At 61.8% G+C, this 57671-nt stretch carries 59 protein-coding genes, 3 tRNA genes and 2 pseudogenes (1 of these 64 cut by a window edge); 48 read left to right on the top strand and 16 right to left on the bottom strand.

Annotation, left to right across the window (positions count from 1 at the left end; genetic code table 11):
• From ACYP01_RS27005 to ACYP01_RS26895, 23 genes and pseudogenes are all read left to right on the top strand, one after another.
• Positions 1-296 carry the 3' end of a glycoside hydrolase family 43 protein gene (locus ACYP01_RS27005; protein ID WP_003943973.1) on the top strand. 556 nt of this gene lie to the left of the window's left edge, so 296 of the gene's 852 nt are visible here — the last part of the coding sequence; its start codon lies off the left edge, out of view; the stop codon is at positions 294-296.
• Positions 297-886: 590 nt separating this feature from the next.
• On the top strand, positions 887-1570 hold the full coding sequence (locus tag ACYP01_RS27000; protein ID WP_378536637.1) for an MspA family porin: 684 nt from the start codon (positions 887-889) through the stop codon (positions 1568-1570).
• 90 nt (positions 1571-1660) lie between these two features.
• Positions 1661-2059: a hypothetical protein gene (locus tag ACYP01_RS26995; RefSeq protein ID WP_050655627.1), complete on the top strand. Its 399-nt coding sequence runs from the start codon at positions 1661-1663 to the stop codon at positions 2057-2059.
• 62 nt (positions 2060-2121) lie between these two features.
• On the top strand, positions 2122-2460 hold the full coding sequence (locus ACYP01_RS26990; RefSeq protein ID WP_050655606.1) for a hypothetical protein: 339 nt from the start codon (positions 2122-2124) through the stop codon (positions 2458-2460).
• On the top strand, positions 2457-5471 hold the full coding sequence (locus ACYP01_RS26985) for a Tox-REase-5 domain-containing protein (protein WP_459683138.1): 3015 nt from the start codon (positions 2457-2459) through the stop codon (positions 5469-5471). The genes ACYP01_RS26990 and ACYP01_RS26985 overlap by 4 nt, the downstream gene beginning before the upstream one ends.
• 3 nt (positions 5472-5474) lie before the next feature.
• Complete coding sequence (locus tag ACYP01_RS26980) at positions 5475-6248, top strand: hypothetical protein (protein WP_230587489.1); 774 nt, start codon at positions 5475-5477, stop codon at positions 6246-6248.
• 432 nt (positions 6249-6680) lie between these two features.
• Positions 6681-6833, top strand: a pseudogene (locus ACYP01_RS26975) (HNH endonuclease signature motif containing protein); the annotation flags it as partial.
• Positions 6784-7335, top strand: a complete 552-nt coding sequence (locus ACYP01_RS26970; protein ID WP_459683137.1) for a hypothetical protein — start codon at positions 6784-6786, stop codon at positions 7333-7335. The pseudogene ACYP01_RS26975 and the gene ACYP01_RS26970, both read left to right, overlap by 50 nt.
• A 17-nt stretch (positions 7336-7352) precedes the next feature.
• Positions 7353-8099, top strand: coding sequence for a hypothetical protein (locus tag ACYP01_RS26965; protein WP_459683136.1), 747 nt, complete (start codon positions 7353-7355; stop codon positions 8097-8099).
• Between the two features lie 132 nt (positions 8100-8231).
• Positions 8232-9053: a hypothetical protein gene (locus tag ACYP01_RS26960; protein ID WP_143541217.1), complete on the top strand. Its 822-nt coding sequence runs from the start codon at positions 8232-8234 to the stop codon at positions 9051-9053.
• Between the two features lie 60 nt (positions 9054-9113).
• A complete protein-coding gene (locus tag ACYP01_RS26955; protein WP_050655601.1) occupies positions 9114-9533 on the top strand; it encodes a hypothetical protein in 420 nt (139 codons plus the stop codon).
• A 216-nt stretch (positions 9534-9749) separates the two neighbouring features.
• The gene (locus ACYP01_RS26950) at positions 9750-10445 is read left to right on the top strand and encodes an Imm52 family immunity protein (RefSeq protein ID WP_256932082.1); all 696 of its coding nucleotides are present in this window, start codon (positions 9750-9752) and stop codon (positions 10443-10445) included.
• Between the two features lie 92 nt (positions 10446-10537).
• Entirely contained in the window at positions 10538-11533 is a 996-nt protein-coding gene (locus ACYP01_RS26945) for a squalene cyclase (RefSeq protein WP_459683135.1), read from the top strand.
• 575 nt (positions 11534-12108) lie between these two features.
• Complete coding sequence (amt, locus tag ACYP01_RS26940; RefSeq protein ID WP_228117877.1) at positions 12109-13788, top strand: ammonium transporter; 1680 nt, start codon at positions 12109-12111, stop codon at positions 13786-13788.
• A gap of 51 nt (positions 13789-13839) precedes the next feature.
• Positions 13840-14142, top strand: coding sequence for an urease subunit gamma (locus ACYP01_RS26935; RefSeq protein WP_003943837.1), 303 nt, complete (start codon positions 13840-13842; stop codon positions 14140-14142).
• A gap of 29 nt (positions 14143-14171) precedes the next feature.
• A complete protein-coding gene (locus tag ACYP01_RS26930) occupies positions 14172-14609 on the top strand; it encodes an urease subunit beta (protein WP_003943812.1) in 438 nt (145 codons plus the stop codon).
• A 35-nt stretch (positions 14610-14644) separates the two neighbouring features.
• On the top strand, positions 14645-16363 hold the full coding sequence (locus ACYP01_RS26925) for an urease subunit alpha (protein WP_003943847.1): 1719 nt from the start codon (positions 14645-14647) through the stop codon (positions 16361-16363).
• A 9-nt stretch (positions 16364-16372) separates the two neighbouring features.
• Positions 16373-17020, top strand: coding sequence for an urease accessory protein UreE (locus ACYP01_RS26920; protein WP_459683134.1), 648 nt, complete (start codon positions 16373-16375; stop codon positions 17018-17020).
• Positions 17004-17717 carry an urease accessory protein UreF gene (locus ACYP01_RS26915; RefSeq protein ID WP_459683133.1) on the top strand — a complete coding sequence of 238 codons (714 nt, stop codon included), beginning with the start codon at positions 17004-17006 and terminating at the stop codon, positions 17715-17717. The genes ACYP01_RS26920 and ACYP01_RS26915 overlap by 17 nt, the downstream gene beginning before the upstream one ends.
• 10 nt (positions 17718-17727) lie before the next feature.
• Entirely contained in the window at positions 17728-18369 is a 642-nt protein-coding gene (gene ureG, locus ACYP01_RS26910) for an urease accessory protein UreG (RefSeq protein WP_007731713.1), read from the top strand.
• The gene (locus ACYP01_RS26905) at positions 18366-19313 is read left to right on the top strand and encodes an urease accessory protein UreD (protein WP_459683132.1); all 948 of its coding nucleotides are present in this window, start codon (positions 18366-18368) and stop codon (positions 19311-19313) included. The genes ureG and ACYP01_RS26905 overlap by 4 nt, the downstream gene beginning before the upstream one ends.
• A 34-nt stretch (positions 19314-19347) precedes the next feature.
• On the top strand, positions 19348-20391 hold the full coding sequence (gene yut, locus ACYP01_RS26900; protein WP_030535783.1) for an urea transporter: 1044 nt from the start codon (positions 19348-19350) through the stop codon (positions 20389-20391).
• Between the two features lie 88 nt (positions 20392-20479).
• On the top strand, positions 20480-21406 hold the full coding sequence (locus tag ACYP01_RS26895; protein WP_404650408.1) for a D-isomer specific 2-hydroxyacid dehydrogenase family protein: 927 nt from the start codon (positions 20480-20482) through the stop codon (positions 21404-21406).
• Here ACYP01_RS26895 and ACYP01_RS26890 read toward each other — a convergent pair.
• Positions 21400-21807, bottom strand: a complete 408-nt coding sequence (locus tag ACYP01_RS26890; protein ID WP_020968164.1) for a DUF4259 domain-containing protein — start codon at positions 21805-21807, stop codon at positions 21400-21402. The genes ACYP01_RS26895 and ACYP01_RS26890 overlap by 7 nt on opposite strands.
• A 25-nt stretch (positions 21808-21832) precedes the next feature.
• A complete protein-coding gene (locus ACYP01_RS26885) occupies positions 21833-22453 on the bottom strand; it encodes a LysE family translocator (protein WP_007731691.1) in 621 nt (206 codons plus the stop codon).
• A 398-nt stretch (positions 22454-22851) separates the two neighbouring features.
• Here ACYP01_RS26885 and ACYP01_RS26880 point away from each other — a divergent pair, with 398 nt between their 5' ends.
• Positions 22852-23862, top strand: coding sequence for an alpha/beta hydrolase (locus ACYP01_RS26880; protein WP_065351788.1), 1011 nt, complete (start codon positions 22852-22854; stop codon positions 23860-23862).
• An 8-nt stretch (positions 23863-23870) separates the two neighbouring features.
• Here the strand turns inward: ACYP01_RS26880 and ACYP01_RS26875 are convergent, their stop codons facing one another.
• The 3 genes from ACYP01_RS26875 to hisC form a co-directional block, all read right to left on the bottom strand.
• Positions 23871-24740 carry an MYG1 family protein gene (locus tag ACYP01_RS26875; protein WP_003943978.1) on the bottom strand — a complete coding sequence of 290 codons (870 nt, stop codon included), beginning with the start codon at positions 24738-24740 and terminating at the stop codon, positions 23871-23873.
• A gap of 37 nt (positions 24741-24777) precedes the next feature.
• Entirely contained in the window at positions 24778-26472 is a 1695-nt protein-coding gene (locus ACYP01_RS26870) for a bifunctional metallophosphatase/5'-nucleotidase (protein WP_459683131.1), read from the bottom strand.
• 100 nt (positions 26473-26572) lie between these two features.
• The gene (gene hisC / locus ACYP01_RS26865) at positions 26573-27649 is read right to left on the bottom strand and encodes a histidinol-phosphate transaminase (RefSeq protein ID WP_047271525.1); all 1077 of its coding nucleotides are present in this window, start codon (positions 27647-27649) and stop codon (positions 26573-26575) included.
• Positions 27650-27710: 61 nt separating this feature from the next.
• Between hisC and ACYP01_RS26860 the strand changes: the two genes are divergently transcribed.
• The 10 genes from ACYP01_RS26860 (at position 27711) to ACYP01_RS26815 (ending at position 35669) form a co-directional block, all read left to right on the top strand.
• Positions 27711-28430, top strand: a complete 720-nt coding sequence (locus tag ACYP01_RS26860; protein ID WP_003943860.1) for a dienelactone hydrolase family protein — start codon at positions 27711-27713, stop codon at positions 28428-28430.
• A 96-nt stretch (positions 28431-28526) separates the two neighbouring features.
• A tRNA-Ser gene (locus tag ACYP01_RS26855) sits at positions 28527-28618 on the top strand.
• Between the two features lie 82 nt (positions 28619-28700).
• Positions 28701-28773: transfer RNA gene (locus tag ACYP01_RS26850), tRNA-Arg, on the top strand.
• A gap of 116 nt (positions 28774-28889) precedes the next feature.
• Positions 28890-29738: a helix-turn-helix domain-containing protein gene (locus ACYP01_RS26845; protein ID WP_241064894.1), complete on the top strand. Its 849-nt coding sequence runs from the start codon at positions 28890-28892 to the stop codon at positions 29736-29738.
• 156 nt (positions 29739-29894) lie between these two features.
• Positions 29895-30929 carry an iron-siderophore ABC transporter substrate-binding protein gene (locus tag ACYP01_RS26840; RefSeq protein WP_064442985.1) on the top strand — a complete coding sequence of 345 codons (1035 nt, stop codon included), beginning with the start codon at positions 29895-29897 and terminating at the stop codon, positions 30927-30929.
• The gene (locus tag ACYP01_RS26835) at positions 30926-31969 is read left to right on the top strand and encodes a FecCD family ABC transporter permease (RefSeq protein ID WP_054827389.1); all 1044 of its coding nucleotides are present in this window, start codon (positions 30926-30928) and stop codon (positions 31967-31969) included. Before ACYP01_RS26840 ends, ACYP01_RS26835 begins: the two co-directional genes overlap by 4 nt.
• Positions 31966-33018, top strand: coding sequence for a FecCD family ABC transporter permease (locus ACYP01_RS26830; RefSeq protein ID WP_151097620.1), 1053 nt, complete (start codon positions 31966-31968; stop codon positions 33016-33018). Before ACYP01_RS26835 ends, ACYP01_RS26830 begins: the two co-directional genes overlap by 4 nt.
• Positions 33015-33830: an ABC transporter ATP-binding protein gene (locus tag ACYP01_RS26825; protein ID WP_459683130.1), complete on the top strand. Its 816-nt coding sequence runs from the start codon at positions 33015-33017 to the stop codon at positions 33828-33830. The genes ACYP01_RS26830 and ACYP01_RS26825 overlap by 4 nt, the downstream gene beginning before the upstream one ends.
• Positions 33827-34456 (top strand): pyridoxamine 5'-phosphate oxidase family protein, encoded by a 630-nt coding sequence (locus tag ACYP01_RS26820; protein ID WP_459683129.1) that lies wholly within the window; start codon positions 33827-33829, stop codon positions 34454-34456. The genes ACYP01_RS26825 and ACYP01_RS26820 overlap by 4 nt, the downstream gene beginning before the upstream one ends.
• Before the next feature lie 34 nt (positions 34457-34490).
• Positions 34491-35669 carry a cation:proton antiporter gene (locus ACYP01_RS26815; RefSeq protein ID WP_404650416.1) on the top strand — a complete coding sequence of 393 codons (1179 nt, stop codon included), beginning with the start codon at positions 34491-34493 and terminating at the stop codon, positions 35667-35669.
• A gap of 1 nt (position 35670) precedes the next feature.
• Here ACYP01_RS26815 and ACYP01_RS26810 read toward each other — a convergent pair whose 3' ends face one another.
• From ACYP01_RS26810 to ACYP01_RS26790, 5 genes are all read right to left on the bottom strand, one after another.
• The gene (locus ACYP01_RS26810; RefSeq protein ID WP_151097623.1) at positions 35671-36915 is read right to left on the bottom strand and encodes an alpha/beta hydrolase family protein; all 1245 of its coding nucleotides are present in this window, start codon (positions 36913-36915) and stop codon (positions 35671-35673) included.
• Positions 36916-36994: 79 nt separating this feature from the next.
• The gene (locus tag ACYP01_RS26805) at positions 36995-37684 is read right to left on the bottom strand and encodes a DUF998 domain-containing protein (protein ID WP_029254264.1); all 690 of its coding nucleotides are present in this window, start codon (positions 37682-37684) and stop codon (positions 36995-36997) included.
• A gap of 10 nt (positions 37685-37694) precedes the next feature.
• Entirely contained in the window at positions 37695-38099 is a 405-nt protein-coding gene (locus tag ACYP01_RS26800; protein WP_019746481.1) for a very short patch repair endonuclease, read from the bottom strand.
• 10 nt (positions 38100-38109) lie between these two features.
• Positions 38110-38970, bottom strand: a complete 861-nt coding sequence (locus tag ACYP01_RS26795) for a hypothetical protein (RefSeq protein ID WP_003943911.1) — start codon at positions 38968-38970, stop codon at positions 38110-38112.
• Positions 38967-40112: a DNA cytosine methyltransferase gene (locus tag ACYP01_RS26790; RefSeq protein ID WP_030535749.1), complete on the bottom strand. Its 1146-nt coding sequence runs from the start codon at positions 40110-40112 to the stop codon at positions 38967-38969. Before ACYP01_RS26790 ends, ACYP01_RS26795 begins: the two co-directional genes overlap by 4 nt.
• Positions 40113-40350: 238 nt before the next feature.
• Here ACYP01_RS26790 and ACYP01_RS26785 point away from each other — a divergent pair, with 238 nt between their 5' ends.
• Positions 40351-40938 carry a putative glycolipid-binding domain-containing protein gene (locus ACYP01_RS26785; RefSeq protein ID WP_073512852.1) on the top strand — a complete coding sequence of 196 codons (588 nt, stop codon included), beginning with the start codon at positions 40351-40353 and terminating at the stop codon, positions 40936-40938.
• Positions 40939-40964: 26 nt separating this feature from the next.
• Here ACYP01_RS26785 and ACYP01_RS26780 read toward each other — a convergent pair whose 3' ends face one another.
• Entirely contained in the window at positions 40965-41939 is a 975-nt protein-coding gene (locus ACYP01_RS26780; protein ID WP_058227068.1) for a prephenate dehydrogenase, read from the bottom strand.
• A 48-nt stretch (positions 41940-41987) separates the two neighbouring features.
• On the opposite strand from ACYP01_RS26780, the gene ACYP01_RS26775 reads away from it, so the two are divergent.
• From ACYP01_RS26775 to ACYP01_RS26760, 4 genes are all read left to right on the top strand, one after another.
• Positions 41988-42527 carry a tRNA adenosine deaminase-associated protein gene (locus tag ACYP01_RS26775; RefSeq protein WP_003943823.1) on the top strand — a complete coding sequence of 180 codons (540 nt, stop codon included), beginning with the start codon at positions 41988-41990 and terminating at the stop codon, positions 42525-42527.
• Positions 42528-42989, top strand: coding sequence for a nucleoside deaminase (locus tag ACYP01_RS26770; RefSeq protein WP_378504845.1), 462 nt, complete (start codon positions 42528-42530; stop codon positions 42987-42989). It begins immediately after the preceding gene.
• A 138-nt stretch (positions 42990-43127) separates the two neighbouring features.
• The gene (locus tag ACYP01_RS26765) at positions 43128-43319 is read left to right on the top strand and encodes a CsbD family protein (RefSeq protein ID WP_003943869.1); all 192 of its coding nucleotides are present in this window, start codon (positions 43128-43130) and stop codon (positions 43317-43319) included.
• Between the two features lie 56 nt (positions 43320-43375).
• Positions 43376-43466 (top strand) — tRNA-Ser (locus ACYP01_RS26760).
• 52 nt (positions 43467-43518) lie between these two features.
• On the opposite strand, the gene ACYP01_RS26755 is transcribed toward ACYP01_RS26760, so the two are convergent.
• On the bottom strand, positions 43519-45006 hold the full coding sequence (locus tag ACYP01_RS26755) for a DUF1254 domain-containing protein (RefSeq protein WP_231915696.1): 1488 nt from the start codon (positions 45004-45006) through the stop codon (positions 43519-43521).
• Positions 45007-45104: 98 nt separating this feature from the next.
• Positions 45105-45278: a hypothetical protein gene (locus tag ACYP01_RS26750; protein WP_003943953.1), complete on the bottom strand. Its 174-nt coding sequence runs from the start codon at positions 45276-45278 to the stop codon at positions 45105-45107.
• A 245-nt stretch (positions 45279-45523) separates the two neighbouring features.
• On the opposite strand from ACYP01_RS26750, the gene ACYP01_RS26745 reads away from it, so the two are divergent.
• The 3 genes from ACYP01_RS26745 (at position 45524) to ACYP01_RS26735 (ending at position 47020) form a co-directional block, all read left to right on the top strand.
• Positions 45524-46207, top strand: coding sequence for a YceI family protein (locus ACYP01_RS26745; RefSeq protein ID WP_373938687.1), 684 nt, complete (start codon positions 45524-45526; stop codon positions 46205-46207).
• Between the two features lie 123 nt (positions 46208-46330).
• Positions 46331-46681: a YidH family protein gene (locus tag ACYP01_RS26740; protein WP_210377943.1), complete on the top strand. Its 351-nt coding sequence runs from the start codon at positions 46331-46333 to the stop codon at positions 46679-46681.
• Positions 46682-47020, top strand: coding sequence for a DUF202 domain-containing protein (locus tag ACYP01_RS26735; protein ID WP_003943794.1), 339 nt, complete (start codon positions 46682-46684; stop codon positions 47018-47020). It begins immediately after the preceding gene.
• On the opposite strand, the gene ACYP01_RS26730 is transcribed toward ACYP01_RS26735, so the two are convergent.
• Positions 46986-47927, bottom strand: coding sequence for a sterol desaturase family protein (locus ACYP01_RS26730; protein ID WP_047271543.1), 942 nt, complete (start codon positions 47925-47927; stop codon positions 46986-46988). The two genes, ACYP01_RS26735 and ACYP01_RS26730, sit on opposite strands and share 35 nt — an antisense overlap.
• A 128-nt stretch (positions 47928-48055) precedes the next feature.
• On the opposite strand from ACYP01_RS26730, the gene ACYP01_RS26725 reads away from it, so the two are divergent.
• Positions 48056-48511 (top strand): RrF2 family transcriptional regulator, encoded by a 456-nt coding sequence (locus ACYP01_RS26725; RefSeq protein WP_003943908.1) that lies wholly within the window; start codon positions 48056-48058, stop codon positions 48509-48511.
• Between the two features lie 12 nt (positions 48512-48523).
• Here ACYP01_RS26725 and ACYP01_RS26720 read toward each other — a convergent pair whose 3' ends face one another.
• A complete protein-coding gene (locus ACYP01_RS26720; protein ID WP_003943790.1) occupies positions 48524-49633 on the bottom strand; it encodes a GGDEF domain-containing protein in 1110 nt (369 codons plus the stop codon).
• Positions 49634-49883: 250 nt separating this feature from the next.
• On the opposite strand from ACYP01_RS26720, the gene ACYP01_RS26715 reads away from it, so the two are divergent.
• The 5 genes from ACYP01_RS26715 (at position 49884) to ACYP01_RS26695 (ending at position 57528) form a co-directional block, all read left to right on the top strand.
• On the top strand, positions 49884-50513 hold the full coding sequence (locus ACYP01_RS26715; protein ID WP_003943912.1) for a TetR/AcrR family transcriptional regulator: 630 nt from the start codon (positions 49884-49886) through the stop codon (positions 50511-50513).
• A 71-nt stretch (positions 50514-50584) separates the two neighbouring features.
• Positions 50585-52939 (top strand): MMPL family transporter, encoded by a 2355-nt coding sequence (locus ACYP01_RS26710; protein ID WP_003943813.1) that lies wholly within the window; start codon positions 50585-50587, stop codon positions 52937-52939.
• Positions 52940-53052: 113 nt separating this feature from the next.
• Complete coding sequence (locus ACYP01_RS26705; RefSeq protein WP_003943950.1) at positions 53053-54786, top strand: ABC transporter ATP-binding protein; 1734 nt, start codon at positions 53053-53055, stop codon at positions 54784-54786.
• Positions 54783-56714, top strand: a complete 1932-nt coding sequence (locus ACYP01_RS26700; protein ID WP_007731644.1) for an ABC transporter ATP-binding protein — start codon at positions 54783-54785, stop codon at positions 56712-56714. Before ACYP01_RS26705 ends, ACYP01_RS26700 begins: the two co-directional genes overlap by 4 nt.
• 70 nt (positions 56715-56784) lie before the next feature.
• Entirely contained in the window at positions 56785-57528 is a 744-nt protein-coding gene (locus tag ACYP01_RS26695; RefSeq protein ID WP_459683128.1) for an IclR family transcriptional regulator, read from the top strand.
• A gap of 5 nt (positions 57529-57533) precedes the next feature.
• On the opposite strand, the pseudogene ACYP01_RS26690 reads toward ACYP01_RS26695, so the two are convergent.
• Positions 57534-57671 (bottom strand): annotated as a pseudogene (locus ACYP01_RS26690) (Bcr/CflA family drug resistance efflux transporter); the annotation flags it as partial.

Genomic DNA, 57671 nt, shown 5'->3' with positions numbered 1-57671 from the left:
CCTATCATGCGTTCACCAAGAACGAGACGAGGAAGGTCGTCGAGCATGCGGTCGCTCCTTCGGTGACGGGACCTTATTCGTTTGTCCCGCCCGGGAATTGGGGTTCGCTTGTCGAAGGTCCGGCCGTGGTTCAGTTGCCGAGCGGCGACTGGCGGATCTATCTCGACGCCTATACCGAAGGAAAGTATCTCTACTCCGACAGCACGGACGGGCTGAACACCTGGTCTCCTGTGCAAGAGGTTCCTGGGGTGTCCGGGACTGCACGGCATCTCGGCATCATGAGAGAACCGGCATAACGTTCGACCCTGAGTTGGTAGGGCTCTGATCAAGGACTCCGGTCTTGGTCAGAGCCTTTTCTCGTACTGGCGTACTACTTGTGTGCGTCGTCTGCATGAATCAGTGATTGACGAGCTAACGATGCGATGCCAGTGGGTCCGACGAGTTCGCGCCGACCACGAAGTGAGTATCTCCGCGTGAACCGTGCAGAGTTGCGCTCCCAGGCCCCGCTCGGGCGCCTTGATTTGCGATCGATTGCCAAGTAATGCCTGTTAGTTTCATATTCAAGTACGCGCACTGGCTTGATGCCCGCAAGTTCGGCCTTCAACTGCTCTGAGGACCGTGAAATGCGGGTTCGATTCGATTTGCCGCACTGTTTCTGAGGGATCTTCTTACCTTTAAACCGTGACCTTGCTCATAGTGGGACCTAGGTCCTTTTCGCTGCTGATAAGCCTGTCGATATATATCTGTTACCGAAAGTTCACCCTAAATCCAAGATGGGGGAGATGGCGCGCTGGCGGGCAAACAGGACGATTGGTACCGTCCGGTAACTAATTCAGTTAGTTGCCGGCTACCGCTCTGGTTGCTGTGTCACGTGGAGGAGCAGTTCATGTCGATCGAATCGCAAAACGGCGTATCCCATCGTCGATCGAGGGCCGCGGTAGGGCTCGCGGCGTGTGCGGTTGCCGCGCTGTCATCGGGTGTTGTCTTCGCAGGGAGCGCATCGGCAACGCCAACGGCGTTGGCGGACAAATTCGCGAGCACGGTCACCGATGACGGCTGGTCGTTGGATCTTGCCGCCACGAAACTGTCGGCGAACCCGGTGCCGAATCTGGCGACGACGGCGTTCACCCGTGAGGGGTTCGTGTCGGCGAAGGTGACCGGCACGATCGGTGGTCAGGGCGATTCGGCAGTGAAGACCGGATATGTCGAGCAGGGATTGCAGATCGGCTGCCAGATCGATGTCTCCTCCGGACTTGGCTTGGGGCTTGGCTTTTCGCTCGGCCCGTCTGTCGGTGTGAGTATTTCGGGTGTCCCGTCGGCGAACGTGGGTGTGAATGCGTCGGTGAATCCGAGTATTCAGTCGACGATTGCGCCGGGCACGATCACGACGATTCCGTTGGGGAAGAAGGATCTCGAGTCGTCGAAGGCGTCGATCACCGCGGAGAACGTGCACGTGAAGGTTGATGCGTGCATGGGGCCGGTGACGATCCGCTCGTACGCACAACTCTCGGTGTCGACGGCGACGTCCGACAACACGTTGTTCGTGTACTCCGATCCGACCTGGCTCTGACCCGCGCAGCCGTCGTCAGCGCTGCTGGCGACTATTCCCGATCCGCCCAGTCCAGGGGTGGTTACTCATCACGCCCACAAAGGAGAAATCATGAAGATTCGTACCTTGGCCACTGCCGGAACCCTCACCGCGGGTATCGCCCTGTTCGGTGTTCTCGGCGCCGGCGTGGCATCTGCCGCAACTCCGATCGTCGAACCTGAGCAGGGTCGGATCGGTCTGTCGCTCTCGAATGCGGAAACCGCGGCGTTGGCGGCGAGCCCGATCCCGGACGCCATCTCCGACATCGTTCCAGGCTCGCAGCGGTGGATTGAGCTCGCACCGGGCTCGGCGCTCACCGTCGGCCCCGATGGCAAGCTCAGCGCCCCCGACCGCGTAGTGATCGGCGAGGCCGCTACCCATGCTGGCGGCTACGTCGATGTCTATCTGGCTGATCCGAACAACCCGGCCAACGCCGGGTACGTCACCCTGACCTACCAGTACTGGAACTGATACCGCGCCCAGCACCGGCGACCCGTTTTCCCCGCTCTCCCTTCCCATTTGGAGTTCCAGTCATGACCGTCAACAACGCCGAACGCCGCAGTGTCCAACCGGAACCCGCTGCCGTCGATAGGAAAGACGTTGCAGACGTTGATGACTGGGATCCGGACAGTGAACTCAGTCCACTCTCCAAGGCTGTGATCGCTACGGCAGTTGGACTGGGGTTGCTGATCGCGGCATTCGCGGTGATCGGGAAGCTCGCCGGCTGGGCGAACGACTACGGGACGATCCTGGTTTACCTGGCGTTCTTCTTGTGGATGTCGATCTCCGGACGGTTGTTCTGGTGGGGCGCAGACAAACTCATCGCGCAATTCCGAACGAAGAAGAGTGACAATCGTGGTGCGCGCCGGTGAAGTCCGGTAGACGACTTCGCCGGACTCTCGCGGGAGTGCTTGCCGCTGGGGCGCTGTTGACCGGAGCGGCCGGAGCGATCGGTGCGGGAATTGCACTCTCCGCCGCTCCGGCGAACGCGACGCCGGAAAAAGACTGCGCGGCGGTGCGGGCACGTGATCATCAGATCTACCTGAATCTCATTGCGTCGCTGCCACCTGGCGCGCCCATCCCGCCAGAGATCATCAACCCGTGCCTGAGCGCGCCGTCCACGACGTCGACAGCTGCGCCGACGACCACTGTCGGGCTCCCCGGTGTGCAGGCTCCAGGCGGTGGCCCGAATGTCGGGGCCAATGCTCCGACGAACTTTCCCACCTACAACGGCACCCCCATCGTCCCTGTGCCGACGATCGAGGTTCCGCCCATTACTTCCGAGTCCCCGGCCTCGGAAACTGGTGTCGGTGCATTCCCCAATGCATCGGCATCAGCGGTTCCCTCACCCACACCCACCCCGGGTGAGGGAACCACCACCGATCGCGGTCCAGGACCGATCCCCGCGGATTCGGATTCGAATATCGCACCGGCCCAAACGGTTCCGGACCCGGCAGCAGATGTCTCTACAAACGGGGAGGACTCGGGCCGTGACCGGTATCTCGAACTGGTCCTCGTCGGGGCCGCGGCGTTCACCGCTGCGGGTATGAGAGTGAGGGGGCGGCCGGGACCTTTCAGCCCCCGCACGCCCGAATCAGTACTCTCCCAGGCGGTCGGGACTGTCGTGTCGCCGTTGACTGCGTACGCACCTGGCGGGCAGTCCTCGTTGCGGGTGTTCGATCCGATCACCGGCGGAAGCCGGTTCTTCTTCCTGATCCACGACGAAACGTCGTCGCACGAATCCGTGATTCCGGTGACGGTGCCGCCCGGCGGTCACATGAGTGTCAACCCCGATGGCACGGTCACCGTCTTCGACGCCGACGGGAATCCGGTCTCGACAATCGATGCCCCGTGGGCGTACGACGCCAACGGCACTCCTGTTCCGACGCACTACGAGATCCGGGACGGGCAACTCGTCCAGGTCGTCGACACCGCGGGCATAGAGAACCTGCTGTACCCGATCCTCGCCGACCCGGAGCTGACAACGGAAGAACGTGCTGCGCTCGAAGCGCAGGCGAACTTCATCGGCCCGATGACCCCGGAGGGCGAACAAGCACGCAGGGACGCACAAAACGTCCTCGCCGCCAACCCCCCGGAGCCGGCAGATTCAGGCCTCGAGCAGCTCATGCTCGGTGACCCTAACTCCGAGGTCTCCGAACCACCGATCACCGAAACAGGAACCGGAAACCCTGTCGGCGACGCAATACTCGCCAATCAAACCCAGGAGCCGATCACTTCGAACATCGGCGGGCAGGACTACACCACAGAACCTGCGGACCCGGCAGATTCAGACCTCGGCCATCTCATGTCCGGTGACCCTAACTCCGAGGTCTCCGAACCACCGATCACCGAAACAGGAACCGGAAACCCTGTCGGCGACGCAATACTCGCCAATCAAACCCAGGAGCCGATCACTTCGAACATCGGCGGGCAGGACTACACCACCGAACCTGTCGTCACTGACACCTCCTTCACGGACGAAAACGGAACCAGCTGGTCTGGCACAGCCTCGAAAGTGCCGAACGTGTGGAGTTGGACGTACACCGACGCCCAGGGAGAAGAGCACGACCTGCAGGTCACCTACGACGAGCAGGGTCGCCCGCATCGGGTTTTCGACAACTACACCTCCACTCTGTACCTGTACGACTGGAGCACCGGCGAACCCGTTCTGATCGGCGACCCGCATTATCTGGACCCGGGCGTTGCTTTCGATCAGCCTTACACCGGCGAGATCATGAGCTTCGTTCTCCCACCATTGCGTGGGGGGCGTCTGATTGCTGGCGCAGTCCGGGCCGAAGACCTGATCGTCTCGAACCGGACAACACCGACCCGGCCCCCGACCAGCGCACCGTCTGTTCCGGCGCAGAGTGTTCCCCGGCCGGGTGGAGTGCCACCGCGCGGCATACCCGTCATCGACGGCACCGTTCCACCTGCCGAGCATGACCAGCCCTCTGTTCCGTCTGTAAATGAACCTGCACGCCCGGATCCCACGATTCCGGAACCCTCGCAACCCACTTCGCCCGGCGATCCCGATCGTGGCGAGTGGGAATCACCCTCGCCCGGTGAGGTTGCTGATCCGGGGTCGAACCCAGAACCGAAGGCTCCCTCGCCAGGTCACGTCGAGGAACCGAGTGTGCCGACTTTGCCCGATGTCGGTCATGTGCCGGTGAATCCGGATGCTCCCGGCGCTCCGCAGCAACCCGGACCACCGGAATTCGACCCCTTCGCCACCGATCCGAGCACGATCGAGCAGCCAGGTGTTATTCCAGGTCCGACAGACCGGCCGACTGTCGCTACCCCGCCGCTACAGCCCGATTCTGGCGAACCAGGCGTATCGCTTCCGATTACAAACACGCAGACGGATCCTGGCGGAATCGAAACCGGTGAACCCGCAGACGTTCCTGCAGGTCGTATTCCGATACTCGGAGATCCTGAGGGCGGTCACGGTATTTGGGACAACGCCTATCCATCAGAGATCGCGTCGATGTTCGACCAGAACGGCAATTTGACACCCAACGCAGCTTTTCAGCAGTTGGTTACCGGAGTTGACCCAGCGTTCACTTACTACCTTCCGGCGCCTTTCAGACCAACCGGGCGCATCAGTATCGACAACTGGATCCGAGAACTCAATATTCTTCAAGAGGTCAAAGGTAATTACGACATGCTGTTCAGACCGCATGTACCAGACTTCATGCGCGACAATATTGTCGATGGCATGCTTGAGCAAGCTGAGCGACAGGTCCGAGCCATAGCTCTTGCGGGCAGCGATGCACACCTCCAATGGGTGTTTCTGCAAGAACAAGCTGCGCAGATAATGGAGGATGCGTTCGACGAGGTAATCGGGCTGGAGAACATCAACATCATCGTATTTGGAGGGGAGTGAAGAGTGCCTACATCATCACTGCGCCGCAATCCTACGGCGGGCTTGACAGTGAAGGTCATTCCACGAAAGGGTGCGCCTGAAAGCGAGGCCGTCACGGCCGCGCTCGTTGCACGTTCGCTACGATTGCTTCGCGACATCGATCCTGTCTTCGACGTCGACTTGTACCAAACAGTAGGCGATGCCCTCCCCGACGGTGCCGGAGTCGAGCAAGCCTTGGCGTCGAATATCCGTCAGATCCTTGTGCCTCCGACGGAAAAATCGATCGAAGCCGCATTGATCGAGCGCAGACGATCCCCTGATGCCACCGGCGGTATGTATCCCCTCTCATTGGGACGACATATGACCCTGTATTCACCCGCTGGAGACGTCAAAGTCGTTGTTAGTTTCGGGGGCACCTCAGGGTCCGGCGCATTCGCATGTGCCTTTGCCGACGAATCACTGATTTCGCTGGCATCGAAGCTCGTACAGGGACTAGCCGACATCTGGGACTCGCGTGTCACCGTGCTCTACCGCCGAACCGAATCATCGCCTCAGCGCAACGTACCGGGTGACGCAATCGTGGGCAGTTGCACCTACTTCGGTCCTGAGTTGCCGATCAAGGAAACGCAGCTCCCGCCCAGCGTGGAGGCATTTCCCTACCATGACGGCACAATCGTCATCCAGAAGAATCTGTCCACGCCGTTAACCGTCGAGGACATCCGAAGCATCCGCGCAGCAGCAGGACTGCCGACCGAACGACCGGAGATTCCTCTACCCAAAGGTTTCAGACGGCTGTGAGCCCTACGTTGGGCGCACTCGGGGCTGCCTGCAGGTAGGGATGGCGCGGACCGACCAGCCTGCCCGCAATTACCGCGCCGCGATCCCGATCCGGCTACGCACCAGCTGATCGACGCTCCGGGTGGAGTGCCACCGCGCGGCATACCCGCCATCGACGGTACCGTTCCACCTGCCGAGCATGATCAACCCTCTGTTCCGTCCGTGAATGAACCTGCACGCCCGGATCCCGCGATTCCGGAACCCTCGCAGATAGTGCTTGATACTGAGGGATGATGTCCGGACTGCCAGGTAGGCCGGGGCTAATTGTGCGGATGATTCGTGGGTCGGTAGTGAGGCGGTCAGCGGAGACCATACCGTTTTCGAAGGCGGGCGGCCGGCTGCGGCCTTTGTCTATGGCGTCGAACCCTTCGGCGATCCAGTCGATGTGGGAGATTCCGGCGCGGTCGAAGGCGCTGGGAGGTGCATCACATACTTCCCCGAAAGTACGGAGGTACGAATGAATTCTGGAATCTAGTTCCCCTGCCCACTTCTATACATGCACTCTTCACTCGATGGTGGGAATTTTATGCCGATATCTATAACTGATGCGCTGGAGTCCTATCCCGACATCCAGCGGGTCCTAGTCCCGACGCATCCAGGCCGATCATTCGACGTCTACAACACATACGACCCGCCGGCAGAGGCTGAAGAGGTGTCTCAGTATTGGAACCTAGATACCCTGCCGAGAGATCTCTTCGATTTATGGAGAAGTGCGAGAGAATGCAGACTTCACCACGATAGGGGCTTAGGAAAGGACGGAATAACACTCCTTTCTCCGCCTAAAGCTCGAGAAGTTACGGAACGCGAGCTGGAATTCTGGGATGACGAGGATGGGCGCTTCTTGAAGAGTGACATAATAATCGGCACAATGGTGGTCGAGCCAGATTTCATTGTATTCGACACAAGAAAAAACGACTTCAATGTTCTGTTAGCTTCAACTCTCGACGGACGTGAGGACTGGCCTATCGTGGGGCGGAAAATTTCCGACTTCTTGCTGCGTTATCGTGATTTACCTGGAGAAAGCCACTGGCAGCGCTCGATCGTTTGATACACCGGAGAGCGAAGTTGGCTTCCATCCTCGAGGGAATCGATGGCTTGGCCATGTCGACCCCGAGGAAGGGGCGCGGTTCTGCATGGGAGCGGGTGTTGAAGTCTGCGGCGAGCAACCTTGGCCCAGAGTGGGTTGTGGCACGATCTGGCACTCAGGCGGAGTTGATCCATCTACCAGTGCGATGGTGGTTCAATTCCATTGGGTTGGATCCCAAACCGAATCGGGAAGAGCTGACCTTCAGTCATGCGCCCCTGATGAGAGAATTCACGCCGGGCACTATCACCTTTCGACAGAGTTCATATCAACCTGGTCCCACAGATTCTGAACCACCGAATATTCAGATGGACATCTTCGATACCCGCGGTGCTGCGGAGATCGTGCGCTGGTGGGCGCTCGGTCCGTCCACCAAGTTCTTTGCTGCAGCGCCGCCTCCCGACTCGGTAGCTGCAGCCGAGCAGGCTTATGCCGACCGCAAGGAAGAGCCTTGCCGGGATTGGATGATTTCGGCTGGACTGCGGGTGATAGCTGACACCGGTTCGCCAATCGAGGTCATCGACAGCGTCCTCTGGGAGTTGGCTCGCCGTGATGTCGGTGGCCACGTCCAAAGTTTCTGGCGAGAATTTCGCGCGGTCGCGGAAAACAGAGACCGACTAGCGACATTGCAGTGGCTGGACGAAGAACGACGTCGTTCTGTAAAGGATGCATACGGGCTTCGGGATTCTGCGTTTGCCGATGTGATTTTCCGTACTGAGGACTCGTAGCCGAGGGAAGTAGGCGTGAGGGAGTGGAATCGGATGGATCGCGCGCCGCGTCGGAGAACCGCTGGCGGTGCGCACAGTCGCTCCTTTTCGTCTACCAAATAATACGAATGGTCCTTTATGGCAAGCATGCACATGAGCGATGACAAGCCTAAGTCGCCGAAATCGGTCACTGAGGTCCTGGAGTCCCTGGGAATGGACCGGGATCAGTTGCGGGAGATGGCGATAGATGCGATCGCGGACCTCACTCCGAAAAAGGGGAGAGGCGCTGCGTGGGAGAAGGTGTTGGGAGCGGCAGTGGAGACGCTCGGCCCGAACTGGACGATCATCGGGAGCGGGTTGCGAGCCAAGCTGCTGCACACTCCGGTGCGATGGTTTTTCGACACCGTCGGGATCGATCCGATTCCCAACCGTGAGAAACTGACGATTACTCACCTACCACTCATCGAACCCCTCGATCCCGGAACACTCACTGAGTGGCAGGACCACTACGACAGCAGGCATTGCGGACACGACTACCATGGCCGCCAGATTGATATCTTTGATACCGTCTCCGCTGCCGAGCTAGTGATCTGGTGGGCTGAGGGGCCAGCATCCGAGCTGTTCGACGCACGATCGGAGGCGGCACTCACCCCACTCCGTGAGAAGCAGTACCTTGAGCGCAATCAGTCGGGTCCAGCACGCTGGACAATCTTGGCGGGGCTGCGTGTGATCACTGACACCGGTTCACCGCTCGAGGTTATCGACAACGCAATTGAATACTTCCGCGGCTGGGTTGCCGACCCGAAAGCTCCACTTGTGATGTTCTGGACACAGTTTCGTGAAGTCGCTGCTGCCGATGATCGTGAGAGGACACTGCGGTGGCTCGACGAGCATCGCCGTGCCGCGGTGCGTGAGCACTACCCGTTACCGGATTCGGTGTTCGCCGACGTTCTCGAAGACCTGGGCGACGGCTAGCCATGTGAGTGCAAGAATCTCGGATTTGCTTCGACCACAACACTTCAAGGGGAGAAATTAATGGACTACTGGGTCGTCGTCCCGGAAGAGCCAGGGTTTGTCGGGGATCGTACAGTTGTCGATACCGCAACCTTGCCGCCGACGGTGGAGAGGGCTCACTTCGTGTTCACCCGGCAACCTACCGACGGACTGATCGGCGCCGGCCCGCTGGTGTTGGTGGACCGTGAGACCGCGGAAGCGCTCGAGGACAACGTCTTCGGCGAAGTGTCCCTTCATCCGGCGGACCTCGATACGGACCCGGCGTCGGGGTTGTTGCGGGTTCCCGACTTCGTGTGGTGCCAGGTGCATGGGCAAGCGGGGATGCTCGATATCGGTCTCACCGAGGACGGTCGCCTGGTGATGTCGGGGCAAGCGTTGCTGGTGTTCCACTCTTTCGGTGGCGGTGTCGACAACGCCACCATCTCCGAATGGCTCGGCTGAACCAACTTGCCCAACATATGCTTTGCCGTGGTGAAACTATGTGATGGCATGCCTTGAGCGCAGCGCGCTCCCCCAAGTCGCCGTGATCGAGGAACTACCCACTGACACGTTGATCCGGTTGGGAGACAAGCCTATGCACGTCGGTGCCGCCGACATCGTGGCAGTGCGCGCAGTGTCGGGCTATGGAGATCAGGTCGGATTGGAAAGGACGGGGCGATGAGCATGTTCGGGCGGCGGCCGACTTTAGCCGGATATTGGGGGACACGGGTGCAGTCGAGTCAGGAAGTGGCGCAGACGATGCGGGCCTTCCTCGATGATCTGGAAGCGATCGACCCGGGGTTGGCGTTGTCGTGGGTCTCGACTGCCGAGTTCGACAAGGCGCCAGCAGATCTCAGTGTGGACGGGTTGGTGCGAATCTTCGAGTATTCCCGCTCGAAGGAGATGGGGTATTCGGACACCCCGGGACCGGGCTACGACATCGACTTGTCGCCCGAGGACGGGACCGCGCGCCGGGTCGGTGCCTGGGTCGGCGGGCTGGAAACCAGTGCTCCCAACAGTGTCCTGGTGTCGTTGCCGACGGAGACGCAGCTCACCGACAGTACCCGGCGGTTGCTCGACCCGGATATCGGAGACGCGATCATGAGAGTGATCGTCAAGCATTGGGAACCGGAGCGAGCTCGGTGGAGCATCGGAGACTACCGGCACCTTCAGAATCGGTCGAAAGGTGAGGTCGAGGTGGGATGGGAAACATACTTCCATTCCGGAGTTACGTTCGATCGCAGCGCGCTGCCCCAATCTGCGGTGGTAGAGGAACTGCCCACTGGCACGTTGATTCGGTTGGGGGACAAGCCTATGCAGGTCGCTGCCGCCGACATCGTGGCGGTGCGGGCGGCGTTGGGTTATCCGGTGTAGGCCACGCAACGGGTCCGGAGTTCACCATTGCATCAGACGTCGAGAAATGTGTTAACCGGATGACCTGCTTCGCCTTTCGATAGTATTGCCAGATGGCACCCCGAGCCGACTTGCTCGCGTGGCTCCTCGATTCGGATCCGGCGATTCGGTGGCAGGTGGAGCGCGACCTGCTGAACGAAGCGCCCACTGTGTGGGCGGCGACGCGCGCGTCGATCGCTACCAAAGGATTTGGTGCACGCCTGCTTTCATTGCAGGATCGAGACGGCCAATGGGCGGGTGGGGCGTTCTTCCCGGCAGAATTCGACTTCGTGGGACCCGAAGCAGCAGAAGAAGGTTCGCAACCCTGGACGGCAACTACTTGGACGCTCAACTCCTTGCGTGAGTGGGGCCTCGACGCCAGTGTTCTGCGGGAGCGTCGTACTGCAGAACTGCTCGCGGAGAACTGTCGCTGGGAGTACGAGGGCCGGCCGTACTGGGACGGTGAGGTCGATTGCTGCATCAACGCCTGGACGGTGGCAAACGGTGTGTGGCTCGGCATGCCCGTTGATGAACTGGCTGATTGGTTTGTGCGGCATCAACTTCCGGATGGTGGGTGGAACTGTGAGTGGATCGAAGGTTCGACCCGATCGTCGTTCCATTCGACGCTCAATTCACTCAAAGGGCTTCTCGCGTACGAGATCGCGACCGGGGGAACAATTGAGACGCGCGCGGCTCGACGATCCGGTGAGGAATTCTTGCTGCAGCGCGGTCTGTTCCGGAGACTCTCGACCGGGGAACCGGTGGGGGACTGGATCGGCCGGTTCGCGTACCCGTTCCGGTGGCGTTACAACGTGCTCAACGCAGCCGACTACTTCCGCGAAGCGTCGTTGTCGGATGGAAATGAGCCTGATCCGCGAATGGCGGACGCGATCGAGATGATCCGGGCCGCTCGAGCCTCGGATGGGACGTGGCTCCAGGCCGGTCGCCAACCGGGGCGGGTGTGGTTCGAGGTCGACACAAAGGCGGGGGAGCCGTCGAGGTGGCTGACTTTATCCGGCATCCGAGTGCTCGCCTGGTGGGATCAATCCTCCCCTCTAGGTTCTGCATAACAAAAGAGTTACAGCGAAATTCATTTCACCTTTAAAGGTTATCGAAAGGTGATCTTCGACCTTCCAGTCGAAATATCCAGTACAGATGAAGAACATATTAACGACAGGATTGCCCTCAGTGCGATGAAGGTTAATCATCTGAACAGGTGAGAAGATGTTCGGTGAAGTTACCTACCCGATTGGATAGGCGGGTCACCGACGTTGGTAATCAACTAAGGCTCTCGCAGCTGTCTCGGTTAGGGAGCTAAGTCCCGAGCTGGAAACGGCATTGCTGCTCCGAAAGTGGCGCTCACCTGCGGCTACGTTCCCCATTTTGCAGGACTTAAACCACTTTCGGCGAGATTTAGTCTCGCAATTGTAGGTTGTGGAGCGTCCGCAATGTTTAGGCAAAGTCCCATCTTTTCCCAGAACAATGCTCTACTAAACGTGAAAACCGGATGTTCCCCCGATTTTGCTGAGAAGGTGCAACTATGGGGCGTAGCGTAACTGTCGCAGCGAACCGGAACATCGCGAATTGCTGCTCTAACCAATGACTTTGTTCAGGTCCGAATAATGCTCGGAGGTCGTCGATGTCGATGGAAATGGTGTTAGCCGAAGCAGTGATAGACAGTGGGGACACGGCGTGGGTGCTGATCTCCGCGGGTCTGGTTCTCTTCATGGTTCCCGGACTCGCCTTCTTCTACGCCGGTCTGGTGCGTGGTAGCAGTGCGCTCGTCATGTTGCAGCAGAACCTCGTCCCACTCGGACTCGTCTCGATTACCTGGGTCGTGTTCGGATACAGCTTCGCGTTCAGTGGAGACTGGGGTTCCGGCTTCCTCGGTGACCTCAAATTGTTCGGCTTGCAGGACATACACACAGCCGCCGCCCCGGGCTTCCACCTGATCGAAGGTGCAGTCGCGGTACCGACTCTGGCGTTCGTGGTCTATCAGATGATGTTCGCGATCATCACGCCCGCGCTGATCACCGGTGCGACCGCAAACCGGCTCAAGCCCTTGGGCTGGGCCGTTCTGCTCGTGCTGTGGTCGATCATCGTCTACCCCCCGATTGCGCACTGGCTCTTCAATCCCGAAGGCTGGTTGGCGCTCCGCGGAGCTCAGGACTGGGCCGGCGGAATTGTCGTCCACGCATCCGCCGGCGCCGCCGCCCTGGCAATCTTGCTGGTGGTCGGTAAACGTCCGGGATGGCCCAACGCCGAGGCAGTCCCGCACTCGGTGCCTCTGGCGTTGATCGGCGCAGGCATCCTGTGGTTCGGCTGGTTCGGATTCAACGCAGGCGACGGATTGGCCGCCGATGGTGTTGCGGCACAAGCCTTGATGAACACTCACATCGCCGCAGCGGGCGGTATGGTCGTCTGGCTCGTCATCGAAAGGTACACCGAGGGCAAGGCCACGGCGATCGGCGGAATCACCGGCGCGGTAGCCGGTCTCGCGACCGTCACCCCTTGCGCCGGCTTCGTCAGCACCTTCTCCGCGTTGGCGATCGGCGCGCTTGCCGGACTGGTCTGCCACTTCGCGCTCGCGCTCAAGTCGATCTTCAAGTTCGACGACGCGCTCGACGTCATCGCGGTCCACTTCATCGGCGGCATCCTCGGTTCACTCCTTCTCGGTTTGTTCGGCGAAAAAGCCATCAATTCGATCGGCCGCGACGGACTCTTCTTCGGCGGCGGGGCAGGACTACTCGGCGAGCAGGCGCTGGCGTTGATCGTCGTCATCGCTTTCTCGTTCGTGGTGACCTGGCTGATCGCCACGGGCATCGAGAAGACCATCGGTCTCAAGCTGGCCCCGAAAGACCAGGTGGACATCGACCGTCGTCAGCAAGGCATGGACGCATACCGCTACAACGCCGCATTCGTGGACGCGGGTGGTGCGCCGCAGACCAGCGGGTTCGACTCGGGGGTCCTGGTCGAGGGGGCAAAACTTGTTCCGAACCTCGGCGCCCCGAAGCACGAACTCATCACCGCGGTATTGCAGACCATCGAGTCCGAGAAGCTACGGGAGGCGCTGCTGGCCGCCGGAGCGGAGTCGATAGTCGTATCGGAAGCGCATGTCTCCGCGAGTGACTCGGCCTCGCTCAAGTTCCGCGGACAACGCAACGACGTCGTGTTCACCGAGCGGTTGCGTGTCGAGGTGCTGGTCGCCTCGGAACATGCACAGGCGGTTCTGGACGCGATCAACGAGTACTCGGGCGGCAGGAGGAGCGGTTTCGTCCAGCAAGCGGCCGAACCTCTCACCGAAGCGACGGAACAGGGGAGCTGACATGTATTCGACGACAGGGAGTTACCGCATGATCGACAAGGAGCGTTCAGAATGCATCTGACACCGCGAGAACTCGACAAGCTGACAATCCTCATGTTGGCGGATGTCGCACTGAGGCGAAAGGCAAAGGGGCTCAAACTCAATCACCCGGAGTCAGTCGCAGTTATCACTGCAGCCGCCCTGGAGGGAGCTCGGGAGGGCAAGACGCTCGAGGAGGTCATGGCCGACGCATCGCACGCCTTGACGGTCGACGACGTGATGGAAGGTGTCGCGGAGATGATTCCGCGTGTGCAGGTCGAGGCGGTGTTCCTCGACGGTAGCCGGCTCGTCACCGTGCACTCTCCGATCCAGTAGCCCGACCGAGATGTCAGGAGCACTCCAAGATGGCAAGCAAATCGACGAAGAAGGATTCCGGCGGCGAGAAGAAAGTACCGGTCGGCGGATACGTGTTGCGGGACGAGCCGATCGAACTCAACGAGGGCCGTCCACGTTTGAAGTTGCGAGTCCGAAACACCGGTGACCGTCCCATCCAGGTGGGTTCGCACTACCACTTCATGGAAGTTAATCGCGCGTTGTCCTTCGATCGGGAACAGTCCTTCGGCTGGCGCCTCGATATTCCAGCGGGCACGGCGGTCAGATTCGAGCCGGGCGACGAGAAGGAAGTGACGTTAGTGCCGTTCGGCGGCAAGCAACGAGTGCAAGGCTTCAACGGACTTGTCGACGGTTGGGCGCCGACCCACGCCGCCTACCGCCCTCGGCTTCCCGGAGCCGTCCAGCGTGCCGAAGAACTCGGCTTTCTGTCCGAACCTCAAACCGACTGATTCTCGTTCACGGCGGACGAAGGAGAGCAATACCCATGACAAGCATTTCGAGACAAGAGTATTCAGGTCTGTTCGGGGTCACCACGGGTGACCAGATCAGGCTGGGTAATACCGACCTGTACATCGAGGTCGAGGAAGATCTTCGAACGATCGGCGACGAGTCGATCTACGGCGGCGGCAAGACGCTGCGCGACGGCATGGGCCAGGATCCGGAGTCGTGCAGCATCGACGGTGCGCTCGACCTCGTGATCACCAACGTGGTCATCGTCGATGCGACCATCGGGGTCGTCAAAGCGGACGTGGGAATCAAGGACGGCAAGATCGTCGGCTGGGGCAAGGCGGGAAACTCCAGCACGATGGAAGGCGTCACTCCGGGGCTGACCACCGGTCCGGCGACCGACGCGATCTCCGGTGAGCAGATGATTCTCACTGCCGCCGGCATCGATCCGCACGTGCACCTCGTGTCACCACAACAGGCGTACCACGCACTCAGTGGGGGAGTGACGACGCTGATCGGTGGTGGTATCGGCCCGACCGACGGAACCAACGGCACCACCATCACTTCCGGTATCTGGAACATGGAGATGATGCTCAAGGCCAACGAGGGTTTGCCGGTCAACGTCTGCATGCTGGGCAAGGGGAACTCGTCCGGGCATCAGTCGCTGGTCGAACAGATCAAGGCCGGTGCGGCCGGTCTGAAGGTCCACGAGGACTGGGGAGCGACACCGGCCACAATTCGTGAGTCTCTGCGGGTGGCAGACGAAATGGACGTTCAGGTCGCCATTCACACAGATACCCTCAATGAGGCCGGATACGTCGAGGACACCATCGCGGCCTTCGAAGGCCGTACGATTCACACCTATCACAGCGAGGGTGCGGGCGGCGGTCACGCACCCGACATCCTGCGAGTGACGGGCGAGGACAACGTACTTCCGGCGTCGACCAATCCGACGTTGCCGTACGGCATCAACACTCAGGCCGAGCTCTTCGACATGATCATGGTCTGTCACAACCTCAATCCCAAAGTGCCCTCGGATGTTTCGTTTGCCGAGTCCCGTGTTCGCGCGGAGACGATCGGTGCCGAGAACGTACTGCAGGACATGGGCGTCATCTCGATGTTCTCGAGTGACTCACAGGCGATGGGCCGCGTCGGAGAAAACTGGCTTCGCGCGATCCAAACAGCGGACTGCATGAAGCGGTCCCGCGGCAAGCTGCCCGAGGATTCACCGACACACGACAACTTCCGCGTGTTGCGCTACGTCGCGAAGGTCACGATCAATCCAGCGTTGACGTTCGGTCTTTCGCATGTGGTCGGGTCGATCGGTGTCGGGAAGATGGCCGATCTTGTTCTCTGGGAGCCCGCATTCTTCGGCGCGAAGCCGAAGACGATCATCAAGAACGGGTTGATCAGCTGGCACGCCATGGGAGATCCGAATGCGTCGCTCCCGACACCACAACCGGTGATCTACCGGCCGATGTTCGGTGGATTCGGCAAGGCGTTGCCGCAGAGTTCGGTCTCGTTCGTCTCGCGAGCGGCGCTCGACGACGGCATCAAGGATCGACTCGGTCTCGAACGTCAGGTTGTCGCCGTCGAGGGCACGAGGACGGTCACCAAGCGTGATCTGGTTCGTAACTCGGCTACTCCGGAAATCAAGGTGGACCCGGAGACCTTCGCGGTGACTGCGGACGGCGTCCATGCGTACGTCGAACCCGCCGAATCCATTCGCTTGAACCAACTTTACTTCTTCAGTTAGGGGTCTCCAGTGTCGGGAACTATCACACACACGCACGGCGCCGATGCGGCGCCACACACTCACGGCGAGATGACAGCGCCGAGCGGCAAGCCGACGCGAGTCGACGCGCTTCTCGGGAAGGAGACCGACGAGGAGTGGGCCGGTCGACTCGAAAAGGCTGTAGTGGACGTCTTGTCGCTCGATCAGTGGGAAGCTCAGAAGAGTCGATTGCGGCGCACCACGATCGGTGGCCGTGAACTGGCCGTCTCGCTCGATCGTGGTATTCAGTTGCAGGACGGCGACATTCTGCTGTGGGACGAGCCTGCGAACACCGTGGTCGTGGCCAGGATCAACCTCAAGGACGTGTTGGAGATCGACCTGAGCGCACTGGTCGACGTGACGCCCGAGAAGATGATTCAGACGTGCTTGGAGTTGGGACATGCCGTGGGTAACCAGCACTGGCCTGCGGTGGTGAAGGGAATGAAGGTCTACGTTCCGTTGACCGTCGACAAGGCTGTCATGGGCTCGGTGATGCGTACGCATGCTTTCGAGGGCATCGAGTACACCTTCATCCCGGGCGCCGAGGTCATTCCCTACATCGCTCCACACGAGGCGCGCCGTTTGTTCGGTGCGGCCGCGCGTGAGGGCGAGGGGCATACCCATGACCCTCTCCTCTGAGGGATCTGGGCTCAGCATCAACCGCGCGATGCGGATGATGCAGTTTTCCGATTCCATGTTCCCGGTCGGTTCCTTCTCGTTCTCCAACGGTTTGGAATCAGCCGTGGCGCAAGGAATTGTCACGGATGGTCCGTCGCTGCGGGAGTTTGTGCTCTCGGCCACCCATCAGGGCGCGACGTGCGACGGTATCGCCGTACTCGCAGCGCACCGGGGCGCGACGGCCGGTGACTTCTCGGCGATCCTCGCGGCCGATCATGCAGTGATCGAACGCAAGCTCAACGAAGAAGCACGCACGATGAGTACCCGCATGGGTAAGAAGTTGGCCGAACTCGGCGGGCGCTTGGCCGGTGAGACCCTGTTCAACAAGTGGTTAGCTGCGATCGCATCGGGGGAGACGCCGGGTACCTACCCCGTCGGCCTCGGAATTGCTTTCGCGGAGATGGGTTCTCCGGAGGAGGACGCTTTCACGGTCAATCAGTACGGTGTCGCGATGACGTTGCTCGGCGCTGCCCTTCGTATCGTCCGAGTCGATCACCTCGCGACGCAAGAGATTCTGTTCGAGGTCAATCAGACTGCCGGCCGTGAGTACGCCGCAGTGCGTGACTACGGACTCGACGACATGTCCAATTTCGCCCCGATGATCGACATTCTGGCTGCGGTTCACGTCAAGGCGCACGTCCGAATGTTCATGAACTAGAAGGAGAACGATGAAGAAGACAACGCGCATCGGAATCGGCGGACCCGTGGGTTCGGGTAAGACCGCACTCATCGAGGCGATCACGCCGGAGTTCATCAAGCGGGGCACCAGCGTTCTGATCATCACCAATGACGTGGTCACCACCGAAGATGCCAAGCACGTGCGTAAGGCTCTCAAAGGTGTTCTCGTGGAGGAACGCATCGTCGGCGTAGAGACGGGAGCCTGCCCCCACACCGCCGTCCGCGAAGACCCGAGTATGAATCTCGCGGCGGTCGAGGACATGGAGAAGACGTTCCCCGACACCGACGTGGTGTTCATCGAAAGTGGCGGCGACAACCTCACACTGACGTTCAGTCCGGCTCTCGTCGACTTCTTCATCTATGTCATCGATGTGGCCGCAGGCGACAAGATTCCGCGCAAGAACGGTCCGGGAATCTCGCAGTCCGACATCCTGGTCATCAACAAGACCGATCTCGCACCGTACGTCAACGCCGATCTCGGAGTCATGGATCGCGACTCCAAGGGGATGCGCGGCGACAAGCCGTTCGTCTTCACCAATTGCATGACCGGGGAAGGCATCAAGGAAGTGGTGGACCTCATCGTGCACGGAGTCCTCTTCGACGAAGAGGAAGTGGGAGCGAGCGCACCGTGAGCGCAACGTCCGTCCCGGGAGCAACGCGGTCGCTCCCGGGGCCGATCCCGACCATCCCGGAGCTCGACCAGTACCAGGACCAGCCGAAGCAGGCCCCGGCCGGCAAGGTCGGGAAGACCGGCGTTCTAGAGATGCGATTTGTCGACCGCGGCGACAAGACGATTCTGCGGGACATGTACCGCAAGACACCGCTGCTGGTTCAGCAAGCGCTGTACTGGGACGAAGCGTTGCCGACCATGCCGTGCGTCTACATGATCTCGACGTCCGGCAGTGTGTTGCAAGGCGATCGACTGTTCCTGACCATCGAGATGGAACCGGGTTCCCTCGCGCACGTGACCACTCAGTCGGCCACCAAGGTTCACCGGATGGATGCCAATCACGCGTCGCAACTCCAGAAAGTGGTGCTCGCGGAGAATTCGTATCTCGAACTGATGCCCGGGGTGACGATCCCACACCGCAACGCGAGGTACTACGCGCGCACCGACATCACGGTGGATCCGACTGCAACGCTGTTGTTCTCGGAGATCGTGATGTCGGGTCGCAAGTACCACGACGGCGGAGAGATGTTCGTCTACGACCTGTACTCCACAATGATCAAGGCGGAGCGTCCGGACGGGAAGAACCTCTTCACCGAGAAATTGGTGATCGAACCGGCACGCTTCCCCGTGCGATACGGCGGAATCATGGGTGACCACGACGTGTTCGGCAATGTCATCCTGCTGACACCGAAGGAGCACGCCGACGCGATTCTCGAAGAGGTAGTTCCGGGCCGTGACGGCAAGGTCGTTTCCGGAGCGAGTCGGCTACCGAACGACGCCGGTCTCATCTTCAAAGTCCTCGGTCCGGAGAGCGAACCCGTCAAGGCGAAGGTTCGTGATTTCTGGGCTCTGGTGCGAAAGGCAGTTCTGGACACCACCATTCCGCCCGTCCCGCTCTGGGGATGACGCGGATCGCCTGATAGGGATCGAGGAACGCGCGATGACCACCATCACCAAACCGTGGGACGACGTCGCGGACAAGAACGTCGTGCTCAGATTCATCGACACGAATCTCAAAGGCTCCGGGCAGGTGATGTTCCAGGGCAATGCGCTGACGGGCCTGCTGTTTCTGGTCGGTATCTTCTGGGGCGCGATAGCCGCGGACACGATCACCGTCGCGATCGGTGCCGTGGTGGGTCTGGTGGTATCCACCGTCACCGGCATGATGCTGCACTCCGACGACGATTCGATGCGTATCGGCCTGTACGGATACAACGGAGTTCTTGTGGGAGCTGCCTTTCCGACGTTCCTTGCCGGCGGTGTGATGCTGTGGATCTACCTCGTGGTGGGAGCTGCCGCGTCGACGATCGCGTTCCTGGCCGTTGCCAATGTCTTCAAGACGTGGGGCGTACCGGCGCTGACCTTTCCGTTCAACCTCGTCAACTGGTTCTTCCTCCTCGCGGCGTTCCAGTTCCTGCGGATCGAAACGTCGGACCTCAGCGCGGGCCAGTTTCCCCAGCACATCGGGGACGCGTCAGTTCATGCCGAAATTACTTTCAGCTTCCTGTGGGACACGCTGTTCCGCAACGTCTCCCAGATCTTTCTGATCAACAACACCGTCACCGGCATTATCTTCGTGATCGCGCTGCTGGTCGCGTCGCGTTGGGCGGCGTTGTTCGCGCTCATCGGTTCCGCGATAGCGATGGGTTCGGTACTGGCGCTGGGCGCAAACACCGTCGACATCGGCAATGGTCTCTACGGGCTCAGTTCGGTGCTGACGGCAATTGCTCTCGGATCGGTGTTCTACAACCCGTCGTGGCGTGTGTTCGTCTACACCGTCTTCGGAGTACTGGTGACTGTTGTCATCCACGGCACGCTGGTGTCTGCCTTTGCTCCGATCAGCCTGCCGGCCGGAACGGGCCCGTTCGTCTTCGCGACGTGGCTGTTCCTGCTGCCGAAGAAGAAGTTCGTTCCCATCCAGCACGACACCATCGAGGGCGGAGCGGCCGAAGGCAAGGATTCGATCGCAAAGGCGAACGGCTAGACGGGCCGAATTGGCGAGGCGCCCGTACGCTTGGGCACACCGATGAGTTGATCCGATCGCCCCGCCACTCTCGAAGGAACGCACCTACATGACAGACTCCAGCGCCCCTCGCATCCATCTCGGCCCCGTCGAGGATCCGAACATTGCCGACGGAATTCGCGGAGTCGGTGGGGTTCTCGTTCCACTCGCCGAGGCAGAAGGCGTGGTCTGGGTACATGGTCCGGACACGTTCCCGTCGTCGCTACCTGACTCGGTTCGCTGGGTGCAGTTGCCCTTCGCCGGGATCGAGCCATGGTTCGATGCCGACGTGATCGACGACAAGCGGGTCTGGACGTCCGCTGCCGGGGCGTACGCGGGCAATGTTGCCGAACATACGATGATGCTCCTCCTCGCCGGAGTGCGTTCTCTCCCCGAACAATTGGCGGCGCAGTCGTGGCGAAAAGAAGAGTTCGATCCACGGGTTGGCACCTTGCAAGGCTCGACAGTGGCGATCATCGGTTGCGGCGGAATCGGCCGTGCGCTGATCCCGTACCTCGCCGCGTCCAAGGTCAGAGTCATCGCCGTCACCCGCTCGGGAACCCCCGTCGAAGGTGCTTCCGAAACGCTCTCGGCCGATCGAACCGGTGAAATCTGGTCCCGGGCGGATCACTTCGTGATCGCAGCACCGTCGACGTCCGCGACGCGGCATCTGGTCGGCAAGGCTGAATTGGACCAGATGTCGGAGTCGAGCTGGATCGTGAACATCGCACGCGGCAACCTGGTCGACACGGACGCGCTGGTCGATGCCCTCGAAGCTGGTTCGATCGGCGGTGCGGCACTGGACGTCACGGATCCCGAGCCGCTGCCGGACGGGCACCGGTTGTGGAAGCTGCCCAATGCGATCATCACGCCGCACGTCGCCAACCCGGCTACGACGCTCACGCGTGTGCTGGCAGATCACGTGGCCGCCAACGTCGCTCGATTCGCTGCGGGTGAGGACCTCGCTGCGGTAATCGATCCGTCGGCAGGTTACTGAACCGACAGAACGCGCAGATCCTCGAGACCGTCCACGACGGGAACGCGCCACGAGGCAAGCTCTTCCGGTCCCTGCTCGTCCCACAGTTCGAACAGTTCCGAATCGGTCGAGGAGATGGTGCGCTCCACCATCTCGATCAGCCAGGTGAGCCGTTCGCTGGTCAGGGCCGAGGTGAAGGAATCGAGATCGAGGTCCTGGGCGGCGGGGTCGCGTTTGCGATCGGCGCGCACGATCAACACCAATTCGAGCAAGGCGACGGCGATTTGGCCGCCGTCCACCTCGAGGTAGTCGTCCTCGAATGCCCACTCCACCGATTCGAAGGTGAAGTCACCGTGTCCGATGGACGCGATCAAATCCCCTGCACCGTCGTTATCGAACGGTCCCGATCCCCACGCGCCCACTGTCTACTCTTTTCCGATTGCCGTCTCAGCGCGCTTCGAGCGCGATCTTCGCTCCGAATCCTAGAAGAACTGTTCCGGTTATGCGCTCGAGTGCCTGTCGCACTCGGGGCTTTTCGAAGGTGCTACGCGCTCGCGAGAGAAGGACCACGTAGCCACTGAGCCACACGATGGTGATGGCTGCGTGGATGAGCACCAGCAATGCAAGCGACGGTCCCGTCGGCCACCCGGCCGGAACCAACTGCGGCAACAGTCCGGTGTAGAAGACGGCGATCTTGGGGTTGAGCAGGTTGGTGGTGAAGCCCGTCTTCCATGTCCCGGCCTTCTGCGATCGTGGAGCGTCGGCATTGTGTTGCATCCGCGACGTCCGGCTCTCCCACAGTGCTCGCACACCGAGATAGATCAGGTAAGCCGCGCCGGCGAGCTTGACCACCGTGTACGCCTCGGCCGACGCGGCGAGGATCGCCGAAAGCCCGAGGACGGTCAACAGACCCCACACCAGAAGGCCCGAGACGATGCCGGCCGCTACCCGGAAACCGGCGGATCTGCCCGCGCCGAGAGCAGCCTGCGTCACGACGGCCATGTCGGGCCCGGGGACCAGAGTCAGTAGGGCGAGCACAGCTGTGGCGGCGAGCAGAGCGGTCAGCATGCAACAAGTATGAAGTCGGGGTGGGAGCATTGTCGGCCGGTGGTGTCGGGCCTGTGAACAAAGAGTGGCGCGGCGGTGTGAACTGCATGGACACGCCCGGAAACCGGCGTCTCGCGAGCCCTGTTCGACAAAGTTATGCACACTGTGGGGAAACGAATCGTTGCAGGTAGGAGGAATAACTCTGTTGTAATTCATCCTTTTGTCCACAGGTTATGCACAACTGGGAAGTGGATGTGAATGAAGTTATCCACACCTGTGTGTGCATCGGTGGAGAACTGTCCAACTCCATTGGATACCCGCGAGTAATAAATCCCAACCAGTGGGTTGACCCCGGGACGTTCGTCCTGTCCAATCGAGGGTCAGCGGTAGTCGTGCGATGCTCAGGGGGCGCTTGACGGATGCGGAGATTTGGGTTTGTCGGGATTGTGTTGGTCGTGCTCGCGCTTGTCGTGGGCGGAGTGGCGTATGCCGAACCGGCACCTGAAAACCCACCAGGAGATTCGGCCGGTCAGGCCGGGGCTCACATCAATCGCATAGAGCAGTTGTCGCCCACACGCAGTGCCGTGTTCGTCGAGTCGCCGGCCATGCGACGCGAGGTACAAGTGCAGGTTCTGCATCCAGCGTCGAGCGCCGGTTCACGTCCGTCCTTCTACCTACTCGACGGAGTCAGTGCCGGTTCGGAATCCGGATACTCCGAGAGCACCTGGACCCAGAAGACCGACATCGAAACGTTTTTCGCTGACAAGAACGTCAACGTCGTTCTCCCCGTGGGCGGCACCGGCAGTTTCTACACCAACTGGAAGAACGACGATCCGAACCTCGGTGTGAACAAGTGGGAATCGTTTCTCGCAGAAGAACTTCCGACGTTGATCGATTCTGCGTTTTCCGGAAATGGGACGAACGTGGTCGGCGGGGTGTCCATGGGTGCGCTCGGCGCGGCCAACCTCATCACACATCACCCGAAGCTCTACACCGGATTGGCCTCGTACAGTGGCTGTCTCGACAACTCCGAATCGTCCTCGCAGGATTCCGTGCGGCTCACCGTGGCCAGCAAGGCGGGCGACGCCACCAACATGTGGGGTCCGGCGTCGGACCCCGACTGGCAAAAGCACGACCCGTCCACCAACGCGGAAACGCTGCGAGGGAAGACGATCTACGTGTCCTCCGGTACAGGTGCGCCCGGAGAATACGACAACGTCTTCACCCCGAGTGGACTGCAGACTGCCATCGAAGGCGGACCGCTCGAGGCGCTCGCTAATACGTGCACACAACTGTTCGAAGCGAGGTTGGGCGAGTTGTCGATTCCCGCAGTATTCGCGTATCGGAACGACGGCACCCATTCGTGGCCGTACTGGCAAGACGCGCTTCACGATTCCTGGCCGACGGTGAAGACGGCGCTGGGAATGTGAGCTGAGAACTACTCGGCCAGTGCCAGTTCGAGCAATTGGAGGGCGCCGTCACGGGTCTGCGCAGCCGCGATGAACCCGGCCTTGTGGCAGAAGACCGAACTGTCGACGCCCGTCTGGGCGGCAAGATCCGAGCCGTTCAGGCCGCGCCACGGCTCCGGCAACAGCTTTCGTGAACCGAACTTGGAGTCAGCAGGCTTGACCGTCTGAATCGACCAGCCGCCGTTGGTGTTCGGGAAGATGGTGAACAGCAGCTCCGGCTGGGCCGACGCGGCGCGGCCGTGGGGAACGAAGCGTTCCAGGACGACGAAGCGCGGATCCGTTGCTTTTTCGTAGGTCTCGGTGAACTCGCGCTCGGCGGCCGCGTCGCCGGCGTACTTGGCGCGCAGGCGAATCAAGACCTGGGTTGCGAGAACGACGGCCAGCTCGAACTGGGTGTCGAACTCCTCGTCGGTGGACGAGATCGGATTGAAAAGGTCCAGCACGGACGACAGATCAAAAGGCTTGGTGCCGTAGTCGTTGAGGGTGTAGATCTCTTGGCCGTTGTCGACGGCGTCGATGCCCTCGACCAGTCGGCTGTCGATACGGCGGAACACGGAGGCGTCGCCTTCACAGAACTGCAGGCCGTATTCCTGCCAGAGCAGACCGAAGGCGGAGTACAGGATGCCGTTGCTGCGCTCGCCGGCATCACGCTGGTGATGGTCGAAGCGCCCCTCGGCCGGGTTGTAGCGACCGCCGACGTCGAGCACGATGTCCGCGCTGTCGAGGACGGACTCGTCACGGCTGCGAACGACGGTGGCGTCGGGGTACAGCTGCTTGAGCAGCGATACGCCGAAGACGTCGTCTGCATGGAACTTGCCGTTATGGGTCGCGATGATCACCCGTCGAGACTAGGCAATCGAGCGCGGGGATGCCTAGTCAGCCGATGGTGCGGATGCGGTCGGTGGCAGGTGGCGAGACCGGCGACCCGGCTGCGAACAGGGCGGTCAAGGCGTCGAGGTCGTTGCCAGCACCGGTCATCTGGGTGGAGTTCTTCAGCGCGGTGAAGCCGTCCCCGCCCTCGGCGAGGAACTTGTTCACCACGACGCTGTAGACGGCGTCGGGCGCGATGTCCTGGCCGTTCAGGCGCATTTCCGAGATTCGCGCGCCTGGTGCCGCCCGCCGGTCCATGGCGTAGGTGAAGCCCGCGGACGGGGAGAGGATGCGCTCGGTAGCGGTGCCGTCGAGGTCGATCTGGAATTGCTGTTCGAGAGCGTCCTTCAACACCGCTCCTGTGACAGAGAGCACCTCGAGGCTGTTACCGAATGGCTGAACACCGTAGGCCTGGCGGTAGGTGACCTGGCCGGAAGTGCCGAAGTCCAAGTCCTCGCGCATGCCGCCGGGGTTCGTCAACGCTAGTTGGGCGCCTCGTGTCGATCCGGCGGCGAGTTGAGCGTCGGCGACCAGGTTGCCGAGTGTCGATTCGCCGCTGGGGACGCGGTCGCGTGTCAGATCGGCGGTAATGGTCCCCACCGGCCGCTGAGCGCTGTCCGACGCCTCCGACCAGGCCCGGTCGGCGAGAGCCTGAATATCGGGATCCGGCGAAATATCGTGTGTCACTATCTGATTGAACGCGGACGTCTGATCGCGAACGACCTCGCGGGTGTTGCGATCGATGGTGACGTCTGCGACGGACACGATCCGGCCGTGCGAAGCGCCCTGCATCACGACTCTGGGATTGCCTGCGGGATCAGGGAATTCGCAGTTGTACTGCTGGTGGCTGTCGGCGGTGAAGATGACGTCCACCTTCGGTGACGCACGAAGGGCGATGTCGCGGGCCGGCCCGGACTCGACGTTGCAGTCGTTGGGCCCACCTTCGACGGCCGGTTCGTCCCCACGGTGCAGGAGGACGGTGATGGCTTTGACGCCGAAGAAGTCGAGGACGTCGGCGGTGCGGTTGATCGCTTCGACTTCGTCGCCGAACTGCAGATCGGCGATCCCACCCGGTGTCACGATCTGCGATGTGTTGGCGGGGGATATCGCGATGACTCCGAGCGGAATGCCGTCGACCATGTTCACGGTGAAGGGCAGCGTGGCCGGGGTGCCGTTGGTGTACGTCATGTTCGCGGCCATCAGTGGGAAGTTGGCGCCGTCGAAGGACGGACTGAACGTGCACGCATCGACGGCGGAGCAACCGCCGGACTGCATGCGTCGGAACTCGGCGAGTCCCTTGTCCAGTTCGTGGTTGCCGATCGCGGAGGCGTCGATCTTCATCCGGTTCAGGAGTTCGACCGTCGGTTCGTCGTTGAACATCGCCGACTCGAGCGCCGACGATCCCCAGTTGTCACCGACCGAATACAGCAGCGAGTTGGTGGCTTGGCTGCGAAGTTGCGTCACGTAAGCAGCGAGATACGCCGCGCCACCTGCGGGGGTGAGAGAGCCGTCGGCCTGCCTGATCTCGCTGCGAACACCTTCCGGCGGGCGGAGACTGCCGTGCAGATCGTTGAACGCCAACAGACGTACCGACACCGTGTCCTGGGACTCTGCGTTGGCGACGCCACTCAGGGAGGTCGCGGTGGTGGCGAGAAGGGTCGTTGCGAGCACGGCACACGTTCGTGTCATGCGTCGCGTCATGCGTCGTGCTCCCTCACTCGGACCGGCTTCGAACCTCCCTGAGTGTGCCCGTCTGCCGAAACGAATTCCAGTCCCCGGCGTAACAGTTATGTATCGAGTGTCACGCGGTGACGCCGATGCCCGCGGCCTGCTTCGCGACGTCGGTGTCAGCGAAAGCGAGGAATGCGTCGTTCTCGTGTGGATCGCCGATGGTCATCCGGACGCCCTCGACGCCGTACTGGCGGATCAGAATGCCCGCTTCGGTACTCGCCTCGGCAAAAGCGGGAGAGAGTTCTCCGAGGGGGAGATAGACGAAGTTCGCCGACGACTCGGGGACGGTGTACCCGGCTTCGATCAGAGCGGTTCGAACTCGCGTCCGCTCGGTGATGACACCTTCGGTGCGGGCAAGCAGTTCGTCTGCTGCAGCCAGGGAAGCGATTGCGGCGGCCTGCGCGACAGCGCTCACGGTGAACGGGGTGTGCACCTTGCCGAGGGCCACGATGATCTCCGGATCCGCGACCGCGTAACCCACGCGGATTCCCGCGAGGCCGTACGCCTTCGAGAAGGTGCGCAGAACAACCACGTTGGGGCGGCTGCGGAACAGCTCGATGCCGTCGGCGTCCGAGCGTGAGTATTCGAAGTACGCCTCGTCGAGTGCGACGACGACGTGCGCCGGGACCGCGTCGAGGAAGCTCTCGAGCTCTGCCTTCGACAGTGCATTGCCGGTCGGGTTGTTGGGGTTGCATACGAAGATCAACCGCGTGCGATCCGTGATCGCGGCCAGCATCGCGTCGAGGTCGTGGCCGAAGTCCTCGGTCAGCGGAACCTTGACCGAGACGGCATGGCCGACCTGGGTGACCACGGGGTACGCCTCGAACGAACGCCACGCGTAGATGACCTCGTCACCCTGATCGCACGTGATCTGCACGAGTTCCTGGCACAGCGTCACGGAGCCGCAACCAGCGGCGACGTTGGCCGGCTCGACTTTCAAGAAGCTGGCCAGCGCCTCGATGAGTGCAACCGCGGCATTGTCCGGGTAGCGGTTGGCATTGGCGACCGCGTCTGCGACGGCGTCACGCACACCGGGCAACGGCCCTACTGTCGTTTCGTTGCTCGCCAGCTTGATCGCACCCGGAAAATTGCGTCCGGGAACGTAGGCGGGGATGGAGGCGAGGTCAGGGCGAATGTGTGCGGTCACGAGTCGATTATGCGCGCACTGATTTGGTGCGTAGCGGCCGTCTGCGTGTCAGAGTTAGAAGATGTCGGAAATCTTCCGAGCCACCGCGTATCTGCGCGGAGCCGAAGGGGAGGTCGCCACGGCTGTTCCGCTGACCGTGGTGGAGCCGGACGGCCCGACGCGGGGCGGGATCGTCGTCCTGCATGAAGCCCGGAAGTTCAGCCCGGCTCTGCTGAATCTGATGTGCGCGCTTGCCGGCGAAGGGTGGGTGAGCGTCGCACCTCACCTGTTTCACCGCGAACCCGAACACATGCAGGGTGAGGTGTTCGGTGACAACCTCTTCGCCGACTTCGACGCGACCCTCGATTGGCTCGTCGGACGCGAAGTTCTCGCAGACACCATCGGGGTGCTCGGATTCGACGACGCCGGTACCGCCGCGATGCTCGTGGCCACCAGCCGTCCCGTCGGCGCCGCGGTGAGCGTCGCCGCCCGGGGAATCGTCGAAGCCTTGTCGGTGGATGCTCAGGCGCTTGTCGACGCGGCCACTTCCCTGCAGGCGCCGTGGCTGGCGCTGTACGGCGAGGACGATCCCAGCACGCCTCGCGAACACGTGACTCTGCTCCGGGAAGCGACCGCGAAGGCCGACGTCGCGACACTGGTGGTCAGCTACGCCGGACTGGCTCACCGGGCGGACGAGCCGCCACAGCTGTCCGAGGACGCTGACCTCGACGACCCTGATTCGGCCTCGATCATCGAAGCTCAGACCCGGATCTTCGACTGGTTCGACAGCCACCTGCGGTAAGTCCACAAAACAGCCCGCTGACCACACGTTTTGCCTTTGGTGGCGAAGGGTGTGTAATCTTTCGATCCGGCGGTCCGAAAGGATCGGAACCCCCAGGGAGGCGTGCCAGAGCGGCCGAATGGGACTCACTGCTAATGAGTTGTCCCTTTTACGAGGGACCGGAGGTTCAAATCCTCTCGCCTCCGCCAAGCCGGTGATTTTGACCGGCGGGTAAGAAATGATAGAAATTACGACGGTAAGACATGCAAGACCAGCAAGACAACAGAACATGCGCCCGTAGCTCAACGGATAGAGCACTTGACTACGGATCAAGAGGTTAGGGGTTCGAATCCCTTCGGGCGCACAAGAAAGAAGGTCACAGACTTCAGGTCTGTGACCTTCTTTTTGTTGTGGTGCATACGCAATTCTTGAATGTGTGTGAGGTCACCTCGGCGATTTCGGGCGGTGATCCTCGCGATCTTGGGAACCGACAAACCGATCCCCACGACCTATGCTTTCTGCGGAGCAGCCACGCGAACCGAGGAGAACCCGTTGGAGACCGTCGACAGTCGGACGCTCCCGGTCTACTCGGCCGGGGCGGTCGAGGTGCCCTTTGTCATTGCGGGCATGGACGAACTTGTCTCCCGCGAGACCCGGTGGGATGCGCACTCGCACCCGACTCACGAATTGTTGTGGAACGAGCGGGGAGCGTCGAGCGCCACGGTGGGATCGCGCACGTGGACCATTACGCCGACCGTCGGTCTGTGGATGCCCGCCGGCGTCCTGCACTCGGCGATCGCGCCGGCCGGCACCTGGTATCGCGCCGCTCAGCTCGACATCGCATCGGTTCCTTCTCTGTCCGACGTGCCGGTGGCGATCGAGGTCACTCCGCTGCTGCGGAACCTCCTCGAGCGACTGGCAGACGAGTCACTCGGAGCTCCTTCGCGCTCGCTCACGGAGCAGATGGTGATCGACGTGCTGGCACCGTCGCCGAACGAGTTGCTGGTGCTGGTGCCGGACTCGCCACTTCTGCAACCCATCGTCGATGCGATCGGTGACGATCCGAGTGACATGCGAACGCTGTCCGACTGGGCAAGGCTCCTCGGTGTCAGCCCGCGAACCATCACCCGGGTATTTCGGTCGGAGACCGGGATGAGTTTCGGGCAGTGGGTCTCGGCTGTGCGCGCCCAACGAGCGGTGACCCTTCTTGCCCACGGCTTGGATCTACAAGAGGTTGCCGAGCGTGTGGGCTACCACTCGACCAGCGCATTCGGGGCGGCATTCCGGCGCACTACAGGCGCTACACCAGGGATGTTCCGGGCTAGCTGATCGGCCATCACACCTTGTCTCGATCGCTACACGGGGTGTCCCAAACACGCGATTGCGCCACATTGCCCTCCCGTATACGGTTTAGGCAAACCTCACCTAAGTGCCTGATTGAGCCGGGTTGAGGGCCGTACCCCTTCTCGAGAGAGTTCTGTTTTCATGCGTTCAAAACGCTTCTTGGCGGTGGCCGCAGCAGCGGTCGCAGTCGCCCTCGGCATGACAGCTTGCAGTTCCGACTCCTCGGAGACCGCCGACGGCGGCAGCGCCGGAAGCGGATCCAGCTCCTTCCCTGTCACGATCGAGCACGCTTTCGGAACTACGACGATCGACGCCAAGCCGGAGCGAGTTGCCACCGTTGCCTGGGCCAATCACGAAGTGCCCCTTGCTCTCGGCGTGGTTCCCGTCGGAATGGCAGCGGCGACTTTCGGTGACGACAACGGCAACGGAATGCTGCCGTGGGTCGAGGAAAAGCTCGACGAACTCGGCGCGAAGCCGCCGGTGCTCTTCGACGAGACCGACGGCATCGACTTCGAAGCCGTCTCCGATACGAACCCTGACGTCATTCTTGCCGCGTACTCCGGGTTGACGCAGGAGGATTACGACACCCTCAGCGAGATTGCTCCGGTCGTGGCATACCCCGAGGGGCCGTGGGCGACGTCGTGGCGCGACGTCATCAAGTTCAACAGCATGGGCTTGGGTATGGAATCCGAAGGGCAGGAACTGATCTCCACCATCGAAAAGGAGATCGCCGACGAGGTTGCCTCGCATCCGCAGCTTGCCGGCAAGGCAACCATGTTCCTGACGCACGTCGACACCGCTGATCTGAGCCAGGTCAGCTTCTACACGGCGAACGACACGCGCGCCGCGTTCTTCGAGGACCTCGGACTTTCGACGCCGAAGAGCGTTGCCGACGCCTCGACGGGTGGTGAGTTCTCGAAGAAGGTCAGTGCCGAGCGTGTGGACGTCTTCGACGACGTCGAACTGATCGTCACTTACGGTGACCAGGCACTTGTCGACGCACTCAAGGCTGACCCGCTGCTCTCGCAGATGCCTGCCGTCGCCAACAACGCGATCGTGTTCCTCAATGGAACCGGGCCGATGGGAACGGCGGCCAACCCGACTCCACTCGCGATTTCGTGGGTACTCGGCGACTACGTCGATCTGCTCGCCGGGGCCGCTGGAAAGTCGGAGTGACTGTAACCTCGCAGGATTCGACGTCGGGCGCTCGCGATACGCGGCGCCCGACGTTCGGCAATTCGCTGTGGTTGATCGCCCTTCTCGTTGTCCTCGCGGTGCTCATGTGCGCTTCGATCGTCATCGGCTCTCGTGAGGTCGACTGGTCCGATATCGTTGCCGCACTAGGCGGTTCAACGGACAACATCGGTCAGGGTGCGATTGCCAAGCGCATTCCGCGGACGGTGCTCGCGATAATCGTGGGAGCTGCGCTCGGTCTTGCCGGCGCTGTGATGCAGGGGATTACCCGAAACCCTTTGGCGGATCCCGGAATCCTGGGCGTCAACATGGGCGCTTCGCTCGCCGTGGTGATCGGAATGGCGTGGTTCGGACTGTGGACCCAGACCAGCATGATCTGGGTGGCCGTACTCGGTGCAGCCGGGGCGGCGTTGTTCGTCTACGTGGTCGGGTCACTCGGGCGAGGTGGAGCCACCCCACTCAAGTTGGCTCTCGCCGGGGCCGCAACATCGGCTGCGTTTGCTTCGTTCATCACTGCGATCATGCTGCCGCGAAACGATATTGCGGGCAACATTCGTTCGTGGCAGATCGGCGGCGTCGGTGGCGCGAGTTTCGAGGTGATCCGGCAGGGTCTGCCTTTCCTCATTGTCGGCTTCGTGATCTGTCTGCTGTCAGCGCGCAGTCTCAACTCTCTTGCGCTCGGCGACGAGGTTGCATCAGGTCTCGGCGAACGCGTCGCGGTGGTTCGTGCAGTGGCAGCGCTCGGTGCAGTGCTGCTCTGCGGTGCAGCCACTGCCATCGCGGGACCGATCGGCTTCGTCGGTTTGGTTGTCCCGCATCTGTGCCGGTTGCTGATCGGGATTGACAACCGTTGGCTACTACCGTTTTCTGCGCTGACAGGTGCCGGCCTTCTCGTCGCCGCCGACATTCTCGGACGAATTGTCGCCCGGCCGAGCGAAATCGACGTCGGCATCATCACCGCGCTCATCGGAGCGCCCTTCTTCATTTACATAGTCCGCCGTCAGAAAATACGTGAGCTGTGACCACTACATTCGTTACTCCCGAAGTCGAGGTCGACGCAGTCGGAGCAAGCCGTATCCGACGAGGTAGACGCCGCCGCATCGTGATTGCCGTGCTGATGGTCCTCGTCGTCGCCTCCTTCGCGGTCACTCTGATGGTGGGAAAAACCTTCTACTCGCCGTCAGATGTGCTTCGGGTCGTGCTGGGGGAGAACGTGCCTGGTGCCTCGTTCACCGTCGGCCGCCTCCGGCTGCCTCGCGCTGTCCTCGCTGTGGTCGCCGGAATCTGTTTCGGCTTGGGTGGCATCACGTTCCAGACGATGCTGCGCAACCCGCTCGCGAGCCCCGACATCATCGGAATCAGCTCCGGCGCAAGCGCTGCAGCGGCTTTCGCGATCATCTCGCTTTCACTCGGCGGTTCACAGGTATCGGTTTTTGCTATCGCTGTCGGTCTGGGCGTCGCAGTCTTGATCTACGTTCTGTCTTTCCGGGACGGTGTGGCGGGCACTCGGCTCATACTGATCGGTATCGGCATCGCCGCGATGCTCGACAGCGTCACCGCCTACCTGCTCAGTACCGCCGCCGCGTGGGATCTGCAGGAGACGATGCGTTGGCTCACCGGCAGTCTCAACGGTGCCAACTGGGGTTCGACGGTTCCCGTACTCCTGGCGCTGGTCGTGCTCGGGCCGGTGCTGCTGAGCCAATCGCGCAACCTTTCGACCATCCAGCTCGGTGACGACGCAGCACAAGCGCTCGGCGTCAGAGTGGAACGAACGCGCATTCTGACGATCATTGCGGCCGTCGGACTCATCGCCTTTGCCACTGCCGCTGCGGGGCCCATCGCCTTCGTCGCATTTCTGTCCGGCCCCATTGCCGCCCGCATCGTCGGTCCGGGAACATCACTTTTGATTCCGTCGGCGCTGGTCGGAGCGCTGCTGGTGCTCGTTGCCGATTTCTGCGGACAGTACGCCTTCGGCACCCGTTACCCCGTTGGCGTGGTGACCGGCGCGCTGGGAGCGCCGTATCTCGTCTACCTCATCATTCGCTCCAACCGAACGGGAGGTTCGCTGTGACCGAATCCTATACTCTGACTGTCGAAAACCTCGAACTCGGTTACGGAGGACGGACCGTCGTCGAATCGCTCGACCTCGCGGTGCCGCCGGGAAAGATCACGACCATCGTGGGCGCCAACGCGTGCGGCAAATCGACACTGCTGCGGTCGATGTCGCGGCTACTCAGTCCCCGAAGCGGTCATGTTCTGTTGGACGGCAAGGATGTTCATCGCCTGCCTGCGAAGAAGCTCGCTCGCACGCTCGGTCTGCTGCCGCAGTCACCGATCGCACCGGAAGGGATAGTTGTCGCCGATCTCGTCGGCCGTGGTCGTCATCCACATCAGCGGGTGCTGTCGAGGTGGAGCCGCGAGGATGACGCAGCCGTCGCCGAGGCGCTTGCGGCCACGGACACAACCGGATTGGCCGAGCGATCGGTGGACGAGCTTTCCGGTGGTCAGCGCCAACGTGTGTGGATTGCGATGGCGCTCGCCCAACAAACCGATCTGCTTCTACTCGACGAGCCGACCACCTTCTTGGACGTGAGCCACCAGGTTGAGGTCTTGGACCTGCTCACCGACCTGAACCGGACTCGGGGTACAACGATTGTCATGGTTCTGCACGATCTCAATCTCGCCGCCCGCTACGCCGACTACCTCGTCGCCATGGCCGATCGCCGGGTCTACGCGGCGGGTGATCCTGCCGAGGTGCTCACGAGCGACAACGTCCGCACCGTGTTCGGTCTCGAGAGCCGAATCATCCCCGACCCCATGTCGGGTAAGCCGTTGGTGTTGCCGCTCGGGCGCCACCACGTGCTCGACGACGTGTCGACGTGACGGCGTCGAACGCCCCGGGCGGGCGGATCGAATCCGTGGAACAACTCAATGCGATTCTCGGACAGCCCCATCCGACGATCATGGAGAAGCAGACCGCTCACACGACTCCGTTGATCCGTGAATTCATCGAGCAGGCACGGTTTTTTGTGCTCGCGACATGCGATGCGGCCGGAAATTGCGACTGCTCGCCGCGTGGAGACCTGGTCAGTCAGGTTCTGTTTCCCGACGAGAAGACGCTCGTGCTCCCGGATCGTCCGGGCAACCGGCGCGCTGACTCGTACCGGAACATGATCGAGAATCCTCACGTGGGGATCCTCTTTCTCGCGCCCGGGCACGACGAGATCGTGCGCGTCAACGGCACGGCGACTCTGTCCACCGATCCTGATCTGTTGGATTCGATGGCGATGAACGGCAAGCCTGCACAGCTTGCGGTGATCGTGCAGATCGACGAGGCGTATCTGCATTGCGCGAGAGCAATTCTGCGGGCGAAGCTGTGGGATCCGTCGACGTGGCCCGCATCCGATGAGGTGCCGAGTCTGCGCGACATGATGGCGGAGCAACACAGCCTGCGCGTCGAGGACCTCGAACCCGCCAGACAAGAGGCGTACCGCAAGTACCTGTACTGAGCGCAGATCCGTCACCTATGTCCGATAATGATCCGTGCCTTCAATTGCCTCATCGCTGTTCTGGATCGCGCTGATCGCGGCCATCGCGCCGATAGTCGCGGGCCTGATCCCGCGTCGACTGGTTCCCGAAGTGGTGTTGCTACTGGTCGCGGGCGCAGTGGTCGGGCCGTTCGCCCTCAACATCGCAGCTGACAGCGAAGCGATCGGCATCCTGCGCGAACTCGGCCTCGGCATGCTGTTCCTGCTCGCCGGCTACGAGATCGACCGACAGGAACTCAGTGGGCGCGGCGGACGTCGAGCGCTCTACACGTGGCTGTTCTGCCTCGCGCTGGCGTTCACGGTGGTCGCGCTGCTTGGCATGAGGAACGTGATCTCCGCCGAAGCCGCTGTTGCCATCGCGATGACGTCGACCGCTCTGGGCACGCTGCTGCCGATCCTCAAGGACAACAAACTCCTCGACACACGCTTGGGTAAGACCGTCCTCAACCACGGGGCCGTCGGCGAGCTCGGGCCGGTCGTCGCGATGGCGGTGCTGCTGAGTGCCCGTGGTGCCGTACTGTCGCTGATCGTTCTTGCCGTCTTCGCCTTGATCGCTGTCATCGTTGCGGTGCTGCCCGGCAAGCTGATTCACGAAGGCTCGTGGACACATCGCCTGGTGCGGGCAGGGGCGGACACGACGGCGCAGACGACGGTCCGCCTCACCGTTCTGTTGTTGGTCAGCCTCGGAGTGCTGTCGGCCGTGTTCTCACTCGACGTCATTCTCGGTGCATTTGCCGCCGGCTTCATCCTGCGGCGACTGATGCCAGAGGGCGACGAGCGCCTCGAGATCAAGCTCGACGGGATCGCCTTCGGGTTCCTCATCCCGATTTTCTTCATCACTTCAGGCATGGCGATCGACGTCTCGGCGGTCGCCGCCAGTCCCGGCATACTGATTGCTTTTTTGATCCTGATCGTTGTCGTCCGCGGCGCGCCGGTGTTCTTCGTGACCAAGTTCGAGAAGGTCGAACCACCCTTCACCACGCGCGAAAGTGCGCAAGTCGCGTTGTACGGGGCTACCGGCCTGCCCATGATCGTGGCGGTCACTGGCGCTGCCGTCGACGCGCATCAGATGTCCTCGGACAACGCGTCGATTCTTGTCGCGGCCGGGGCGATCACGGTTCTATTGCTGCCGATGCTCGCCACTCTCTTGACGAAAAAGGAGAAAGTGTCCTGATTCAGAGATCCAACTGCTCGTCGAGCCAGTCGAACATCCGCTGATCAGTCAGACGCCTCGCCATGGGCTGGCAGTGGAAGTTCGCGCCCTCGGCAGCGGTGAAGGGAACCACCGTCGTCGGTCCGCCGGCGAGGGCGGCAAGCCGCTTGGATTGACCGGGCCAGAATTGCTCGCCTTCCGGATCGGTGATGAGCAGGGGAGTGGAGATCGAGCCGGCGACGTGTTCGAGGTGGTACTTCCGAACCTCGGCGAGAGTGTTGTAGTAACCGTCGGCGAGGTACGGACGCGCTCGGAAACGCCAGATTCGGGCGCTGTCCTTGGAGAATTTCATTCCCAGCCCTATCGCCATGTCGCGGTCGAAGGCCTCCGACTTCCCCTCGTCGAGTAGCTTCTGCATGTTCTTGGGGATGTGGGCGAGCCACGACGCGGCCACGTCCACGACCCCCGGATCGGCGATCGCTGCCGCGATCCGATGCTCGAACGCCAACGACTGGGGCACCCAGTACCCGCCCTGACTGATCCCGTACATCGCCAGCTTCGACGCATCGACGTCCGGCCGGTCCACGAGATAGTCGACGACGGGCGTGATGACGGCTTCCCAGTCGTGACGGAACGGGATGTTGCGCTCGAAGAGCATCGACTGCTGACCGGGACCGTCGAACATCAACACGTTGTAGCCCCGCTCGAGCGCCCCGGCACCGCCGCTGCCCCACAGCCCGCTGATCGGGCCGTCGCTACCGTTCACCATGATCAAAGTCGGCCGTCGCACGTCCCCGGGCGGCCGGAAGAAGTACCCGGGCAGGTAGGTGTCCTCGTAAGGGATCCGGACGCGTTCGACGGGCTGGGAGGTGGTGTCGACGAAGCGGTCCCACGCCTGTCGGTGACGTTTGAAAGTGGGGACCAGAACCGAATCGTCGCTGAGACCGTCGACTGCGTTGATCGCCACACCGAAGTACGACGCCGCCCGCAGGTACGCGTTGGACGCGCTTCGCGAATGCCCGGCCTCGGCTGCCTCTACTGCCTGCCCGAATACCCGTGTGCCGAGGTCGAACCAGGCCTCGTACCAGCCTTCGAGGTCCTTCTCGCCGACGTGAGCGATGGCCGAGAGCACTTCGCCGGTATCTGCCGCGCCGAAGGTGGCTTGCCCGAGAACGACTCGTAGCTCGAAGTCGAAGGATTCGTTGCGATAGAAACCAGCAGTGAACGCCTGGTGCGGATGGGCGAAGAACGACGACGCGAGAGACATGGGCACACCTTCGCTAGTTCGGGGCAGCCATTTTCAGTTGTAGTTCCAGGTTCGCCCGAATCGCTTGCCGGAAAACCTGTCAGCGCGGCGACGCCGGGAGCCCGGTGGATGGCGGCCTCGACATCGCAAATGCCAGGGTGCACAACCACAACGACATTCCCAGCACCTGCGCACGTTGAGCGATACCCAGTCCGAGATTACCGCCGCCGGAGACTTCGATGCTGTTGGTCGTCAACATCCACACCGTCGCAAGGGAAGTCAGGATCAAAATTGTCAGGCCGGTCGTCCGCAACGACCGATGTTCGCGATATCTGAACGCTCCCACGGTGAATGCGATCATCGCGGTGAAGATCGCGAACACCGCCACGCTGCTCGTCAACGCGTGAACATGGTGGAGCTGCGGAAGTAGACCGTCCGGTGCGCTCGACGGGCAACCCTCGCCCGAGCATTCGAGGGGGAACGACGCGTCGGCGATGGTCGCGATGCCGAACACCGCCAGCGCGATCCAGCCCGTGACGTAGAGCCTCCGCCTGGGCGTGATCAGCAGACCCAGCGCTCCGGAGATCAACATCAATATCGCGGACAGTACATCGGCATTGCCGAAGACATCGCGGTATTTCTGGTTCTCGGCATCGAGTTCGCTGAGGAACGATGTCACCGGGTCGAGGCCGGTGTCCAGGAAGAATTCGAGAATCCACGACGAGTAGACGATTCCGCCCAGAGCCAGCGCAGCCACCAAACCCCACCGCGCAACGTTGCGTTCCTTCACGAAATCGAGCTTACGGACCGAGCAGGGCTTTCTGGACGCGTTCGGCCGCTACCAGCGGATCTTCGTGCTCCCAGATGCGGATGACGGTCCAACCCTGCTCTGCCAGACGTGCATCGGTGTCGCGGTCTCGAACCACGTTGGCGGCCAATTTGTCCGTCCACCACTGCGCGTTGTTCTTGGGAAACGTCGCATGCTGCGGGCAGCTGTGCCAGAAGCATCCGTCCACGAACACCGCGACTTTGCGGCGTGGAAATACCAGATCGGCCCGTCGGCGAACACCTTTGACAGGCGCTCGGTCCACGAAGTACCGGAGTCCGCGTCGATGCAGCTCGCGTCGAAGTGCGATTTCGGGTTTGGTGTCGCGCCGACGCTGAGCGCTCATCCGAGCGCTGGTGGCAGGATCCGTCGCAGGCACCGTGGTTCCCTCAGCCGTCGGAATCTTCGCTGTCTTCGGGATCGGACCAGGTGGGCGCAAACCTGTTGCGACGCTCCACTTCACCGTGCACGACGGTCACGAAGTCGGTGAACGAGAGCGTCTGAGCTTCGGTGGGGCGTCCGTTGCGCGGCGGCGGCTCGTCGACGTCGAAGAACCGAACTGCGCCATCGGGTTCGTAGAGTCCGATGTAGACCTTCTCGAAGAGGTCGTAGCGGGTGTCCTCGGCGCCGAGATCCACCCAGGCCTTTCCCGGAACGCCGACCACCGCGCGCTTGCCTCGGCCCGAGCGCTTCGAGAGCGTCGTGACGTGGTGTGCAAAAGAGGATTTGCCGGTGTCGCTGGTCTTGGTCGGGTCGCCGTCGTCGCACGTGGCGTACGGCTCGAACATGACGGCGACCAACACGCTGTACGGCTGACGCTGATGCAGAACCATTGCCTCGCCACGCAATTCGTGGTCGTTGCGGACGATGTTCTTGGTCCACCGTCCCAGCTTGCCGCTGCGGGGACTGTAGTCCTGGAAGTTGTACGTCTTGATGGAGACGCAGAGGATCAGGCCGAGAGTGGGGTCGAGTGCCTTGACGTCCAAGCGCTTTCGGCCCTTGGCGACATCGACTGTTGCCTCCTGGCCTTCACCGGACGCCGTCGGGGTGATGTTGGGATACAGCGGACGCAGAGCGTCGGCCACCGTCTGTGCCAGTTGATTGGACAGTCGCTGGGCGTAGTTCTTCTTCTCGCCGCGATCGGCGTCGGCCGGGGGCTTGTCGCCCGCGAGTTGCAGTGCACTCCACAGTGGTTCGTGTTCCGGCTCGGAAAACAGCGTTTCAGGTTCGGGAAACAGCGAGTCCGTCATGCTGCGGCCTCGGGGTATCCGCCCATCCGCTCGAGATGGCTTTCGACGTCCTCGATGAAACCGGGGATGAACCGAAGATTACCCATGCGCGCGCGCTTGAGGAAGCCGGCGGTGGCCCGAGCCGACAGCAACCGCGTGTCTTCGAGGAAGCCGCTCAGATCCTCGTAGTCGTACTGGACCGGCCAGGTCGAGGTATGGACGCGGAAGGCCTGGCGGTTACGGCCCCAGGCCGCACTCGGCCAGGCGTCGCCCGGTTCGAGTGGCGTCTCGCCCGCGGCGTCGTATTCGATGGGATCGCTCAACCGGCCACCGACCCACGACGCCATCCGCACGCTCACGGCATTGCCGACGAGCTTCCAGCGATGGCTGTGGCGTAGGCCGGGAACCTCGACGGACGGCAGCGTCCAGTCGGGATCGAAACCCTGCAGTCGCTCGGCATCGACTAGACCGGGAGTGACGATCTCACCTGACGGCAACCGGACTGCCGGCTGACTGGGGATGCCGACGGACGAGCCGCCCTTGAGCGTCGGCACGGCATTGACGGCCCATCCGAGACCGCGAGTGCCCTCGGTCCAGTAGAAGCCGCAGGGGTAGTCCGCGGGATCGCCACCCAGGCGCTCGCCGGCGTCCTGGCCGAACAGGATTTCGCGGGGATCATCTGTGCGCGAGGCAAGCATGATGACTCGCTGGCGACGCTGGGGGAGTCCGAAGGCGCGGGCGTCGACCACCCGGTACGCCCAGGTGTATCCGAGGTCTTCGAGGGCGTCGGTGATGTGCCGCATGGCGGCGCCCTTGCCGAGCTGGAGCATGAACGGAACGTTCTCGATCAACAGCCAGCGCGGGCCCTTCTTGCGCTTGACCAGACGGAACACCTCGTCCACCAGGCCTGAGCGTGCGCCGGTGATGCCTGCCGTTTTGCCGGCCTGAGAGAGGTCCTGGCAGGGGAAACCGGCGGCCACCAATTCGATGTCACTGGGCAGCGCGCGAAGTTTGGTGACGTCACCGTGCAACGGCACGTCGGCGAAACGCGAACGGAGAACTGCCTGCGCGCCCGGATCGATTTCACACAGCAGTTCGGTGTTCCACCCATGTTCCGAGAGCCCCAACTCGAGACCACCGATACCGGCAAACAAACCCACCATGCTCCGCGACGACGTCACAGCACCCTTCCTCACGAACCGACCTAGAAGCACGGTACTCGAGAACTCCGACACCGTTTGCCAACTATTCGGTCCGCGGCGTGCTCCTTACGGAAGAACCGTTGTGAAACGCCTTACATCGAGATCTTCGGGGCCGATCGAAGTCCCTAAAAGGTCCCTGATCGAAGCAATAACCCGAACCAGCGGTGCTCCGTGCCCGTTCGTCCATTACCGTGGTCGGGTGAGCATCCAACCTTCCGGTGACGCGTCCTGGCCCGCGGTATTGACCTGGCAGGCCCACAACGCTCCTCGTATGGAGTCTGTTCGTGTGCAGCTGAACGGAAATCGCATCAAGGCTTCCGGCCGGATCATCGGTGGAGCCTGCAGTGAGCACCCGGCATTCAGCGCGTCGTACGACCTGGTCACCGACGAGGCCGGCATCACCCGCCGGTTGTCCGTGCGGACCGCCCTGGCCGCCGGTGAGCGTCAGATGTCGATCAGCCGGGACGAAGAAGGCACCTGGATGGTCGAGAACGGCGCCAGTCACCAGCGCTCTGCGTTCGATGGCGCACTCGATGTCGACGTGATCCTCAGCCCGTTCTTCAACACGCTGCCCATCCGCCGCGTCGGCTTGCAGAACGACATCGAGGACGCCGAGGTCCCGGTCGTCTACGTCAATCTCCTCGACCTGCGCGTCGAGGGTGCGACCATCACCTACAGCTCCGGCGCCGACGGAATCAGTGTGTTGTCCCCGGTGTCCAGCTCGACGCTGTCCGTCGACACCGAAGGTTTTGTCCTCGACTACCCGGGTCTGGCAACTCGTATCTAGGTTTCGTATCTCCAGGTTGCGTAGTTCTAGGTTGCGGATCGCCGGATGACGCCGCCGCGTCGACCGGCGTCTCGCATCCGGTTGATCCAGTCGGGTTCTCCGGCCTGAACGTCTTCGATGTCCCACCGCTCGTGCGACTCGTAGGCGCCGCGCGCCGCGAACCCTGCGTCCACCAATCGTGCCGTCGAGCCGTTGTCGAGCAGATCGGTACGTGCGCCCTGCAAAAGGTCGAGCGCCTCGTCCAGCGCGACCAGCAGGGCGTCGCGGTTGCCCTCGCACATCGCCCGCACCAGGCCAGGAGCGCTCCCGGCCACGCGAGTGCCGTCGCGAAATGATCCGGCAGCCAGCCCGAGAGCCAGTTCGCCTCCGGCAGCTCCGGTGATCGCAAGCGTTTCCGCGAGCAGGTGAGGCAGATGCGAGATTCGCGCGACTGCTCGATCGTGCTCGAGAGATTCGGCCGGCACGACCACCGAGCCGCAGTCCAGTGCAAGGTCGGCGACCTGCGACCACACATCTGCGTCGACGCCGTTGTCGGTGGCAACGACCCACACCGCGTCGACGAACAGATCGGCATCCCCGACCGCCCAACCCGAAGCTGACGTCCCCGCCATCGGATGACCGCCCACGAACTTGGCGCTCAAGCCCGCTCGTTCGACCGCGGCCTTCACTTCACCCTTGACGCTGACGACGTCCGTGATCGGATTGTCGGGCGCATGCGCGGCGATTGCCTCCAAGGTGGCGTCGACGGCAGGCATCGGCACGGCGACCACGATGATCGCGCCGCTTTCGTTTGCTCTCTGCAGCACTGAAACCAGATCGGTGTCGGCGTCGAAACCGTCGGCTCGGGCCGCGTCGGCGGACTCGCTGGAACGGTTGTAACCCCACGCCCGGCGGCCGGATCGGACGGCGGCGCGAAGTAGCGAACCGCCGATCAATCCGAGGCCGAGAACGCAGACTGGTGGGGCGGAATCGATCGCAGACACGAGTTCAGGTTGGCACATCGATGCTCGGACTTCACTCACTGGCACCAGGCGGGCTACCGTTGCGCCATGGGTGCACAGCGCGCGGGTAACAAGAGCGCCTCTTCGAACCAGTCGGAGGAGCTTGAAGGCTTCGGTGTCGCGGTGGTCCGTGAAGAGGGGCGTTGGACGGTCAAGGCACTGACGCCCGACGCGTTGACCTCGCTCTCGGCCGCCGAAACGCAGCTGCGTGAGCTGCGAAGTTCGGGTGCCGTCTTCGGTCTTCTCGACGTCGACGACGAGTTCTTCATCGTGTTGCGTCCGGCGCCGTCGGGCACGCAGTTGCTGATTTCCGACGCGACCGCCGCCATCGACTACGACATCGCAGCCGACGTCCTCGACGCCTTGCACATCGAGATCCCCGACATCGACCCGGACGACCTCGACGATGTCGAACCCTGGGAAGAGGGCGATCTGTCCGTGCTGGCCGATCTGGGCCTGCCGGAACCCGTGCTCGCCGTCATCGCGGCCGAGACCGATCTCTATCCGGACGAGCAGTTGGGGATGATCGCGCAGCGACTCGGGTTCGCATCCGAGTTCGGCGCAGCGCTCGACAAGCTCCCGCGCTAGATGACTCTCGCTGACGATCAGCGCATGATCCGTGCGGCCATCGTGGCCGCACGTTCCGCCTCCGACGCAGACGTCCCGGTCGGGGCAGTGGTGTTCGACGCAGACGGCGTCGAAGTTGTTCGGGCCTCCAATGCCAGGGAAGCGTCGTCCGATCCGACCGCGCACGCCGAAATCCTCGCGTTGCGTGCTGCCGCGAAAACCTACGGTGACGGCTGGCGCCTGGAAGGTGCGACGCTTGCCGTGACCCTCGAGCCATGCACGATGTGTGCGGGCGCTCTGGTCCTCGCCCGGGTTTCTCGGGTCGTTTTCGGGGCGTGGGAGCCGAAAACCGGAGCCGTCGGATCATTATGGGACGTAGTTAGAGATAAAAGATTGACCTATCGGCCGCAGGTGCGCGGCGGGGTCCTCGAGGACGAATGCGCTGGGCTTTTGGAAGATTTCTTCCGCGAGCAGCGAGCCTGAATTCGGTATTCCCCATCGAGAGTGATCGCACACTCGGGTAGCCGGATCCATCAATCGAGGGCATGGTGGAGGCAGATGCCGTCAGGGCATCGGCGGATCGTCGGAAGGCGATTCGTTCGCGTTCACAGAGGAGTACTCATGGGAATCGCAGACAAGGCTCAGAACAAGGCCGAAGACCTCGGGGGCAAGGCCAAGGAAGCTGCTGGCAGCGCTACCGGTGACCGGGACCTCGAAAACGAAGGCAAGGGCGACCAGGTGAAATCGGCCGTCAAGGATGCAGGCGAGAAGGTCAAGGACGCCGCTTCCAGCATCAAGGACAAGCTCACGTAATACCGCTCCACCTGGCGATTTCAGCCACGGGCACTCCATCCGGTAAAGTCACCAACGGTGGCGTGTCCGAGCGGCCTAAGGAGCACGCCTCGAAAGCGTGTGACGGGTAACCCCCGTCCGAGGGTTCAAATCCCTCCGCCACCGCCAAAGCTCCCCACCTGTTCACGCAGGTGGGGAGCTTTTTTGTGCTTGGTGGCGCCTATAGTCCCGTTGCTCGGACGACGTCGGGGAATCGGTAGGTTTCATCGAGGACTGATTTGTCGGGGACATAGCTGCGAATGATCAGTCGAAATTCGTCGTGCGGAGCGGGTAGCCAGTTGGCACGAGCATCCGGATCGGTCGGCTCGTCGTGAGACAGGTGCAAGGTGAGCTTCCCGTCACGAAAGACGAGATCGCCCGCGTCGAGATTGACGGTGCCGAGGTTGACGCGGTTACCGGGTGCGTCGGCGAGCATAAATGCGTCCTTGTCGTACATGGTCAGAGACCAGAAGCCGCCGCGACTGCGGTCGACGGGTGGGAGTGCGTCTTCTGTGAAGGTCATGGTGTACCGCTCGCGGCCGTGGAGCAACGCTCCGTCGTGGTCGGTACCCCGGATGAGGTAGACAGCCTCGTGAAAGTCGTTGACGTAAATGTAGATGACGGCCGCGAGCGCCCGTCCGAACCAGTCGGTGCCCCACAGGCCACTGTTGCGTTGCCGTTGCCATCCGTTGCCTGCGTCGACCCCGGTTTGGACGTAGCTCGCCGATTGATGGAGGGCGACGTCGGCGCGGAGCGCGGCGCGGTCGAGCAGCGCTCGGTACGACTTGTCCGAACGATACAGTGCGACAAGCGTCTTGGCTTGATCAGCCATCGGGGTGTCTGCTGCGCCCATGGTCGGGTTGAAATCGAGCATTGCTGCAAGATCGGTCCAGAAAGATTCCGGCTTCACCCATTGAGGTCGACTGGCGTCGGGATCGACCGCCAACATTTCGGCGGTGACGCCCTGAGGGTAGATCGAGTTCGCGGCGTGGGCCTCGTAGCCGAAGGACCGCGGGCCGGGTCGATCCTCGCTGAACGGGTACATGCCGATCTGGTCGAGCACCGACCGCGCCTGCTGCTTGGACGCCTCGGAACGTGCTGCGAAACTGCGAGGGAAGACACCAGCCACGTTCGTCGGTGATCGAAGCACATCGAGGAAGTCTTCCGGCAACTCGCCATCCCAATCAGGTCCGACCAGAAGGAACTTTCCGCCGGGAGTGCCTGTCGCCGAACCAAGTTGGTGAGTCACATTGGTCAGCACGTCGACGATCTGGATAGTCCAGTAATGGCCGTCGGGTACCTCGGTCGGGGTCTGTATCACTGCGGTTTCGTCGGTGAGATCGGCGAATCCTGCGCCGTAGATCGTGTCGTTGTTGGGTGAGACGACCCACCGCTGCGCCGGGCTCATGTAGTCGGTGAGGGCACCTGTGTAATTCTTGGCGGCGCCTGGCAGAAGACCGAGTTGGAGTCCGGTCTTGCCATCCATGATCTCCCACATGTTTGTACGGCCGAAGGTGTCCACAGCTGGATAGCCCCAGTAATAGACGATCCGGGCGAGGGCTTCCACGTAACTCTCAGCGGCCAGCGTTGCTGGAACTCCGGCCGATCTCGCCAGTTGAGCGTGTGCCGGCGTGAAACCTTGTGCGATTGAGTCGGTCGGGGAGTCCATGAAGTCATGGTGCCGGTGACCGTCCGCTGCATCATCACCCTTGCGGGGTGAACCGGTGAGGAAATCGAAAACCGGTTCTGTGTGCGCAATTCGAACGTTCAGGAGCGGCGGGCGATCCACTCTGCAGCGGCGGCATCGATGTCCTGCTTCAGCTTCTCGAAGAACGAGGGTGGCGGGGTGGGGATCAAATCTGCTGCGGTAGTGAGGGATCGACTGAGGGCGATCCGACGCTCGCGTAACTCGTCGTCGGTCAGGAGCGTCAGGTCCGCCATCGCGAGCTCCCTCGATCGGTGTGATTCGTGTTTCGGGCAGACCGTGCGCATCGGGATCGATGCATGATTCGATGCGCACGGCCCAGGCATTCCAGGCTGGGGGCCGGAATGCACAGTCGACTTTACCAAATGATTACTAATGGCTGTAGATGCGGCCCGCCTGCGGTGGTCGTGGAGCACTTTCACAGGGTTCTCCCAGGTCGTAAGTCCTGACAACTGTTGAAGCTGCAACTATCGTCGAGCCCATGAAAAAGATCTGGTGGATCGGCGGAGCAGTAGTTGTGGTCGTACTCGCCCTGCTCGTGGGGCCGTGGGCGTACGGGAAGTTCATCGCTGAAGACGATGCACCGGCGGCCGTGGTGTCCACTGAGGGCGCGGAGGCGGCGTCCGGATCGATCGACGGGCAATGGACCGTCGTCGCGGGGCAGGGGGACAACCAGACGGCAGCTGGGTACACCGTGCACGAGATTCTCAACGGATCGAGTGTGACCGTCGTCGGAACCACTGGCGAGGTGAGCGGAAACGCGGTTGTCGAGGGTGAAAAGCTCACTTCCGGCGAAGTAACGGTGCAGGTGGCAAGCATCAAGACCGACTCGGATCGGCGGGACGGCCAGTTCACGGGCAATGTGATGGATACCAGCACGTATCCGACGGCGACGTTCACGATCGACTCGCCGGTGGACTTGTCTGCTGTACCGACGGACGGAACAACGGCGACGGTCACGGTGTCAGGAACGCTGACGCTCAAGGGTCAGGCCAAGCCGGTGTCGGTCGACATGACCGTGCTGCATTCGGGTGATTCGCTGATCGCATCGGGCTCGATTCCGGTCACCTGGACCGATTTCGGAGTCGAGCCTCCGTCCCTCGGTTTCGTCACCGTCGACGGCAGCGGCTCGGTGGACTTCCTGGTCTCACTCGCCGCGAGCTGAATTACGTCCACCCGATTCGCACTGCTTCGGGGCGGGCAGGGAAGATTAAGGACATGACCTTCCTTTCTTCTTGTCCGTTCCGAAGGCAGTGTGCGATCTCTGCCCGGACGGAATGAACAGGTGATGCCCCGGTGGAGACCGTTCCGAACGGGCGAAGACCCCGATCCACGGTTCACGCTCGCCAATGAGCGGACATATCTGGCTTGGATCCGCACTGCAACGGCCTTCGTCGCGTCGGGCGTCGGACTCGAAGCGTTCGGCGGCGACATTCTCGACCCGACGGTTCGTGCCGGCTTGGCCGCGTTGTTGCTCGTCGGCGGTGCTCTGATCGCCATCACTTCCTTTGTCCACTGGATCAGCGCCGAGCGTGCACTGCGAACTGAGCGCTCGTTGCCGGTGCCGCTCATGGCGCCGGTCGTCGGCATCGTGCTGGTGATCTGCGCGACCGTCCTGGTGGTCGAGGTCGTGAACTGATTGACCGCGCTGGAACCGTCGGAAGGTGTCAAGCCTCCGGACAAGGGCTTACAGTCCGAGCGCACATCGCTCTCGTTCGTGCGTACGAGTCTGTCGATCCTCGGCTTGTCTGCCGCCTGTCTGAGATGGTTGCCGCCGTTCGGGTCGGTGGCCCTGATCGGCCCGTCCGTCGCTGCCGTGCTCGTCGTCGCGGTGACGGTCTACGAACGTCGGTCGCGGCCCAGGCGGTTGGCCCAGTTTTCGGCCGAAAAGGCAACGCCCGCTTTGGGTATGGGAGCAACTCTCGCGGTCGCTCTGCTCCTGCTCAGTGCGACGGGGCTGTGGATTCTGCTGAAGTGACCTCGGCTTTCGGCGCCCAGCCGGGCGGGCCGAACACGTAGCCGGCTCGCTGCCGCCACGATGTCGACGCCTTCCAATCACGAGCAATGGCAGCATATTCGCGCGTTTGGAGCTTCCAGATGTTGTACGTTCCGACCGGCGTCGTGAGTCCGTAGGTGGGCCGGTGGGTTTCGGCTGCGAAGGTTCCGAACATCCGGTCCCAGATGATGAGGATTCCGGCGTAGTTGCGGTCGAGGTACTCGGCGTCGGAGCCGTGGTGGACGCGATGGTGTGACGGCGTGTTGAAGATGAATTCGATGGGCCGCCAGAGTTTTCCGACACGTTCGGTGTGGACGAAGAACTGGTAGACGAGGCTGACGGAGAAGCCGACGAACACCATCCACGGCGGGATCCCGAGGAACGGCAACGGCAACCACATGATGATCTCACCGCTGTTGTTCCACTTCTGCCGCAGTGCGGTGCTGAAATTGAAGTACTCGCTCGAATGGTGAGCCTGGTGTGTGGCCCAGATGACTCGAACTCGGTGTGCGATGCGGTGATACGCGTAATAGAGGACGTCGATTCCGAGCAGCAGGATCACCCAGGTGTACCAGGCAGTCGGCGAGAGGTGCCACGGAGCGAGATACACCCAGATTGCGGAATAGCCGATCAGCGCCAGCACTTTCCAGAAGGTGCTCGTTGCGATCGACACGAGTCCGAGTAGAACGCTGGTTCTGGCGTCGGCGCTTCGGTAGCCGCCCTGTGCCGGCCGTGCGCGTCCGTCGGCGTCGTCGGGATGATCTTCGAGCGCACGGGCCGCGAACCATTCGATTGCGAGGAAGATGACAAACGCGGGGATTGCGAGCGTAACGGGATCATGGAGCGGTTCGAGCAGTGACTTCCATGATTCGAGAAGGGTTTCCCACACGCGATTTGTCCTGTTCTCTAGCTCTGATCGTTACATCATGCATTAAAATGTAACGTCAGGGAACCCTTTGCGGCGAAGAACTCGCAGGTTTGTTGCGACTATTCATAGAACGATGGTAGGAATTGCCGGTGCATATCACCGCGAAGGTGGACTACGCCGTGCGGACTCTGGTCGAGCTCGCGGCAGTTGGTCCTGACCCGGCCAAGGCCGAGTTTCTCGCCAAATCCCAGGTAATACCCCACAAGTTCCTGGAAGCGGTGCTCTCGGACCTGCGGCGCGGCGGCTTGGTCAACAGCCGTCGAGGCCCGGACGGGGGATACTGGCTCGCTCGGTCCGCGGACGAGATCACGATTGCCGACGTCATACGGGCTGTCGAGGGACCGCTGGCTTCGATTCGGGGTCAGCGACCGGAAGACGTCGACTACGGGGGACCGGCAACGCCCCTCAAGGAGGTGTGGATTGCAGTGCGAGTCAACCTCCGTGCTGTGCTCGAAAATGTCACACTCACCGATGTTGCAGGTGGAGAGTTGCCCGAGTTCATTCACGAACTGACGGCAGATCCCGAGGCGTGGAATCGGCGCTGATACAGCCCGGTTTCAGTGTGCCCGTCGACGCGGAACTGCCATAGGAGCAGTGTTCGCGGTGTTGCCTCCCGCGGATTTTGCGTCGTACATCAGATGATCGGCCGCAACGATTGCTCGGGAGAACTCGTTGTAGTCGAACTCTTCCTGATGTGGGATGAAAGGTAGCGTCGCTGCGCCGACGCTGACCGTGGCCAGGGGGTCGTCGGAGGCGTTCACCACGGCTTTGGGGAGCGTCGCGATTCGTTTGCGAAGTCCGTACGGAGTACCGATCATCACAACGGTGAACTCCTCGCCGCCGGTGCGCGCGGCGTAACCGAAACCGTTCACATGCGCCTGCAGGCGCGTTCCGGTCCGGATGATGACGGCGTCACCGACTTCGTGACCGAACGTGTCGTTCACCGCCTTGAACTTGTCGATGTCGACGACGGCAACAGCAATGTCGGCACGATTTGCCGACGCGACCGACCAGATGCGCTCCGACATGTCCCACAGTCCTCGTCGGTTCAGTAGGCCGGTAAGCGCATCCACTTTGGATCCCGTTGCGCGCGCGAGTAATTGCCGCCAAGTGAACTGAATTGTGGCCGGAATGAAGATCACTGCACACAGGACGACGTCCGTGCGTGCGATCACGCTGGTTGTCGAGTAGTCGCCGTTCGTCAGGCCGAGCACCGTCAGGGCGATGACAAATGTCGTGGCAAAGGCGAGATGGAAGGCCAACCAGCGGTAATCGAGAAAATAGGTGAAGTAGGCGCCGGTGGCGACAAAGAGTGCCGCGCCGAAAAGGGCGGCGTTATGGCTGGTGAAGGTGATGAGAATCGAGGCAGTTCCGAGATCCGCCCACAGACCGTAGAGCTTGAGCATGCGTGAACCTCTGATTCGGCCGACAAACCAGAGAATCGTGGGGATCAGGTTGACGGTCGCAATGCCGACGAGCCAACTGCGCGCAAACGGTCCGTCCGGGCCCTCCCCGCTAAGGAGAAACAGGAACGCCACGATCGAGAAATTGAGTGAGCAGAATCCGATGGTGAGACGGACGAGACGTAGTACGGAGCCTCGTCCGGACTTCGATCCCCACAGCATCACCGTGGACGAAACCGGCCAGGTATGCAGGAGCGGGTCCATCAGATTCCTTCGCCGAGCAAATTGCGGTTAATTCACCGCAAAGTATGTCAGGCCATGTTGATTCACGCGTCAACTTGGCAGGGGGCGTCACGCGGTGGAGTTGCCCGCAACTCTCTCTGTCGCACTGTTCAGGCATTTGCCGTGCGTGAGTGTGAGGTACGCCTCGAGTTTCCGTGCCGTGTGTTCGATCGCACAATATTGCAGACCTCTGCAAAGTTGCAGAGCTCTGCAAGTTCGGTACCGTGTTGGGGTGATCATCGAACAAGGCCTTCGTGACCGCAAGAAGGCAGCAACCCGTGCCGCACTCAGCGGCGCGGCAGCACGGCTCGCTCGTGCGCTGGGAATCGAATGCGTCACCGCTGACGCAATCGCCTCCGAGGCCGGAGTGTCGACGAGGACGTTCCACAACTACTTCTCCAGCAAGGAGGAGGCAGTGCTCGCCAGTTTCGAGGAATCGGTGACTTTGTGGATCGAGGCGCTTGCGTCACGGCCCGCGGACGAACCTATTCTCGATGTCCTTGAAGAGCTTGTGGTCGAAATCGTGAACGACTCAGGTCCGAGTGGGAGTGAGAAGGCAAGTATCTGGCTGCTGTCGGATTCGAGTCCCGCGCTCTACCGGGATGCCGCAGACATGCATCAGCGGATCAACCGTGCAGTAGTTCAGGCATTGGCGGAACGCACCGGCACCGACGCCGAGAAGGACCTGTACCCGACGCTCCTCCTGGGAGCGGTGGGCGGAGCCGCTAAATCGGTGATCGACGTCTGGACTGGCGGAAAGTCGGAGGCTTCCAGTCCGGAAGAGTTGGTTCACGACGCTTTTCGGCAGATTCGTGCCGGGTTGCCCGCGCCGCCGCCTGCCCCTGAGATGTCGCGTCCCTGAGATGTCTCGTCTCTGAGCCCCACACGTAATACCTGTCCACGTACACGCACCGAAACAGCAAGGAGCCCGTCGTGGCCACCTATCTTTATCGGATCGGCAAGTTCGCCTACCGGCGAAAAGGCGCGGTCCTCAGCGTTTGGCTGATAATCCTGGTCCTGATGGGCGTCGGGGCAGCGACTCTGTCCGGCCCCACCAAGGATTCGTTCTCCATTCCGGGAACCCCGGCGCAGCAGGCGCAAGACCTGATGGCGGAGCGTTTTCCCGACGCGCCCAATCCTATGGATTCGCTGAGCGCGCGATACGTAGTGCAAGCTCCGGCAGGCACGACGCTGGCCGATCCGGCGAACGTCAAGGCCATGGACGACATGCTCGCGAGTATTCGTGGCATCGACAAGGTCGCCGACTCTGCCAAGGTGGACCCGGCGACTGCCACTCCGGAACAGGCCGCGAAGGCGTTGGTCAATCCGGTTACCGGCAACGACTCCATGGTTGCGATGTTCAAGGAAAAGGCTGCTGCGGCTGGAACTTCCGAGACACAGGCCGTGGACGACGCGCGTGCGTTGTCGCCGCTCAGTGCCGACGGCACAGTCGGGTACGTCGAGGTTCCGTTCAGCGGTGACTTCGCCGATCTCGATCAGGCGTTGCGTGATTCGATCAACTCCGCAGCCGATGTCGGTCGGGCCGAGGGACTCAACGTCCAGGTCAGTGGTTCTGCTGCTCAGGAAGCGGAGATGCCCGGTGGTGTCACCGAGCTGATCGGTATCGCCGTTGCCGCTGTCGTTCTGGCCATCACGTTCGGTTCGCTTGTGGCCGCGGGGCTTCCGCTCCTCACCGCGATCATCGGTATCGCTATCGGCAGCCTCGGAATCACGGTTGCCACCGGATTCATGGATCTCAGTTCGATGACTCCGACGCTGGCGATCATGATCGGTCTGGCCGTGGCGATCGACTACTCGCTGTTCATCATGTCCAGGTTCAGGCATGAGCTCACCCTTACCGACAACCGTGCCGAAGCAGCAGGTCGCGCCGTCGGAACCGCCGGTTCCGCAGTGGTATTCGCTGGTTTGACGGTCATCATCGCGCTGGTTGCCTTGCGAGTCGTCGGCATCCCGTTCCTCTCCGATATGGGTGCGGCAGCGGCCTTTACCGTGCTGATCGCGGTTCTGATCGCCTTGACCTTGCTGCCTGCGATCCTGGGTATGTTCGGACGCAAGGCTTTTGCCGGCAAGATTCCCTTCCTCAGCAAGCGCGCAGAGGAGTCCGAAGACGAAGATTCGGGCAAGCCGAAGTTGGCTCTGCGCTTCATCAGTGCCGTCGTCCGTCGTCCGCTCGTGCCGCTGATCGGTGGAGTAGTGCTTCTGGGCGCATTGGCTCTGCCCGCAACGGGATTGAGCCTGGCACTGCCGTCGGAGGCCACCGGTGACCCGGCGACCAGTGCGCGTCAGGCATACGACCTGATCGACGAGGGCTTCGGTGACGGTCGCAACGGACCGCTCATCGCCGTTGTCGACGCGAAGGGGGCCAGCGTTCCCGCCGGGGAGGCCTTTGCGGAGGTCGTCTCGACCATCTCGGGCTTCGATGACGTCCAGAACGCACAGGTCGTCGGGGTCAACGAGGCCGGCGACACCGCGCAGGTACTGATCACTCCGAAGAGTGGTCCGACCGACCCCGCCACGATGGATCTGGTGTCCAGCCTTCGTGGAGCCGAAGGCGGACTCAACGATTCGATCGGCGTCAGCTACGGCATCACCGGTCAGACCGCACTCGAAGGCGACGTCTCGGACACGCTGAAGGATGCATTGGTGCCCTACCTGGCCGTCGTAGTCGGCCTTGCATTCATCTTGTTGCTCTTGGTGTTCCGTTCGATCCTGGTTCCGCTGACGGCGACGCTCGGCTTCCTGCTCAGCGTGCTCGCGACATTCGGTGCGACGGTGGCGATCTTCCAGCACGGTTGGTTGGGCATCATCTCGAACCCGCAACCACTCGTGAGTTTCATGCCGATCTTCCTGATCGGTGTGGTGTTCGGACTCGCGATGGACTACCAGGTGTTCCTCGTGACGCGTATGCGTGAGGAGTACGTCCACGGCGCGAGCGCGAAGGAGGCCGTGACCATCGGCTTCAACCATGGCGCCCGGGTCGTCAGTGCGGCCGCGGTCATCATGATCTCCGTGTTCGGTGCCTTCATCGCGGAACCGAACTCGTTCATCAAGTCGATCGGCTTCGCGCTTGCCGCGGCGGTGTTCTTCGACGCCTTCATCGTGCGCATGGTGATCATCCCGTCCGTCATGGCACTGCTCGGCGACAAGGCGTGGTGGTTGCCGAAGTGGCTGGACAAGATTCTGCCGAACGTCGACATCGAGGGTGAGAAGCTCAGCAAGGCCCTCCGTGAAGAAAAGGAAGCGGAGCTTCAGTCCGCATCTGCTTGATCTCTGCTGTGCGCCTTTATTAACCCCCCGCGGTTAATAAAGGCGCACAGCAGTTTTGTGTATCGAAATATCCAGCGGCACATGTCGGCCAGGATTGGTAACCTTCGCTCACTATGCTGATCAGGCTGCTGCGCACTTATCTGACGCCGTACCGGGGTGAACTCACGGGCGTTGTCGTCCTGCAGTTTATTTCGACTATGGCGGCCCTTTACCTTCCGAGTCTCAACGCCGACATCATCGACAACGGCGTGACGAAAGGCGACACCGGCTACATCCTCTCCACCGGCGGGATGATGCTGATGGTCACGCTCACGCAGATCCTGTGCTCGGTGGGTGCCGTCTTCTTCGGTGCGCGAGTCGCCATGGGCGTCGGACGCGATCTCCGGGCTTCGGTGCTGCATCAGGTCGGGACGTTTTCGGCCCGAGAGGTCGGGCACTTCGGTGCGCCTTCGCTGATCACCCGCAACACCAACGACGTCCAGCAAGTGCAGATGATGGTCGTGATGAGTTGCACCATCCTCGTCATGGCGCCGATCATGTGCGTCGGCGGCATCATCATGGCTCTGCGCCAGGACCTGAATCTGTCCTGGATCCTGGGGATCAGCGTCCCGCTTCTCGTAGTCTCGATGGGTTTCCTGATTGCCCGGATGGTCCCCGGATTCAGGGTCATGCAGGGCCGCCTCGACGCCGTCAACCGTGTTCTTCGCGAACAGATCACGGGCATCCGTGTCGTCCGAGCGTTTGTACGGGAACCGTACGAGGTAGAGCGTTTCGGCGATGCCAACCGTGAGCTGACGGAGACTGCACTCGGCGTCGGCCGCCTCATGGCACTGATGTTCCCGCTCGTGATGCTGATCAGCAATGTCACCAGCGTCGCGGTCATCTGGTTCGGTGGCCATCAGATCAACGAGGGCTCGATGCAGATCGGCTCGCTCACCGCGATGCTCAGCTACATCATGCAGATCCTGATGGCCGTCATGATGGCCACTTTCATGGCGGTGATGCTGCCGCGTGCGTCGGTGTGCGCCGAACGTATCTCCGAAGTACTCGACACGGATTCGTCGGTGATTCCGCCCGAGAATCCGGTCCGAGAACTGAAAGACCCGGGAGTCGTCGAACTTCGTGGCGCTCAGTTCCAGTTCCCCGGAGCCGAGGAACCCGTATTGCGCGACATCACTTTCCGCGCCGAACCAGGTAAGACGACAGCGATCATCGGCGGTACGGGATCGGGAAAGACGACTCTGCTCAACCTGATTCCGCGATTGATCGACTCTACTTCCGGATCGGTATCGGTGGGTGGCGTCGACGTCCGCGACATCGACACGGAGCTGCTCTGTTCGGTGATCGGTCTGGTCCCGCAGAAGCCGTATCTGTTCTCGGGCACTGTCGCCACCAATCTCCGCTACGGAAACCCCGAAGCTACCGACGAATGGCTGTGGGAGTGCCTCGAGATCGCCCAAGCCGCCGACTTCGTCCGCGCCATGCCCGAAGGCCTGGACACACCGGTGGCACAAGGCGGTACGACGGTATCGGGCGGCCAGCGTCAGAGACTCGCCATCGCCAGAGCGTTGGTGCGTAAGCCACAGATCTATCTGTTCGACGATTCCTTCTCGGCACTCGACCTCACTACTGATGCGAGGCTGCGTGCGGCGCTCCGGCCGGTCACGCAAGACGCCTGCATCGTCGTTGTCGCGCAGCGCATTTCCACCATCGTGGAAGCCGATCAGATCATCGTGCTCGACGACGGCGCCATCGTGGGGATCGGCACGCACGACGAACTCGTGGTCAGTTGTCCCACCTACGGCGAAATCGTCGCCTCTCAGCTAGCCGTACAGGACGCATCATGAGCAATCGACCGACTTCCTCGCCTCCCATCGGCCCGCCCGGCGGCGGCGATCCCACAAAGAAGGCCATGAACTTCGGCCCTTCGCTCAAACGTCTCCTCGGTCGCTTGAGCCCCGACAAGCCGATCGTCGTCCTGATCTTCGCTTTGGTGACCGCAAGCGTCGTACTTTCCTCGATCGCTCCGAAGATCCTGGGAAACGCCACCAACCTGATCTTCGACGGAATCGTCAGCAAGCAACTCCAGCCGGGGACGACAAAGGAACAGGCTGTCGAAGGATTGCGCGCTTCGGGGCAGGGTCAGCTCGCCGACATGGTGTCCGGCATGGCAGTTGTGCCCGGAACCGGAATCGATTTCGACGCCGTCGGCAAGGTCTTGATGATCGTGCTGCTGCTGTTCGTCTGCGCGTCGCTGTTCAGTTGGCTGCAGGCGTATCTGCTCAACATCGTGGTCCAGCGAACCGTTCGTCGTCTGCGTGAGGACGTCGAGCAGAAGATTCACCGACTTCCCTTGCGGTACTTCGATACCCATGCCCGCGGTGATGTTCTCTCACGCGTGACCAATGACATCGACAACGTCGCGCAGAGCTTGCAGCAGACCCTCAGCCAGTTGGTCATGTCGGTGATGACCGTCCTGGGCATTCTGGTGATGATGCTGTGGATCTCACCGCTGCTCGCCTTGATCGCGGTGGCAACTGTTCCGCTGTCGATCATGGTGACGGCGTTCATCGCGAAGCGTTCACAGAAGCACTTCGTGGCGCAGTGGAAGAGCACCGGCGGAATCAACGCGCAGGTCGAGGAAGCATTCAGCGGCCACGAGTTGGTCAAGGTGTTCGGTCGCCAGCAGGAGGTCGAGGAGCGCTTCCGCAAGCAGAACGAGGATCTGTACGAGTCCAGCTTCAAGGCGCAGTTCATTTCCGGTCTGGTCATGCCGGCCGTGATGTTCCTGGGCAACCTCAACTACGTCGCCATCGCAGTGGTGGGTGGCATGCGCGTCGCATCCGGAACGATGACGCTCGGCGATGTGCAAGCGTTCATCCAGTACTCGCGGCAGTTCACCCAGCCGCTCACGCAGATAGCGTCGATGACCAATCTGCTGCAGTCCGGCGTCGCTTCGGCCGAGCGGGTCTTCGCGCTGCTCGACCAAGACGAGCAGTCGGAGGACCCGAAGAGCGCGAAGTCGCCCACGGTCGACAAGGGTCGCGTCAAGTTCGAGAACGTCACCTTCAGTTACAAGCCGGAACAGCCGCTGATCGAGGACCTGTCCCTGACTGCCGAGCCGGGCCAGATGGTTGCGATCGTCGGACCCACCGGCGCCGGCAAGACCACCCTCGTCAACCTCATCCTGCGGTTCTACGAACTCAATTCGGGCCGAATCACTTTGGACGGCATCGACATCGCCGACATGACACGAGACGATCTGCGCTCACGGATCGGCATGGTTCTGCAGGACGCATGGCTCTTCGGTGGAACCATCCGCGAGAACATCGCCTACGGCAAGCCTGGTGCCACCGACGAGGAGATTCGTCGCGCGGCCGAGATGAGCTACGTCGACAAGTTCGTGCACTCTCTGCCTGAGGGTTACGACACGGTCATCGACGAGGAAGGCAGCAACGTCAGTGCCGGCGAGAAGCAGCTCATCACCATCGCCCGCGCCTTCATCTCGCAGCCGTCCATCCTGATCCTCGACGAGGCGACCAGTTCGGTGGACACACGCACCGAACTGCTGGTCCAGAGCGCCACCGCGGTTCTGCGCAACGACCGCACCAGCTTTGTCATCGCGCACCGTCTTTCGACAATTCGTGATGCGAACCTGATCGTGGTGATGGAGGAAGGCCGGATCGTGGAGCAGGGGAGCCATGAGGCTCTGCTCGAATCCCGCGGCGCGTACTTCCGTCTGTACAACAGCCAATTCGTGGGCGCGGAGATCTGATGCCTCAGTAGACTGGAGCAGACTTGGTCCGCTGGGTGGACCACATTCTGTGTACTGGAGGCGCTCGGCGATGCATTCGTTGCTGGGGAAAGCGCGCCTGATACTCGATTCCTTCGATGCGGATTCGGGTGCGCTGTCGCTGACCGAACTTGCGAATCGGAGTGGTGTTGCGAAGGCGACGGTGCATCGAATAGCCGGTGAACTGGTGTCTCTTGGTCTACTGGAACGGGTCGGAACCAAGTACAGGTTGGGGTTACGGCTCTTCGAACTGGGGCAGTTGGTTCCTCGTCAACGTATTCTGCGCGAGGTGTCGTTGACGTATGTGCAGGATCTTCACGCGGCGACCCGGGAGACGGTTCACCTCGCGATTCGCGACGGCCTCGATGTTCTGTACATCGACAAGATCTCCGGTCATCACGGGGTGGACCTGCCGTCGCGGGTGGCCGGCCGGCTGCCGATGTATGCCACGGCAACCGGCAAAGCGATACTCGCGTACTCACCGGATTCCGTTTTTCGAGCGGTGACAGGCAACGGATTTGTCGAGTTCACCGATCGGACGGTGAACTCGGAAGACGGGTTACGTAGGCAACTCGACGCTGTTCGTTCGCAGCAGTTGGCGGTCGAGACCGAGGAGGTTCGCCTGGGAACATCGAGTATCGCTGCCCCGATCTTCGGTGGACTTGGTGAAGCAGTTGCCGCGATCGGTGTGTCGAGTCCGCGGTATCGAATGGACACCGAGCGTTTTGCCGAACCGTTGCGCGCGGCGGCCGCGGGAATCAGCCGGAAGGTATCGGTTCTCGAACGCTCGGCATAACCGTTTTATCGACGCACGCAGAGCAGCGCGATCACGCCGAGAACCGAAGCCCCGGTCATGGAGATGGCCACGGCAAGACTGGTGTTGCCGAGAAGACCGACGATGGGCGCAACAACAGCGGCAGCGCCGAACTGCGCAAATCC

The organism is Rhodococcus sp. no. 34, from assembly GCF_054589475.1.
This window is presented reverse-complemented; position numbering and strand designations above follow the sequence as displayed.

Coding starts and splice junctions, on each gene's coding strand:
- ACYP01_RS27000 (WP_378536637.1), top strand. CDS start 887: ATGTCGATCGAATCGCAAAACGGCGTATCCCATCGTCGATCGAGGGCC.
- ACYP01_RS26995 (WP_050655627.1), top strand. CDS start 1,661: ATGAAGATTCGTACCTTGGCCACTGCCGGAACCCTCACCGCGGGTATC.
- ACYP01_RS26990 (WP_050655606.1), top strand. CDS start 2,122: ATGACCGTCAACAACGCCGAACGCCGCAGTGTCCAACCGGAACCCGCT.
- ACYP01_RS26970 (WP_459683137.1), top strand. CDS start 6,784: ATGCACTCTTCACTCGATGGTGGGAATTTTATGCCGATATCTATAACT.
- ACYP01_RS26960 (WP_143541217.1), top strand. CDS start 8,232: ATGAGCGATGACAAGCCTAAGTCGCCGAAATCGGTCACTGAGGTCCTG.
- ACYP01_RS26955 (WP_050655601.1), top strand. CDS start 9,114: ATGGACTACTGGGTCGTCGTCCCGGAAGAGCCAGGGTTTGTCGGGGAT.
- ACYP01_RS26950 (WP_256932082.1), top strand. CDS start 9,750: ATGAGCATGTTCGGGCGGCGGCCGACTTTAGCCGGATATTGGGGGACA.
- ACYP01_RS26945 (WP_459683135.1), top strand. CDS start 10,538: ATGGCACCCCGAGCCGACTTGCTCGCGTGGCTCCTCGATTCGGATCCG.
- amt (WP_228117877.1), top strand. CDS start 12,109: ATGGAAATGGTGTTAGCCGAAGCAGTGATAGACAGTGGGGACACGGCG.
- ACYP01_RS26935 (WP_003943837.1), top strand. CDS start 13,840: ATGCATCTGACACCGCGAGAACTCGACAAGCTGACAATCCTCATGTTG.
- ACYP01_RS26930 (WP_003943812.1), top strand. CDS start 14,172: ATGGCAAGCAAATCGACGAAGAAGGATTCCGGCGGCGAGAAGAAAGTA.
- ACYP01_RS26925 (WP_003943847.1), top strand. CDS start 14,645: ATGACAAGCATTTCGAGACAAGAGTATTCAGGTCTGTTCGGGGTCACC.
- ACYP01_RS26915 (WP_459683133.1), top strand. CDS start 17,004: ATGACCCTCTCCTCTGAGGGATCTGGGCTCAGCATCAACCGCGCGATG.
- ureG (WP_007731713.1), top strand. CDS start 17,728: ATGAAGAAGACAACGCGCATCGGAATCGGCGGACCCGTGGGTTCGGGT.
- yut (WP_030535783.1), top strand. CDS start 19,348: ATGACCACCATCACCAAACCGTGGGACGACGTCGCGGACAAGAACGTC.
- ACYP01_RS26895 (WP_404650408.1), top strand. CDS start 20,480: ATGACAGACTCCAGCGCCCCTCGCATCCATCTCGGCCCCGTCGAGGAT.
- ACYP01_RS26885 (WP_007731691.1), bottom strand. CDS start 22,453: ATGCTGACCGCTCTGCTCGCCGCCACAGCTGTGCTCGCCCTACTGACT.
- ACYP01_RS26880 (WP_065351788.1), top strand. CDS start 22,852: ATGCGGAGATTTGGGTTTGTCGGGATTGTGTTGGTCGTGCTCGCGCTT.
- ACYP01_RS26870 (WP_459683131.1), bottom strand. CDS start 26,472: ATGACGCGACGCATGACACGAACGTGTGCCGTGCTCGCAACGACCCTT.
- ACYP01_RS26860 (WP_003943860.1), top strand. CDS start 27,711: ATGTCGGAAATCTTCCGAGCCACCGCGTATCTGCGCGGAGCCGAAGGG.
- ACYP01_RS26840 (WP_064442985.1), top strand. CDS start 29,895: ATGCGTTCAAAACGCTTCTTGGCGGTGGCCGCAGCAGCGGTCGCAGTC.
- ACYP01_RS26810 (WP_151097623.1), bottom strand. CDS start 36,915: ATGTCTCTCGCGTCGTCGTTCTTCGCCCATCCGCACCAGGCGTTCACT.
- ACYP01_RS26795 (WP_003943911.1), bottom strand. CDS start 38,970: ATGACGGACTCGCTGTTTCCCGAACCTGAAACGCTGTTTTCCGAGCCG.
- ACYP01_RS26790 (WP_030535749.1), bottom strand. CDS start 40,112: ATGGTGGGTTTGTTTGCCGGTATCGGTGGTCTCGAGTTGGGGCTCTCG.
- ACYP01_RS26780 (WP_058227068.1), bottom strand. CDS start 41,939: ATGTGCCAACCTGAACTCGTGTCTGCGATCGATTCCGCCCCACCAGTC.
- ACYP01_RS26775 (WP_003943823.1), top strand. CDS start 41,988: ATGGGTGCACAGCGCGCGGGTAACAAGAGCGCCTCTTCGAACCAGTCG.
- ACYP01_RS26770 (WP_378504845.1), top strand. CDS start 42,528: ATGACTCTCGCTGACGATCAGCGCATGATCCGTGCGGCCATCGTGGCC.
- ACYP01_RS26765 (WP_003943869.1), top strand. CDS start 43,128: ATGGGAATCGCAGACAAGGCTCAGAACAAGGCCGAAGACCTCGGGGGC.
- ACYP01_RS26755 (WP_231915696.1), bottom strand. CDS start 45,006: ATGGACTCCCCGACCGACTCAATCGCACAAGGTTTCACGCCGGCACAC.
- ACYP01_RS26750 (WP_003943953.1), bottom strand. CDS start 45,278: ATGGCGGACCTGACGCTCCTGACCGACGACGAGTTACGCGAGCGTCGG.
- ACYP01_RS26745 (WP_373938687.1), top strand. CDS start 45,524: ATGAAAAAGATCTGGTGGATCGGCGGAGCAGTAGTTGTGGTCGTACTC.
- ACYP01_RS26740 (WP_210377943.1), top strand. CDS start 46,331: ATGCCCCGGTGGAGACCGTTCCGAACGGGCGAAGACCCCGATCCACGG.
- ACYP01_RS26720 (WP_003943790.1), bottom strand. CDS start 49,633: ATGGACCCGCTCCTGCATACCTGGCCGGTTTCGTCCACGGTGATGCTG.
- ACYP01_RS26705 (WP_003943950.1), top strand. CDS start 53,053: ATGCTGATCAGGCTGCTGCGCACTTATCTGACGCCGTACCGGGGTGAA.
- ACYP01_RS26700 (WP_007731644.1), top strand. CDS start 54,783: ATGAGCAATCGACCGACTTCCTCGCCTCCCATCGGCCCGCCCGGCGGC.
- ACYP01_RS26695 (WP_459683128.1), top strand. CDS start 56,785: ATGCATTCGTTGCTGGGGAAAGCGCGCCTGATACTCGATTCCTTCGAT.